The sequence below is a fragment of the Massilia rubra genome (assembly GCF_011682065.1).
Classification (GTDB): Bacteria; Pseudomonadota; Gammaproteobacteria; order Burkholderiales; family Burkholderiaceae_D; genus Telluria_A; species Telluria_A rubra.
Genome location: NZ_VUYU01000030.1, coordinates 1 through 56632, shown reverse-complemented (window position 1 = coordinate 56632; position 56632 = coordinate 1). Strand labels below are relative to the sequence as shown.

At 64.1% G+C, this 56632-nt stretch carries 50 protein-coding genes and 1 tRNA gene (1 of these 51 cut by a window edge); 16 read left to right on the top strand and 35 right to left on the bottom strand.

Going from position 1 to position 56632, the window contains the following annotated elements; all coding sequences use genetic code 11:
• From fliD to F0185_RS28890, 4 genes are all read right to left on the bottom strand, one after another.
• Window positions 1-592, bottom strand: partial view of a flagellar filament capping protein FliD gene (gene fliD, locus F0185_RS35520; protein ID WP_167230936.1) — the beginning only. The gene continues 1418 nt to the left of window position 1, outside the view; only the first 592 of its 2010 coding nucleotides appear in the window; its start codon is at window positions 590-592; the stop codon falls past the left edge of the window.
• Between the two features lie 133 nt (window positions 593-725).
• Entirely contained in the window at window positions 726-1097 is a 372-nt protein-coding gene (locus tag F0185_RS28900) for a flagellar protein FlaG (RefSeq protein WP_167230933.1), read from the bottom strand.
• Between the two features lie 71 nt (window positions 1098-1168).
• A complete protein-coding gene (locus F0185_RS28895; protein ID WP_167230931.1) occupies window positions 1169-2614 on the bottom strand; it encodes a flagellin N-terminal helical domain-containing protein in 1446 nt (481 codons plus the stop codon).
• A 394-nt stretch (window positions 2615-3008) separates the two neighbouring features.
• Window positions 3009-4451, bottom strand: coding sequence for a flagellin N-terminal helical domain-containing protein (locus F0185_RS28890; RefSeq protein ID WP_167230928.1), 1443 nt, complete (start codon window positions 4449-4451; stop codon window positions 3009-3011).
• A gap of 385 nt (window positions 4452-4836) precedes the next feature.
• Here F0185_RS28890 and F0185_RS28885 point away from each other — a divergent pair, with 385 nt between their 5' ends.
• The 3 genes from F0185_RS28885 (at window position 4837) to F0185_RS28875 (ending at window position 7203) form a co-directional block, all read left to right on the top strand.
• Entirely contained in the window at window positions 4837-5814 is a 978-nt protein-coding gene (locus tag F0185_RS28885; RefSeq protein ID WP_167230925.1) for a hypothetical protein, read from the top strand.
• Window positions 5815-6142: 328 nt separating this feature from the next.
• Window positions 6143-6748, top strand: coding sequence for a DUF433 domain-containing protein (locus tag F0185_RS28880; RefSeq protein WP_167230922.1), 606 nt, complete (start codon window positions 6143-6145; stop codon window positions 6746-6748).
• Window positions 6745-7203, top strand: a complete 459-nt coding sequence (locus F0185_RS28875; protein ID WP_167230919.1) for a PIN domain-containing protein — start codon at window positions 6745-6747, stop codon at window positions 7201-7203. Before F0185_RS28880 ends, F0185_RS28875 begins: the two co-directional genes overlap by 4 nt.
• 414 nt (window positions 7204-7617) lie before the next feature.
• Here the strand turns inward: F0185_RS28875 and F0185_RS28870 are convergent, their stop codons facing one another.
• The 11 genes from F0185_RS28870 to F0185_RS28820 all read right to left on the bottom strand — a co-directional run bounded on the left by F0185_RS28870 (window position 7618) and on the right by F0185_RS28820 (window position 19994).
• Window positions 7618-8265: an LbetaH domain-containing protein gene (locus F0185_RS28870; RefSeq protein ID WP_229477249.1), complete on the bottom strand. Its 648-nt coding sequence runs from the start codon at window positions 8263-8265 to the stop codon at window positions 7618-7620.
• 7 nt (window positions 8266-8272) lie between these two features.
• Window positions 8273-8914: a GNAT family N-acetyltransferase gene (locus F0185_RS28865; protein ID WP_167230916.1), complete on the bottom strand. Its 642-nt coding sequence runs from the start codon at window positions 8912-8914 to the stop codon at window positions 8273-8275.
• Window positions 8911-10041 (bottom strand): DegT/DnrJ/EryC1/StrS family aminotransferase, encoded by a 1131-nt coding sequence (locus tag F0185_RS28860; protein WP_167230914.1) that lies wholly within the window; start codon window positions 10039-10041, stop codon window positions 8911-8913. Before F0185_RS28860 ends, F0185_RS28865 begins: the two co-directional genes overlap by 4 nt.
• 20 nt (window positions 10042-10061) lie before the next feature.
• Window positions 10062-10604 carry a dTDP-4-dehydrorhamnose 3,5-epimerase gene (gene rfbC, locus F0185_RS28855; protein ID WP_167230911.1) on the bottom strand — a complete coding sequence of 181 codons (543 nt, stop codon included), beginning with the start codon at window positions 10602-10604 and terminating at the stop codon, window positions 10062-10064.
• Entirely contained in the window at window positions 10604-11845 is a 1242-nt protein-coding gene (locus F0185_RS28850) for a class I SAM-dependent methyltransferase (RefSeq protein WP_167230908.1), read from the bottom strand. The genes rfbC and F0185_RS28850 overlap by 1 nt, the downstream gene beginning before the upstream one ends.
• Entirely contained in the window at window positions 11842-12909 is a 1068-nt protein-coding gene (gene rfbG / locus F0185_RS28845) for a CDP-glucose 4,6-dehydratase (RefSeq protein ID WP_229477252.1), read from the bottom strand. Before rfbG ends, F0185_RS28850 begins: the two co-directional genes overlap by 4 nt.
• A 5-nt stretch (window positions 12910-12914) precedes the next feature.
• On the bottom strand, window positions 12915-13688 hold the full coding sequence (gene rfbF / locus F0185_RS28840) for a glucose-1-phosphate cytidylyltransferase (protein ID WP_167230906.1): 774 nt from the start codon (window positions 13686-13688) through the stop codon (window positions 12915-12917).
• The gene (locus tag F0185_RS28835; RefSeq protein WP_167230903.1) at window positions 13685-16399 is read right to left on the bottom strand and encodes a tetratricopeptide repeat protein; all 2715 of its coding nucleotides are present in this window, start codon (window positions 16397-16399) and stop codon (window positions 13685-13687) included. Before F0185_RS28835 ends, rfbF begins: the two co-directional genes overlap by 4 nt.
• Before the next feature lie 34 nt (window positions 16400-16433).
• Window positions 16434-18053 carry a GGDEF domain-containing protein gene (locus F0185_RS28830; RefSeq protein WP_167230900.1) on the bottom strand — a complete coding sequence of 540 codons (1620 nt, stop codon included), beginning with the start codon at window positions 18051-18053 and terminating at the stop codon, window positions 16434-16436.
• 135 nt (window positions 18054-18188) lie between these two features.
• Window positions 18189-18836: a response regulator gene (locus F0185_RS28825; RefSeq protein ID WP_167230897.1), complete on the bottom strand. Its 648-nt coding sequence runs from the start codon at window positions 18834-18836 to the stop codon at window positions 18189-18191.
• 15 nt (window positions 18837-18851) lie between these two features.
• Window positions 18852-19994, bottom strand: a complete 1143-nt coding sequence (locus F0185_RS28820) for a sensor histidine kinase (RefSeq protein WP_167230894.1) — start codon at window positions 19992-19994, stop codon at window positions 18852-18854.
• Between the two features lie 180 nt (window positions 19995-20174).
• On the opposite strand from F0185_RS28820, the gene F0185_RS28815 reads away from it, so the two are divergent.
• On the top strand, window positions 20175-23444 hold the full coding sequence (locus F0185_RS28815; RefSeq protein ID WP_167230891.1) for a putative Ig domain-containing protein: 3270 nt from the start codon (window positions 20175-20177) through the stop codon (window positions 23442-23444).
• 39 nt (window positions 23445-23483) lie between these two features.
• A complete protein-coding gene (locus tag F0185_RS28810; RefSeq protein ID WP_167230888.1) occupies window positions 23484-24203 on the top strand; it encodes a phosphodiester glycosidase family protein in 720 nt (239 codons plus the stop codon).
• A gap of 31 nt (window positions 24204-24234) precedes the next feature.
• Here F0185_RS28810 and F0185_RS35045 read toward each other — a convergent pair whose 3' ends face one another.
• The 4 genes from F0185_RS35045 to F0185_RS28790 form a co-directional block, all read right to left on the bottom strand.
• Window positions 24235-25005: a PEP-CTERM sorting domain-containing protein gene (locus F0185_RS35045; protein WP_229477248.1), complete on the bottom strand. Its 771-nt coding sequence runs from the start codon at window positions 25003-25005 to the stop codon at window positions 24235-24237.
• Between the two features lie 71 nt (window positions 25006-25076).
• Window positions 25077-25841: a PEP-CTERM sorting domain-containing protein gene (locus F0185_RS34500; RefSeq protein WP_229477247.1), complete on the bottom strand. Its 765-nt coding sequence runs from the start codon at window positions 25839-25841 to the stop codon at window positions 25077-25079.
• Between the two features lie 119 nt (window positions 25842-25960).
• Window positions 25961-27295: an ATP-binding protein gene (locus F0185_RS28795; protein WP_167230882.1), complete on the bottom strand. Its 1335-nt coding sequence runs from the start codon at window positions 27293-27295 to the stop codon at window positions 25961-25963.
• The gene (locus tag F0185_RS28790; RefSeq protein WP_167230879.1) at window positions 27292-27948 is read right to left on the bottom strand and encodes a response regulator; all 657 of its coding nucleotides are present in this window, start codon (window positions 27946-27948) and stop codon (window positions 27292-27294) included. The genes F0185_RS28795 and F0185_RS28790 overlap by 4 nt, the downstream gene beginning before the upstream one ends.
• A 163-nt stretch (window positions 27949-28111) precedes the next feature.
• Between F0185_RS28790 and F0185_RS28785 the strand changes: the two genes are divergently transcribed.
• Window positions 28112-29656, top strand: coding sequence for an alpha/beta hydrolase family protein (locus F0185_RS28785; protein ID WP_167230877.1), 1545 nt, complete (start codon window positions 28112-28114; stop codon window positions 29654-29656).
• 236 nt (window positions 29657-29892) lie between these two features.
• Here the strand turns inward: F0185_RS28785 and F0185_RS28780 are convergent, their stop codons facing one another.
• The 3 genes from F0185_RS28780 to F0185_RS28770 form a co-directional block, all read right to left on the bottom strand.
• On the bottom strand, window positions 29893-30654 hold the full coding sequence (locus F0185_RS28780; protein WP_167230874.1) for a PEP-CTERM sorting domain-containing protein: 762 nt from the start codon (window positions 30652-30654) through the stop codon (window positions 29893-29895).
• A gap of 71 nt (window positions 30655-30725) precedes the next feature.
• Complete coding sequence (locus F0185_RS35040; RefSeq protein WP_229477246.1) at window positions 30726-31484, bottom strand: PEP-CTERM sorting domain-containing protein; 759 nt, start codon at window positions 31482-31484, stop codon at window positions 30726-30728.
• 249 nt (window positions 31485-31733) lie between these two features.
• Window positions 31734-32327: a hypothetical protein gene (locus F0185_RS28770; RefSeq protein ID WP_167230871.1), complete on the bottom strand. Its 594-nt coding sequence runs from the start codon at window positions 32325-32327 to the stop codon at window positions 31734-31736.
• 98 nt (window positions 32328-32425) lie between these two features.
• Here F0185_RS28770 and greB point away from each other — a divergent pair, with 98 nt between their 5' ends.
• Window positions 32426-32989 (top strand): transcription elongation factor GreB, encoded by a 564-nt coding sequence (gene greB, locus F0185_RS28765; RefSeq protein WP_167230868.1) that lies wholly within the window; start codon window positions 32426-32428, stop codon window positions 32987-32989.
• Window positions 32990-33013: 24 nt separating this feature from the next.
• Complete coding sequence (locus F0185_RS28760; RefSeq protein ID WP_167230865.1) at window positions 33014-34354, top strand: DUF3422 family protein; 1341 nt, start codon at window positions 33014-33016, stop codon at window positions 34352-34354.
• 2 nt (window positions 34355-34356) lie between these two features.
• On the opposite strand, the gene F0185_RS28755 is transcribed toward F0185_RS28760, so the two are convergent.
• Window positions 34357-35769 (bottom strand): hypothetical protein, encoded by a 1413-nt coding sequence (locus F0185_RS28755; protein WP_167230863.1) that lies wholly within the window; start codon window positions 35767-35769, stop codon window positions 34357-34359.
• On the bottom strand, window positions 35766-36542 hold the full coding sequence (locus F0185_RS28750; protein WP_167230861.1) for a hypothetical protein: 777 nt from the start codon (window positions 36540-36542) through the stop codon (window positions 35766-35768). Before F0185_RS28750 ends, F0185_RS28755 begins: the two co-directional genes overlap by 4 nt.
• 164 nt (window positions 36543-36706) lie before the next feature.
• Here F0185_RS28750 and F0185_RS28745 point away from each other — a divergent pair, with 164 nt between their 5' ends.
• Window positions 36707-38737 carry a TonB-dependent receptor gene (locus F0185_RS28745; RefSeq protein WP_167230858.1) on the top strand — a complete coding sequence of 677 codons (2031 nt, stop codon included), beginning with the start codon at window positions 36707-36709 and terminating at the stop codon, window positions 38735-38737.
• A 98-nt stretch (window positions 38738-38835) separates the two neighbouring features.
• Window positions 38836-39387 carry a biliverdin-producing heme oxygenase gene (locus tag F0185_RS28740; RefSeq protein WP_187362679.1) on the top strand — a complete coding sequence of 184 codons (552 nt, stop codon included), beginning with the start codon at window positions 38836-38838 and terminating at the stop codon, window positions 39385-39387.
• 223 nt (window positions 39388-39610) lie between these two features.
• On the opposite strand, the gene F0185_RS28735 is transcribed toward F0185_RS28740, so the two are convergent.
• The 4 genes from F0185_RS28735 to F0185_RS28720 all read right to left on the bottom strand — a co-directional run bounded on the left by F0185_RS28735 (window position 39611) and on the right by F0185_RS28720 (window position 43846).
• Window positions 39611-41860 carry a RelA/SpoT family protein gene (locus F0185_RS28735; RefSeq protein WP_167230855.1) on the bottom strand — a complete coding sequence of 750 codons (2250 nt, stop codon included), beginning with the start codon at window positions 41858-41860 and terminating at the stop codon, window positions 39611-39613.
• 79 nt (window positions 41861-41939) lie between these two features.
• Window positions 41940-42143, bottom strand: coding sequence for a DNA-directed RNA polymerase subunit omega (gene rpoZ / locus F0185_RS28730; RefSeq protein WP_054264095.1), 204 nt, complete (start codon window positions 42141-42143; stop codon window positions 41940-41942).
• Window positions 42144-42175: 32 nt separating this feature from the next.
• A complete protein-coding gene (gene gmk / locus F0185_RS28725) occupies window positions 42176-42823 on the bottom strand; it encodes a guanylate kinase (protein ID WP_167230853.1) in 648 nt (215 codons plus the stop codon).
• Between the two features lie 192 nt (window positions 42824-43015).
• Window positions 43016-43846: an AraC family transcriptional regulator gene (locus tag F0185_RS28720; protein ID WP_167230850.1), complete on the bottom strand. Its 831-nt coding sequence runs from the start codon at window positions 43844-43846 to the stop codon at window positions 43016-43018.
• A gap of 81 nt (window positions 43847-43927) precedes the next feature.
• Between F0185_RS28720 and F0185_RS28715 the strand changes: the two genes are divergently transcribed.
• A complete protein-coding gene (locus F0185_RS28715) occupies window positions 43928-45403 on the top strand; it encodes an MFS transporter (RefSeq protein ID WP_229477245.1) in 1476 nt (491 codons plus the stop codon).
• 39 nt (window positions 45404-45442) lie between these two features.
• Here F0185_RS28715 and F0185_RS28710 read toward each other — a convergent pair whose 3' ends face one another.
• On the bottom strand, window positions 45443-46330 hold the full coding sequence (locus tag F0185_RS28710; protein ID WP_166895943.1) for a YicC/YloC family endoribonuclease: 888 nt from the start codon (window positions 46328-46330) through the stop codon (window positions 45443-45445).
• A 99-nt stretch (window positions 46331-46429) separates the two neighbouring features.
• Here F0185_RS28710 and F0185_RS28705 point away from each other — a divergent pair, with 99 nt between their 5' ends.
• The 3 genes from F0185_RS28705 to rph are packed head-to-tail and all read left to right on the top strand — an operon-like array spanning window position 46430 to window position 49143.
• Entirely contained in the window at window positions 46430-47425 is a 996-nt protein-coding gene (locus tag F0185_RS28705; RefSeq protein ID WP_167230847.1) for a serine/threonine protein kinase, read from the top strand.
• Between the two features lie 15 nt (window positions 47426-47440).
• Window positions 47441-48391 carry a PP2C family protein-serine/threonine phosphatase gene (locus F0185_RS28700; RefSeq protein ID WP_054264091.1) on the top strand — a complete coding sequence of 317 codons (951 nt, stop codon included), beginning with the start codon at window positions 47441-47443 and terminating at the stop codon, window positions 48389-48391.
• 23 nt (window positions 48392-48414) lie between these two features.
• A complete protein-coding gene (gene rph / locus F0185_RS28695) occupies window positions 48415-49143 on the top strand; it encodes a ribonuclease PH (protein WP_167230844.1) in 729 nt (242 codons plus the stop codon).
• A 199-nt stretch (window positions 49144-49342) separates the two neighbouring features.
• Here rph and F0185_RS28690 read toward each other — a convergent pair whose 3' ends face one another.
• The 5 genes from F0185_RS28690 to F0185_RS28670 form a co-directional block, all read right to left on the bottom strand.
• Window positions 49343-50548, bottom strand: coding sequence for a leucine-rich repeat domain-containing protein (locus F0185_RS28690; RefSeq protein ID WP_167230841.1), 1206 nt, complete (start codon window positions 50546-50548; stop codon window positions 49343-49345).
• On the bottom strand, window positions 50538-51851 hold the full coding sequence (locus F0185_RS28685; protein ID WP_167230838.1) for an SDR family NAD(P)-dependent oxidoreductase: 1314 nt from the start codon (window positions 51849-51851) through the stop codon (window positions 50538-50540). Before F0185_RS28685 ends, F0185_RS28690 begins: the two co-directional genes overlap by 11 nt.
• Before the next feature lie 170 nt (window positions 51852-52021).
• Window positions 52022-52092, bottom strand: a tRNA-Ala gene (locus F0185_RS28680).
• 68 nt (window positions 52093-52160) lie between these two features.
• The gene (locus tag F0185_RS28675; protein WP_167230835.1) at window positions 52161-53105 is read right to left on the bottom strand and encodes a DUF3616 domain-containing protein; all 945 of its coding nucleotides are present in this window, start codon (window positions 53103-53105) and stop codon (window positions 52161-52163) included.
• A 40-nt stretch (window positions 53106-53145) separates the two neighbouring features.
• A complete protein-coding gene (locus F0185_RS28670) occupies window positions 53146-54210 on the bottom strand; it encodes a transporter (RefSeq protein WP_187362678.1) in 1065 nt (354 codons plus the stop codon).
• A 173-nt stretch (window positions 54211-54383) separates the two neighbouring features.
• On the opposite strand from F0185_RS28670, the gene rdgB reads away from it, so the two are divergent.
• Together rdgB and hemW are read left to right on the top strand one after the other, a co-directional pair.
• Entirely contained in the window at window positions 54384-54968 is a 585-nt protein-coding gene (gene rdgB, locus F0185_RS28665; protein WP_167230832.1) for an RdgB/HAM1 family non-canonical purine NTP pyrophosphatase, read from the top strand.
• Complete coding sequence (hemW, locus tag F0185_RS28660) at window positions 54965-56203, top strand: radical SAM family heme chaperone HemW (RefSeq protein ID WP_166880629.1); 1239 nt, start codon at window positions 54965-54967, stop codon at window positions 56201-56203. The genes rdgB and hemW overlap by 4 nt, the downstream gene beginning before the upstream one ends.
• Window positions 56204-56243: 40 nt before the next feature.
• On the opposite strand, the gene F0185_RS28655 is transcribed toward hemW, so the two are convergent.
• The coding region (locus F0185_RS28655; RefSeq protein WP_229477244.1) for a methyl-accepting chemotaxis protein at window positions 56244-56632 on the bottom strand (389 nt) is incomplete at its 5' end.

Here is a 56632-nt window from a genome sequence, read left to right as displayed (position 1 = left end):
GGTTGGGGCTGGCGCTGCCGTCCGAAATGATGGACGCGGTCACGCCCACATTGGCCTTGTTGATGGCGTCGCGGATGCCTTGCAGCGAATTGTTGCTCGCGTCCAGGGTGACGGTGCGCGCCGAGCGCGTGGCGTCCTGGGCGAAGGCGGCGCCGGTGTAGGCGCCGTTGGCCAGGGTGCCGCCCGTGATGCTGCCGAATTCGAACGTCAGCGTGGTGGCCGCGCCGCTGCCGATCAGGGCGGTGGTGCTGGCCTGGCCGGCCGAGGTCAGTGTTTGCGCCTGCGACAGCTGGCTCACGTTGACGCTGTAGCTGCCCTTGACGGATTCCTTGCCGGCGCTGGCGGTGAGCACGCCGCTCTCGGACGAGGAGGCGCCGATGGTCTTGAACTTGGTCGGGTCGGCCAGGCCGGTGACGGCGGTCTGGAAGCCGTTCAGCGCACCGCTGAGCGTGCCGTAGGCCGCCAGCTTGGCGGTGTACGCCTTTTCCTTGTCCTGCATGGCGACGAAAGGCCGGCTCTCCGCCACCATCAATTTATTGACGATGTCGTTGACGTCGATAGAGCCGCCTGAACTGACGGATGAAATGGCCACGAACGCCTCCTGGTAAAAGCATGAATATACTAAGTTAACGGCATCTTCTATCCATACTTTAGAGGGGTAATCCGGTGCTTGTTCGGTTTATGCCCGGATTGCGCACGTTTCACGGGCTTTTTCGCCAATTCCCTCAAGCAACCTGGCTGATCAGCAAACCCTGGACTTTTTCCAGCGCCTTGCCGATTTCGAGCGCCTCCGCGCTGGGCATCTGGCGGATCACTTCCTTGGTGGTCTGGTCGATGATCTTGACCACCGTGCGCTTGCTGTCGGCGTCGACCGAAAACTCGATATTGCGCGACATCGCCTGCATCGCCACATTGATCCGGTCGACCACCTTGCTCACTTCGGCCGGGTCGGGCTCGGCCGCCTCTTTGGCCGGTTCGGTCTTGCCCGTCGCGGCGCTTGGCGCCGTCTTGAGGCCGGCGGCGGCGCCGCTCTCGCCGGACGCGGCCGGGCGCGGCAAAGGAGCGGCCGGCGTGTTCTCTAGTGGGCGAAGTTCCATGACCGTATTCCTTTAACGAAAATTCCCCGGCGCGCAAAAAGCGGCCGGGGAGTGCAGCGAAGCGGGGCTGGTTAGCCGCGCAGCAAGGACAACACACCGTTCGGCAGGGAGTTGGCCTGAGCCAACATCGCAGTCCCCGCCTGTTGCAGAATCTGGCCGCGGGTCAGTTTCGCGGTTTCCGAAGCAAAATCCGTATCCTGGATCCGGCTGCGCGAGGCGGACAGGTTTTCCGAGGTCGATTGCAGGTTGGTCACCGCGGTTTCGAAGCGCGACTGCAGGGCGCCGAACGAAGCGCGCTGGCTGTTGACGTTGGCCAGGGCCGAGTCGAGGATCTTGAGCGCGTCGGCCGAGCCCTTGGCGGTCGAGACGTCGATACCGGAAACCGTGTTGAGCGTGGCGGCGACACCGGTGCCGACCGCGTTCGAACCGCTGCTGCCGATCGAGAAACCCTTGTCCGAGTTCATCGACACATAACCCATCGAGGTCGAGGTGGCGCCGGTGATAACGCTGGCGGTGGTGCCCACGGCGCCGGCGGCGTTGATCGAGGCGGCGGTAACTGATGCCGAGGCGCTGTTGTTGGCCAAGGTAATGTTATTGCCGGCGGCGTTGGTCAGGATCAGGCCATTGTTGGTATCGTTCAACTTGGCGGTGACGCCGGTCTTGGACGACACATCGTTAAAGGCGCTGACCGCCGACGCCAGGCCGGACGCGTTCAGGGCGGCGCCGACGGTGAAGGTGACATTCGCAGGGGTGCCGGTATTGTCGGACGTGACGGCCAGCGAATACACGCCGGCCGCGGCCAGGGTGATCGCTTCTTCGGTCTTGGCCGAGGCGGTCACGCCGGTGGTGGCGGAAGCGCCGTTGATGGTCGAGGCCAGCGTTTGGGCGGTGTCGGTGGCGGCGACAGCGATGCTCGAGGTGGCCAGGCCTTGCAGGGCGAAGCTGCCGACGCTGTAGGCGGTGGCGGTGGTGGCCAGGGTGGCCGGCGCCGTGGTCGACACTTCATTGTTGCCGTAGTTATTGGTACGGAAGTTGGCGGTGGTCGCTTGAATGGTCTGGCCGGCGTTGGCGCCGACCTGGAAGGTGGCGGTGCCGAAGCTGCCGTCGAGCAGTTTCAGGCCGTTGAATTCGGAGGTCTGGGCGATCCGGTCCGCTTCCGACAGCAACTGGCCGACTTCGGCCTGGATCGCTTTACGGTCGCCGGCGGAGTTGGTGGCGTTGGACGACTGGACTGCCAGTTCACGTACACGTTGCAGGATGTTACCGGTCGATTGCAGGGAACCTTCGGCCGTTTGCAGCATGGACACACCATCGTTGGCATTGCGCTTGGCTTGGTCCAGGCCGCGGATTTGCGACGTGAAACGCTCGGAAATGGCCAGGCCAGCCGCATCGTCCTTGGCACTGTTGATACGCAAACCGGAGGACAGGCGCTGCAGCGAAGTCGCCAGGGCGGAGCCGGAAGTGGTCAGGTTGCGTTGTGCGTTCAGGGACGAGATGTTGGTGTTGATGACGCTCATGGTAGTGCTCCTTGCAATTACTATTTATTCATGTTGGCTCCGTGCCGTTTGCCTTGGTCTGCCCCTTTTCTGCCGGGACAATCACACCGCAGTCCTTATATGTAACGGATTGCGACCTGGAAAGTTTAGGGGGATTTTGGGTGTATATTTTTTGTTTTGGGCCTCAAGGCGTGACAAGGCACGGCGCTAGACGACAGCGTTTTCCTGAACTTGAGGGCAATAAAAAACTATTTGGCAGCGCATGAACGAGGCCAGGGAGTGAATAACCGGGCATTGCGCCTCGGCGGGATTGCATGTACTACAAGGAATTTACTGCCACAACGTACTGCTGAGATAAAATTCCCCAGCCAGCCAGGGGCCGGCCGGGGAAGCAAGGAGCTTGCTGGCTGGTCGATTAACCGCGCAGCAGGGACAACACGCCGTTCGGCAGCGAGTTAGCCTGGGCCAACATCGCGGTACCTGCCTGCTGGAGGATCTGGCCGCGCGTCAGTTTGGCTGTTTCCGAAGCGAAGTCGGTATCCTGGATCCGGCTGCGCGAAGCAGACAGGTTTTCGGACGTGGACTGCAGGTTGCTGACAGCGGTTTCGAAGCGCGACTGCAGAGCACCGAACGAAGCGCGCTGGCTGTTGACGTTGGCCAGGGCCGAGTCCAGCACTTTCAGGGCTTGCGATGAACCCTTGGCGGTCGAGACGTCGATACCGGAGACGGTATTGAGCGTGGCGGCGGTACTGGCGGCAATCGCAGTCGAACCGCTGCTGCCGACCGAGAAACCCTTGTCCGAGTTCATCGACACATAACCCATCGAGGTCGAGGTAGCGCCGGTGACAACGCTGGCGGTGGTGCCCACGGTGCCGGCCGAGTTGATTGCCGCTGCCGTGACCGTTGCTGCTGCACTATTGTTGGCCAGGGTAATGTTGTTACCAGCAGCATTGGTCAGGACCAAGCCGTCGTTGGTATCGTTCAGCTTGGCGGTGACGCCGGTTTTGGACGACACATCGTTAAAGGCGCTCACTGCCGATGCCAGGCCGGACGCATTGGTCGCTGCGCCGACGGTGAAAGTAACGTTGGCGGCAGTGCTGTTGTCCGAGGTGACAGCCAGCGAATACACGCCGTTTGCAGCCAGGGTGATCGCTTCTTCCGTCTTGGCCTGGGCGGTCACGCCGGTGGTGGCGGTGGCGCCGTTGATGGTCGATGCCAGCGACTGCGCGGTATCGGAGGTGGTGACAGCGATATTGGTCGTGGCCAGGCCTTGCAGGGCGAAGCTGCCGGCGGTGTAGGCGGTGCCGGTGGTGGCCAGGGTCGTAGGCGCTGCGGTCGCTGCTTCGTTGTTACCGTAGTTATTGGTACGGAAGTTGGCGGTGGTAGCCTGGATGGTCTGGCCGGCATTCGCGCCGACCTGGAAGGTGGCGGTACCGAAGCTGCCGTCGAGCAGTTTCAAGCCGTTGAATTCCGACGTCTGGGCAATACGGTCGGCTTCCGACAGCAGTTGACCAACCTCAGCCTGGATCGCTTTGCGGTCACCAGCGGAGTTCGTTGCATTCGAGGACTGCACAGCCAGTTCACGTACACGCTGCAGAATGTTGCCCGTCGATTGCAGGGAACCCTCAGCCGTTTGCAACATCGACACGCCATCGTTGGCATTGCGCTTAGCCTGATCCAGGCCGCGGATCTGGGACGTGAAGCGTTCCGAAATGGCCAGGCCGGCGGCATCGTCTTTAGCGCTGTTAATACGCAGGCCGGAAGAGAGGCGCTGCAGCGAGGTCGACAGTGCGGAAGCCGAAGTGCTCAGGTTGCGTTGTGCATTCAGCGATGCGACGTTGGTGTTGATTACGCTCATGGTATTACTCCTTGCAGATACTACTTATACATGTTGGCAACTTGCCTTCGCTTTGGTCTGCCCCTTCGGTCCGGGACAATCACACCGCAGTCCTTTTTTGTAACGGGTTACCAGCCGGAAAGTTTAGTGAATTCAGGCAGGTATATTTTTTATTTCGCCCCTCAAGCACAGCGCCATCGGGGCGCTTGACGGCAATGGGCGCCAGAACTTGAGGGTAAAAAAAGCGAAATTTCGGGATTTTTTGGGACTGTGGCGCTGGCTGCGCATGGCCTCAAGCATGTGTTTTTGATAAAAATGCGATGGCCGCACAAAGCGACAAGCAAGGGAGACGCTGTAGTATCCTGCTCATATTGCCCAGAAACATTGATTATTTCGGAATACTTACATGGATGACAGCGACACCACACCCGAGCAGGAAGCTGCGCGCATCAACGTCTTTGCCCACATGGCGCTCGGGATCGGGGTGATGTTGCCGCTGGTGGCGGCGCTGAACCGGATTGGCGACATCGAGCTTGCCGGGCGCTTCCTCGGCGCCAGCGCGCTCGGGGTGTTGATTTTGCTGGGGCTGCTGAAATTGATCCTGAAAGACCATGCGCCGGTCGGCATGGCCTGGGCCAAGCTGGGAATCGGGATCGTGCTGGTCGTGTTGGGGATCCGGCAAATCAACAGCGCCGAGCGCGACCTGCACGCCATCAAGCAGGCGGCGCGCCAGGTCGTCGCCACCATGAACGAGAAGGAAGACCCCGAGCCGGCGGCGGCGCCCGCCGCCAGTGAGGAGGCGCGCCAGATCGTGGCGGTCGTGAACGGCGTCAACGCCTTGCTCAAACGGCAGATGGCGCAAACCGATTTGTTGAATAAAGAGTTCGACAAAGTCGACATGGGCGATACGCTCACGCCGTCGAGCCTGACGACGCGCGCGGGGATCGACGGGTCGCGCCGCAAGCTGGTGCGTTTTGGCGAGCTGATCGGACAGCGCGACCGGCTGCTCGCCGATTCGGTCGCCGAGGGGCGGCAGTTTTTGCTGACGGCAAAAGTTCCGGAGCACTATCGGGCTCCCGCATTGGCCAACGCCACCAAGGTGGCTAAACAGACCCTCGGCCTGAGTGCGGAATTGTCCGCGGTGCAAAAGGAATTCATCAAGCAGATGAGCGCCATGCTCGACTTTTCCCAAGCGCAGCTTGGCAGGACGGTGATGCAGAAAGGCGATTTGATGTTTGCCGGCGAGCGTGAGCTTGCCACCTACCGCAGACTGGCGGTGGCGATCGACAAGACCGGCGCGCGCGAAGAAGCCATCGTCGCCAGATTCAATGCTCATGTTCAACAACTGAAAGACAATGCTAACAATAAATTCAAGACGCTCTGAAGCCCGCGCTTCACGCCAACACCGGGGTCTGACCTCTGACTTGAAACATTGTGGCATCAAGCAAACCTCCTTGGCCGCGCGCGCGTGCGCGTCGCCTTGTCGGCTTGTCGAAACCGCCGTTACTGTGAGTTCAACACCACAGACTGTGAAATGTTTCGAATCAGAGGTCAGACCCCGAATTACGCGAATTACGGCACGTGGTGCAAAAAGAGTTCATCAAGCAGATGAGCGCCATGCTCGACTTCTCGCAGTCGCAACTAATTGGTTTGACTTGGCCCTAATCGGACCCTAAAATTGGGGTGGATTTAGTTCTTCAGGAGCGGAGGCCATGGCTGATACAACGGTGCTGACGTTACGCGAAGCGGCGTTCGTGTTCGGCGACTCGCTTAAGAACATCTCCCGCACCGTCGATGAGCATGCGGGGCTTGCGGTGACGCTCACGCGGGGCAAGCGCAACGTTCGGGTCCTGCGCATGCCGGATCTGATCTATCTGCAAGCACTCAACGACGTCGGCCACTTGCTGACTCCTCAAGGCCGGCGCGCCCTTCATGAGGCATTGCTGAGTGGCCGAAGCGCGAATCAGGTCATCGTCGGCGGCTTTTCACTTCCCCTTGCGCAGTTGCGAAACGAGGTCGTAAGGCGGCTCGGCACGCTCAATCGCTTGAAAAACAGCGTTGATGGCAATCCGGACGATCCACTGATCAAGGGGACGAGCGTCGAGGTGTATCGTATTTCGGCGCTGCTCGACGGTGGCGCTGAAATCGATGCTGTGCTGCGCGACTACCCCGGTCTCACCCGCGCCGAAGTGCAACTTGCGAGCGATTATGCGCGCGCCATTCCCAAGAAGGGAAGGCCGTACCCGAAGATATCGTTCAAGCGCGCAATCGTGACGCTGGGCCTGGATGCACTCGATGAACTGGCGGTAGAGGAGTGAAGTATGTTCTCGACACCAACGTCGTGAAGCGAATCGGCAGTGCGAACCGCAATGCAAACGTCGACAAATGGATGGCAACGGTCAACGATTCTGATCTCTATCTTACCTTGATGACCCTTCAAGAGGTGCAAAAAGGTATTGAACTGCTGAAAAGGAAATCGGATCCGGCTAAAGTCCTTGCGGCACGACAGATAGAACAAGATTTCGACAAAATCCTCTCCGTTTTCAATGACCGTATTCTTCCCTTGGACGCGTTAGCGGCGCGCGAATGGGGGCGCAGACTGGCGCGGCACGGGACGAAAGAGGCGAATGACCTGGCGATCATTGCGATCATCGCCATGCATGGCGATGCGATTGCTGTCACGCAAAATATCAGCGACTTCCGCCATCGTGGCATTACCGTGATTAATCCATATGACAATCCGCCCAGCCTGTTTATTGATCCGGAAACTTAGCTTTCAGGCGATATACCAACGCTGTGGCAGACGCGTCATGAAAACGATCAGCCCCTTGCGTCGGCAACAAACTCCACGAACGTATGATCCTCGCCCGCCAGTTCATCTTCAATGATAGGGACGATACGTGCCCAGTCGCCTCCGGCCGACCGGCGCCGATCTTCGCGCCAACACCGGGGTCTGACCTCTGACTTGAAACATTGTGGCATCAAGCAAACCTCCCTGGCCTCGCGTGCGTGCGCGTCGCCTTGCCTGCTTGTCGAAACCGCCGTTACTGTGAGTTCAACACCACAAACTGTGAAATGTTTCGAATCAGAGGTCAGACCCCGAATTGCGAGCGCAACGTTCGGATCCTGCGCATGCCGGATCTGATAATGTTTCGAGTTAAAGCTCTGACCCCGGTTGAAAAACGTTTCAGTGGCGGAAGAAGTCGTCGATCAGGGGCCGCTTGGCCGCTTTGATGGTCAGTTCGCCCGCCGTGCCGGCGAACACCATGCACTCGCCCGGCGTGTCGCGGTTGATCACGCCCGTGCCTTGCGACACCGCCGTGTTGGCGCCAATCCGGCAGCGGCCGATGATGGCGCTGTTGGGATACATAATCACGCCATCGCCCAACACCGGGGCCACGCCGTGGTTCTTGCCGACCGTGCAATTTTGGTACAGCACCAGGTAGTTGCCATACGTCGCCTTGGCCAGCACGATCCCCACCGAGTGCCCGATGAAAAACACGTCCGGCATGGCGATCTCGTAAAACAGGTCGATGCCGTTGAGCGCCTTGTTGAGCAGGAACAGGCGCGTCGCTACGCCCAGCGCTTCCCCGCCACGGTCTTCACGCCAGATCGTATTCGATAAAAAGTACAAATACTGGCAGTACTGGCTTGAATTCAAGTGATTGAATTGCCCTTGCGGCCACATTTTCACCTTGTCGATGCAGGCCTGCAGCCGCGCCATGGTCGCGTCCCAATGGTGCGCGATGATGCCTTGCAGCACGGTCGGGTCCATGCCCGGAAAAAACGTGCCGACCTGCTGGCAGGTGTACTGGATCAGGTGTTCGTGCGCCATGCCGTGCCTAAACCGGCGCCTGGTAGCGCATGTAGACCAGCGCCGGGGCGTCGTCGCCGGCCGCCGGGTCTTCGGTCCAGGTAACTTGCCCGCCGGCGCTGCTGCTGGCCAGCGGTACACGCTTGACTTCACTAAAGCCCGCCTTCCGGTAAAACGCCACCGCCGGGTTGTCGGAGCGCACCCGCACCCAGGCATCGGGCAGGCCCAGGCCCACGCGCGCCCAGTGCAGCAGCGCCTGCAACGCGGCCGTCATCAAGCCCTTGCGGCACTCGCCGCCGCGCACGATGGCGTCCGCTTCCACGTAACCCTTGTCCCAGTCGATGAAGCCGAGTCCCACGTGCCCGACCGGGCGGCCGTCGAGGGTGTCGACCATGAACAGGATCTTGCCCGGATCGTGCGCGACCGCCGTGGCCAGCCAGTTGGCGGTGCGCGTTTCGTGCGCATCGAACTCGGTCAGGAACGATGTGACGAAGCGGTTGCGCCATTCGCTGAGCAGGCGCGCATCCGTCAAGTTGATGTGGGCGCTGGCGGTGGCGATCGGGCGCAGCAGGGCTTCGACCGGCCGCCCCACGGGGATCACCAGGTCGGCCCCGGCGCCGGCCGCCAGTTTGTAGGCGGCAAACAGGGCTTGCCCGTTCATGCCGCTCATGCTGTTTTAGCCGCGAAATACATCCCGATCTGGCGGCACACTTCGTCGACCAGGGCCAGGTCCATGCGCGAGTGCAGCGGCAAGGACAGGATTTCATTGCCGACCCGGTCGGTCACGCTGAGGTCGCCCGCGCGGCAGTTTTTCCACAGCGAGAACCAGTGCCCCGGTTGCCAGTGGATGCCGGTGTCGACCCCGTTGTCCTTCAAAAACTTGCGCAGCTCGTCGCGGTCCCCGGCCGGCACGCGGATGTAGTACAGAAAAGGGTTGACGTCGTTAAAGTCGGTCAGCGGCGTGCGCACCTGGTCGATCCCGGCCAGCAGGGCGTTGTATTTGATGCAGGCCTCGCGCCGGCTGCTGGCGATCAAGTCCAGCTTGGAGAGCTGGGCCAGTCCGATGGCGGCGTGCATATTGAGCATGTGGTAGCGGTAGCCGACGCGCTCGACATCGAAGGTCCAGGCGCGCTGGTTCTGGTACATGACCGAGGCCGGCTGCTGCATGCCGAGCAGGCGCAGTTCGTGCACCATGGCCAGTTCTTCCTTGGTCTTGACGACGATGGTGCCGCCGTCGAGGCAGGTGATGGTTTTGACCGGGTCGTGGCTGAATACGCAGATGTCCGAAAAGCTGCCGACCGGCTTGCCCTTGTAGTGGGAGCCGAAGGAGTGCGCGGCGTCATGGATCACGCGCAGCTTGTGGGTGGCGGCAAATTCGGCAATCTCGTCATGATCGCAGAGGATGCAATCGTAATCCATGACGATAATGGCTTTTGTCTTGGGCGTGACGAGCGTGGCGGCTTGTTTCATGTCGATCGCCAGGGTCTCGTCGAGGCAGTCGCAGAAGACGATCTCGGCCCCCACCCACGAAATGGCCTGGAAGTCGGCCGAGCAGTTGAACGAGGACACGATGACTTCGTCGCCCGGGCCGACGCCGGCGATCAGCAAGGCCACGTGCAGCCCGGCGGTGCCGGTACTGAGGGCGGCGACGTAGCGCTCTTCGGTGCCGAGGATTTCCTTGACCTTGTTTTCGAACCCGGACACGTAACTGCCCATGCCGAGCCAGCCCATTTCGAGCGATTCACGGCTGGCGTCGATTTCTTCTTTTTCGATCAGCGGCTTAAAAACGGGAATCATGGCGTTCCTTCACAGGGAAGTTAAGAGGTAAGGCCGGCCAGGGTCGGCCATGCCCGGTCATTGTCGGCGATCGTGCGCGTCGCGCAGGGCGGCCAGGGAATGTTGAGGGCCGCATCGTCCCAGCGCAGACCGCGCGCGGAAGCGGGGCGGAACGGCGCGCTCATCTGATACAGGACTTCGGTGCCGGCCTGCAGGCTCTGGAAGCCGTGCGCCATGCCGGTGGGAATATATAACTGGCGGCGGTTCTCGGCCGACAGTTCGGCGTGGAATGCCTTGCCATAGGTGGCCGAGCCTGGCCGCAAGTCGACGATGACGTCAAAAATCGCGCCGCGCGTAACCCGCACCAGCTTGATTTCTTGATCCGGCGCGATCTGGAAGTGCAAGCCGCGCAAGGTGCCGGCGCGCGGATTCCAGGACACGCTTTGCTGCACGAAATGGCTCACCAGGCCATCCCGCGCGAACTCGTCTGCGCAGACGGTGCGCGCGAACAGGCCGCGCTCGTCCTCGACCGGATCGATGTCGATGAGAAATGCGCCGGCCAGCGGTGTCGGGGTCAATCGCATCAGGCCACCACGTGGATGTGCGGGTTGGCCAGCAGGAATTGCCCGCCCCAGTCGCGGATGCCGGCCATCTGGCTCATCAATTCGTCCTTGATGTTCCACGGCAGGATCAACAGGTAGTCGGGACGCGTCTCGAACACGGCGTCCGGCGCGCGCACCGGGATGCGGCTGCCTGGCAGCAGCTTGCCTTGCTTGGCGGGATTGCTGTCAACCACGTAGTCGATGATGTCGGCGCCGATGCCGCAGTAGTTGAGCAGGGTGTTGCCCTTGGCTGCCGCGCCGTAGGCGGCGATGGTCTTGCCCTGGTCCTTGGCGTCGATCAAAAAGCGTTGCAGCGCGCGCTTGGTGGCGCGCATGCGCTCGCCAAAGCCGGTGTAGGTGTCCAGGCGCATGAGGCCGGCGGCCTGTTCCTGTTCCAGGCAAGCGGCGACCTGCGCCGTGGTGGCGTGCGCCGCCCCTGGCAGGCAGGCGTGCACGCGCAGGCTGCCGCCGTGGGTAGTCAAGTGCTCGATGTCGAACACGCGCAGGCCGGCGCGCGCGAACACGGGCATCAAGGCGGTCAGGGATAAATATGCATAGTGTTCGTGGTAAATCGTGTCGAACTGCTGGTCGGCGATCAGGCGCAGCAGGTGGGGAAATTCCAGGGTGGCCACCGCTTGCGGCTTCATCACGGCCGGCATGGCGCCGACGAAGTCGTGCAGGTCGGGCACATGAGCCAGCACGTTGTTGCCCAGTAAAAGGTCGACCTGTTCGCCCTGCGCCGCCAGCGCGCTTGCCGTGGCGCGGTTGAAGAACAGTTCGCGCGTGTCGATGCCGCGTGCGCGCGCCGCCGCCGCCGTATTGCCGCTCGGTTCGATGCCGATGCAGGGAATGCCCGCTTGCTGGAAGTATTGCAGCAGGTAGCCGTCGTTGCTGGCGATTTCCATCACGCGGCTGGACCCGTTCAAGCCAAGCCGCGCCGTCATCTGGTCGACGTAGGCGCGCGCGTGCGCCAGCCAGCTGCTCGAAAATGAGGAGAAATACACGTAGTTGGCGTGGAAATGCAGTTCGGCGCGGGTGGCGTCGGCCAGTTGCACCAGCCAGCACCGGGCGCACACCATGGCGTGCAGCGGATAGAACATCTCGCCCTCGGCGGCCTGGTCCGGCTCGACAAAGGCGTTCGACACGGGCGAGAGGCCCAGGTCGGCAAAGCTGTGGTGCAGCGGTGCGCCGCAAGCGCGGCAGGAGCGGGCGGGCGTCGTCATGCGCAGAAATGCTCCAGTTGTTGTTCGGTAAAGGCGCGCATGTCGCGCTCTTCGTGCGCGGCGGCGTACCAGGCGGCCGTCTGTTCGATGCCGGTCGCCAGCGGCCAGCGCACTTGCCAGTCGAGCTCGTGGCGCGCCTTGCTTGAATCGAGGTAGAGCAGGGCGGCTTCCCGGGCGGCGTGCTGGTCGCCGTCGAGGCGCCATGCCAGCTGCGGCCAGTGGGTTTGCAAGCGTTTCAACAGGGTCGCGACCGACAGGTTGTCGGCGGCGTCGGGGCCGAAGTTGTAGGCGCCGGCGCAGGAAGCGTCGCCGGCCAGCAGGCGCGCGGCCAGCAGCAGGTAGCCGTGCAGCGGTTCGAGCACGTGCTGCCACGGGCGGGTGGCGTTGGGACTCCGCACCGGCAGCGCGCTGCCTTGTTGCATGGCGCGCACGGCGTCGGGAATCAGGCGGTCCGCGCTCCAGTCGCCGCCGCCGATCACGTTGCCCGCGCGCGCGGTGGCGATCAGCGGGCCGTTTTCGCTAAAGAAACTGCTGCGGTAGCTGTGCGCCACCAGTTCGGCGCCGGCCTTGCTGGCGCTGTACGGATCATGCCCGCCGAGGCGGTCGTTTTCGCGGTAGCCCCAGGGCCAGTGCTGGTTCTCGTAGCATTTGTCGGTGGTTACCACCAGCGCGGCGCGCACGCTCGGGCAGGCGCGCAGCGCGTCGAGCACGTGCACGGTACCCATCACGTTGGTCGACCAGGTCGTTACCGGGTCGGCGTAGCTGTGGCGCACCAGCGCCTGGGCCGCCAGGTGCAGCACCAGTTCGGGCGCGGCCTCGGCCATGGCGGCGGTGAGGGCGGCCTGGTCGCGCACGTCGGCGATGTGGTGGCGCGCCAGGGTGTCGCCCACGCGGGCTAAGCCGAACATGGTGGGCGTGCCGGATGGGGCCAGCGCATAGCCGGTCACGCGCGCGCCCAGTCGCGCCAAAAACAGGCACAGCCAGGCGCCCTTGAAGCCGGTGTGGCCGGTGACGAACACGCGTCGCCCGTGGAACGCGTGCGCGAGCGCGTGCATGCCGCGCATGTCACTCATGCCCAGACCTTCCATGGCGCCGTGCCCGACTGCCACATTTCTTCGAGCATGTTCTTTTCGCGCAGGGTGTCCATCGGTTGCCAGAAGCCGGCGTGCTCGTACGCCATCAACTGGTTTTGCGCGGCCAGCGCCTGCATCGGTTCGACTTCCCAACTGCAATCGTCGCCGTCGATCAGGTCGACCACGTCCGGTTGCAGCACGAAAAAGCCGCCGTTGATCCAGCCGCCGTCGCCCTGCGGTTTTTCCATGAAGGCGGTGACGGCGTCGCCCTGGCGCACCAGCGCGCCGTAGCGTCCGGGCGGCTGCACGGCGGCCACGGTCGCCAGGCGGCCGTGGGCGCGGTGAAAGGCGATTTCGGCCGCGATGTCGATGTTTGCCACGCCATCGCCGTAGGTGAAGCAGAAGGGCTTACCCGGTTCCAGGTATTCGCGCACGCGCTTTAAGCGCCCGCCGGTGAGGGTGTCGGCGCCGGTGTCGACCAGGGTCACGCGCCACGGTTCGGCGTGCCGTTCGTGCACTTCCATGCGGTTGTTCTGCATGTCGAAGGTGACGTCCGACATGTGGAGAAAATAGTTGGAAAAGAATTCCTTGATCAGGTAACCCTTGTAGCCGACGCAGATGATGAACTCGTTCACGCCGTGGTGCGAGAACACTTTCATGATGTGCCAGAGCATCGGTTTGCCGCCGATTTCGATCATCGGTTTCGGCTTCAGGTGGCTTTCTTCGAGAATCCGCGTGCCGAGGCCGCCGGCCAGGATGACGGCTTTCATGGTTGCACTCTTTCGCTACTGTCGCACCCGCTGTTGCACCACTTTGCCCACATGCCCCGGTAGGCATCTTCCAGGTGGTGGGTGAAGCGCGCCATGTCCATCAGGGGACTGGCGCGGGTGCGCTCGCGCAGGCCGTCGCGCAGGCGACGCAGGCGCGCCGGGTCGCGCGCGATGTCGACCGCGATGGCGACATAGGCCGCCTCGTCCTCGCCGATCAGCTCGTCAAGGCCGCCGTTGTGCAGGATCGTCACGCCCAGGCGCGAAATGAAATTGCTGCCGGCCAGGGTCACAAAAGGCACGCCCATCCACAGGGTGTCGAAGCTGGTGGTGCCGCCGTTGCACGGGAACGGGTCGAGCGCGATGTCGATCCGGTTGTACAGCACGAACTGGTTCTTGCGGTCGTTGGCGATCAGGACCAGGCGCGCCGGGTCGATGCCCAGGCGCGCAAAGCGCTGTTCGACGCCGTCGCGCATGCCGGGGTTGTCCAGGCCGAGAATTTCGAGCATCAGGCGCGACTCGGGCACTTGCGCGAGAATCGCGGCCCACAGCACGATGGTCGGGTCGCTCACCTTGGCGTAATTGTTGAAGCAGCCGAAGGTGATGAACCCGTTGTCCTCAAGCGGCGGATGGTCGATCACGGCCGGGCTGTTGACGTGCGCGGCGTAGCAGCAAAACACTTCCGGCAGGCGCCACAGGGTTTCCACGTTGACGTGCTCGCTCTGGCCCGGCGGCTCGGCCCAGGCGTCGGTCAGGCGGTAATCCATGCTGGTAAGGCCGGTGGTGGACGGGTAGCCGATGTAGGTCAGCTGCACCGGCGCCGGCTTGCGGGCGAAGGCCAGCAGGCGGTTGCCGGACGTGTGGCCGGCCAGGTCGACCAGGATGTCGATGCCGTCGGCGTGGATGCGCTCGGCCAGCTGCTGGTCGGACATATTGCGGCACGGTATCCAGTGGTCGGCGTCAGCCTGGATGCGGGCCGTGAATTCGTCGTTGATCACGTGGCTGTAGTAGCAAAACACTTCGACCTGCGCCTTGTCGTGGCGCGCCAGGATCGGTTCGATGAAGAACGCGACCGCGTGGCGCCGGAAGTCGGGCGAGACGTAGCCGATTTTCAGGCGTTTGGCGGGGTCGCGCCCGGGCGCATGGACGAAGCGCTCGGCCGCCAGGCTTGGTTCGAACTGGGCGGCGAAGCGCAGGTGCAGTTCGAACAATTGTTGCTGGGTGATGCCGGCCGCGTACTGCATCGACAGCAGCAGGTTGTTATGGGCCGCCGCGTAGTTGGGCGCGATCGCGATGGCGCGCTCGTACATCTGGCGCGAGGCGTCGGGTTTGCCCTGGTCTTTCAATGCGCTGCCGAGGTTGTTGTAGGCTTCGGCGAAGCCGTCGCGCAGGCTGATCGCCTTTTCGAAGGCGGCCACCGCTTCGTCGAAGCGGCCGCGTTCCTTGAAGGCCACGCCGAGGTTGTTCCAGGCGTCGGCAAATTCCGGCTTGCGCACAATCGCCTGCTCGAACGAGGCGATCGCTTCGACCGTGCGGTCCATATTGGCAAAGGCCACGCCCAGGTTGAAGTGGGCGGCGGCGCTGTCGGGCCACATGGCCAGGGTTTTTTCGCACCAGCGCAGCGCTTGCACGTGGCGTTGCAGCTCGGCGTTGGTCAGCGCCAGCATGGCGTAGGAGTCGGCGTATTCCGGTTTCAGGTGCACCGCGTTCTCGAAACAGACCAGCGCTTCTTCCAGGCGGTAGTCGGCCTTGTAGGCGACGCCCAGGTTGCAGTACGCTTCGGCGTAGCCGGGACGCACGGTGACGGCGTGCTGGAAGCATTCGATCGCTTGCCCGACCTGTTGCTGGTCGAGCAGGGCGCCGCCGAGGTTGTTGAGCGCTTCGGCAAAATCGGGCGCCAGCGCCAGCGCGGCCTGGTAGGCGGCAACCGCCTCGTCGAGCCGCCCCAGTTCCTTGAGCGCGATGCCCATATTGTTGTACGGTTGGGGCAGGCGCGGATCGCGCGCCAGTGCGCGCCGGTAGCAGGCCACGGCCTCGTCCAGCAGGCCCTGGTGCTGGCGCGTCACGCCGAGGTTGTAGTGGGCCGCCGCCAGGTCCGGCCGCAGCGCCAGCGCGGCCTCGAAATGCCCGGCCGACAGCGCCCATTGTTCCTGCTGCTGGTACAGCGAGCCCAGGTTGTTGTGCACTTCGGCAAAGCCGGGCTGGAGTTCCAGCGCCTTGACGTAACAGACCTGGGCTTCGTCCAGGTTGCCCATCAGTTTCAGGGTGTCGCCCAGGTTGCTGTAGGCCTCGGCATGCTCGGGCTGCAGCGCCAGCACCGCCAGGTAGCTGGAGAGGGCGTCGGGTAGCCGGCCGTCGTCGCGCAGGGCGTGGCCGAGCAGGAGGTGGGCGTCGATATTGTCCGGCTGCCCTTGCAGCAGGCGCGCGTAACTCGCTTGCAGCGCGGGCAGCAGGCCCAGGGCGCGGTAGCTGGCGTCGAGCGCGACGTAATACGGCGCGCGGCCCGGTTCCTTGTCGATCGCGCGTTGCAGCGCGTCGATGGCGTCGGCGTGGCGTGCGCCTTGCTGGTAGAGCAGGGCCAGCAGGTGCAGGGCTTCAGCCTTGCCGTCGAGCTTGCGGTACAGCGCTTCCGCCTGCTCCAGCCGTCCCGCCCGGTGATGCTCCATGGCCAGGGCGAGGGGAGAGGGTGGAGCGTAGGAAGCGGGTTTTTTCATGGGCGCGGTCAGTTCCTCGGTCAGGCAAGTGCGGTCAGTCGGCGATCACGACCCGGTTCTTGCCGGTTTGCTTGGCCTGGTACATGGCTTTGTCGGCGCGCCGCACCAGGCTGGCCTGGTCTTCGTTGGGGCTGCGCAGGGCCACGCCGGCGGAAAAGGTGATCAGCACTTTTTCGTTATCGTGCAGGAAAAAATGCTTGGTCAGGTCGCGTTGCAGGCGGGTCATGGTCAGCGAGGCCGCTTCGACCGTGGTTTCCGGCAGCAGGATCAAGAATTCCTCGCCGCCGAAGCGGGCGATCACATCCATCGAGCGGATGGTTTCCTTGACAATCTTGACCAGGTGCTTGAGCGCGTTGTCGCCGGCCAGGTGCCCGTAGGTATCGTTGAGGCGCTTGAAGTCGTCCAGGTCGAGCATGGCGATGCACAGCGGGGTGCCGCGGCGGTCCGAGCGCGCCGTTTCGCGCTCGAAAATATCGTCCAGGCCGCGCCGGTTCAGGCTGCCCGTCAACTGGTCTTCGCGCACCAGTTCGCTCATGTGCTGGAGCTTCGCTTCCAGGGTGTGGATGCGCTGCTCGGCTTCCTGCACTTCCTGGCGCGCCAGCACCATGCGGTCGCGCGACTTGAGCGCTTCGGTCTGCACCAGGCGCGTTTCGCGCAGCACTTCTTCGAGGATGATGTTCAGCTCGGCAATATTGTCGGTATGGCTGATCTTTTCGGAAAAGCTGCCGATCTTTTCGTGGAAGTCGCCGGTCGTGGTGGCCACGGAACTCAAGCGGTCGATGAAGGTGAGCATCATGTTCTTGACCGTCAGCTTGACGTCCGACAGGCTGTGCTTGAGCTGGCTCTGCTTGTAGATGACTTCTTTCAGGCTGCGGGTGGCGTCTTCCAGCGCGCGCTGGTCGATCGGGCCGGCAATGAGTTCCTGCACCGAATCGATCTGGCCGCGCAGCCAGCTGTCGTCGTCGAGCAGTTCGCTGACGTTTTCCAGCAGCAGCTTGAACAGGCGCAGCAGCAATTCCTGCTGTTCGCCGACGTCGCCGCTTTTGACATCGATCTGGTAACACAACTGCTTGAGGCGCACGCTGACATCGTTCAGGGCATCCTCGCTGGTGGCCACCTTGACGGCGGCGCCGAGCGCTTCGGCTTCGACCATCAGGGCCGGGGTGTCGGCCAGCAGCGAGGCGACCGCGACGCTCAGGGTGCGGCTGAGCAGGTCGCGCAAGACCTTGGCGTCGGGCGCGTCGGACAGGGCCGACAGCGAGGCCAGCTCGATGCCGCCACCCTTGCGCAAGTGTTTCTCGACCAGCTGGTTCAGGTTGCGCGCATAGCCCTCCCAGTCGCGCGTCTTGACGGCGCGCGCGAAGCGGCGGCCGAAGTCGGCCAGTTCGCCCGGCGTTTCGCTCAGCTTGCTGGCGAAGTCGCCCAGCACGTTTTCGGCGCCGGCGTCGGGCGCGGCCTCGGGGGCGGCGGCCTCGGGGGCGCGCGCCGGCGCCGGGGCGTCCGCGATGCCGGCGATCTCGTTATAGATTTCGCGGTAGGCTTCCGGAGTCGGCGCGATCCGGCGCGTGGCCAGGCGGCGGAAGGCTTCGCGCGCGATATCAGCCGGATTTTGCGCGGCGGGATTCTGGGCGGCGGTGGGCGGAGTTGTAGCCATGTAGAACAGTGCCTCGGTCAGGTTCGGCGATGATGTGCCAATGATAAGCGTGTTTGTTTCCTGCCATCTCAGGAAAAGAGCGGATAAAGCATCTTACTCCAGAGCATTAAGCTGGCGTGCGGCGCTGGAAAATACTTATTCGATCAGCTGGTTTTTGATCGCATAGTGCGTCAATTCGGCACTGTTTTTCAGTTTCATCTTGACAAGCAAGCGCGAGCGGTATTCGCTGATGGTCTTTACCGACAGCGACAATTCCTTGGCGATCGCCCCCACCGTCTTGCCCGAGGCGATCATGGTCAGGGTCTGGTATTCGCGGTCGGACAAGGTGTCGTGCAGCGGCGTGTCGTGGTTTTCGCCAACCGCGCTGGCCAGTTCCTGGGCCAGCGCCGCGCTGACGTACTTTTGCCCGCCGGCGACCTGGCGGATGGCGGTGACCAGTTCGCGCGGGGCGCTCTGCTTGGTCAGGTAGCCGGCCGCGCCGGCCTTGAGCGAGCGGATCGCGTACTGGTCTTCGCGGTGCATCGACAGCATCAGCACGGCCAGTTCGGGATGCTCCTTCTTGACCAGCTTGAGCACTTCGATGCCGCTGCGGTCGGGCAGGGAAATATCGAGCAGCATCACGTGGCACCTGGCCTTGCGGATGTGCTTGATCGCGTCGACCCCATCCTCGGCCTCGCCGGCGACGATGATGTCGGGCGACTCGGCCAGGATTTGTTTCAAGCCCTCGCGCACGATCGCGTGATCGTCGGCGATGAATACCCGGATGATGGCGTTGTCGGTCATTGCTGCTTCTTTACTTTACTGGGTGGCGTCGGGCGCCGCCGCGTCGGCCTCGGCGCCCTGATCCGTCATTATCGTCGTTTTGGCCGAACTGAGCCTGATTTTGATGCTCACCACCGTGCCGCCGCCGGGGGCGTGCGCCAGGGTCATGGTGCCGCCCAGCGCCTGGGCCCGTTCGCTCATGCCGCGCAGGCCGAACGATTGCGGCTTGTGGCGGTCGGCCTGGGCGATGCCGGCGCCGTTGTCGGTGATCGTCAAGACAATGTGCTGGCGCAGCAATTGCAGGCGCACCGCAACCCGGCTCGCGTGCGCATGCTTGGCGATATTGGTCAGCGCTTCCTGGAAAATCCGGAACAGCGCCGTCGCATGGTCCAGGTGCAGGTCGATTTCCTTGTCGGTGCAGGCAAAGCTGCAGGCGATGCCGTTCTGCTTTTCGAATTCCTTGATCTGCCATTCGAGCGCGGCGACGATGCCGAAGTCGAGCATCGAGGGGCGCAGGTCGAGCGAAATACGGTGCACCGCATCGATGGTGCGGTCGACCAGCGCCTCGACATAGGCGGCCCGCTCGGCCAGCTGCGGCTGGTCGGGCGGCAGGCGCTGGGTCAGCATCATCAGGGCCATCTTGATGGCGGTCAGGTTGCCGCCCAGGTCATCGTGGATTTCGCGCGCGATGCGGGTGCGCTCCTGTTCCTTGACATGCTCCATGTGCGCGGCCAGCTCGGCCAGGCGGGCGCGCGAACGGGTCACTTCCAGCTGTTCGAGCTTGCTGGCGGTGATGTTGGTCATCACTCCTTCCCAGTGCACGCTGCCGGGATGGTCGGCCATGGCGCGCGGGGACGAACGCAGGTTGATCCATTTCTGGTCCTTGTATTCGTGGATCCAGACCCGCCCTTCCCAGTTCCAGCCCGCCAGGCTGGCGGCCGAGGCATGCATGGCGTCGAGATAGCTCTTGCGGTCTTCCGGCACGATCAGCTCGATGAAGCGCTGCGGTTCGGCCTGCAGTTCGGCGGCGGACAGGCCGAGCAGGGCGGCGCAGCCGTCGCTGACGTAGGGAAAGGCCACGCGGCCGTCCGCATGCAGCTCGAACTGGTACACCAGCGCCGGGGTGTTGCTGACGAACGCTTTCATGGCGTGGGCGATGGTGGGGGGAACGGGGCTCATCTAAGTGTCGGCGGAAGAAACGATGGCTGGAATCATACGGTAAAACCGGGCTGGGCCGCATTTCCTTGCTCCCCATCCATGCAGCACTTTTATACAACACAATTTGACAATTCAATTTGACTACCGGGAATCATTTCTATAAAACAATGTCTTTACATTTTTTCATCACAGGCACATTCCATGGCAAATTCCATCGTTGGCGATAACAGCAGAAACATCTTGTGGGGTACCCCGGGCGCGGATGTTATCGACGGCAGAGGCGGCGACGACGATCTGTATGGCATGGAAGGCAACGATACCCTCGCCGGCGGCGACGGCGACGATACCCTCAGCGGCGGCGCCGGCGACAACCTGCTGGCCGGCGGCGCCGGCGACGATCTCTATCTGTTCGCCGGCGGCGGCGTCTCGATCGTCGACGACGCCGCCCGCCCGGACGGGACCTCCGGCAATGTGCTGCGCTTCGCCGCGGGCGTCTATCCCAGCCAGGTCCAGGTGGTCAACACGGGCGACGCGCGCCATCTGTACGACGGCAGGGGCGGCCAGGTCACCTTGCTCAACCAGGGCGCCGGTGTCAGCTGGGTCGAGTTTGCCGACGGCAGCATCAAGACCATCGCCCAGTTGAGCGAGCGCGCACCGGTGCTCACCATGCCGCTGTCCGACGCCGCTGCCAGCGCCGACATCGGGTTCACGCTGCAGCTGTCGGCCAGCCACTTTTTCGACCCCGACGCGGGCGACGTGCTGAGCTACACGGCGCTGCGCGCCGACGGCGCCGAACTGCCGGCGTGGCTGCGCTTCGACGCCGCCAGCCGCACCTTCAGCGGCACGCCGGGCCTGGCCGACATGGGCGTGTTCGACGTAAAAGTGGTCGCGACCGACCGCAGCGCGCAGTCGGCCAGCGACATTTTCCGCCTGACCGTCAACGGGCCGAACGTGGCGCCGGTGGTGGTGGCGGCCAGCGCCGGCGCCAGCGTGGCCGAAGGGACGGCCTTTTCGCTGCCGGCGCCGGTGTTTGCCGACCCTAACCCGAACGATACGCTGGCCGTCGTGCTCACGCGCGCCGACGGCAGCGCCGCGCCGGCATGGATGGCCTACGATGCGGCCAGCGGCAAGATCACCGGCACGCCCGGCTTCCAGGACAGCGGCAGCTACCAGCTCAAGGCCAGCGCGACCGACCGGGGCGGCTTGACGACATCGAGCGAGTTTGGCATCGAGGTGCTCGACGTCAACCGCGCGCCGGTGCTGACCAAGGGCTTGCCCGACTTTAGCGCGGTGTCCGGGCACATTTTCGGCCTCACGCTCGGCGCGCGCATGTTTTCCGACCCCGACAGCGGCGATGTGCTGACCGTGTCGGCCTCGCTGGCCGGCAATGCGCCGCTGCCGTCATGGCTGCACTTCGTGCCGCATCCGACCTTGGGTGGCAGCTTTACCGGTTTCCCGGCCAGCGCCGACGTCGGCACGTACGAGCTGGTCATCACCGCCACCGACAAGCAAGGCTTGCGCATCAGCGACAGCGCGCGCATGACCATCGAGCAGAACCTGGCGCCGGTGTATGCCGGCGGCGGCGCCAACGCCACGCTGGCCGAGGGCGGCAATTTTTACCTGCGTCCGGCCGCCTTTACCGATCCGAACCAGTTCGACGCCGTGAGCCTGAGCATCACGCGCGCCGACGGCAGCGCACTGCCATCATGGATGGCTTACGACGTGCGCAACAACTACCTGAGCGGCAGCGCCGGCTACGACGACAGCGGAACCTATGCGCTGAAGGTCACGGCCACCGACCTGGGCGGCCTGACGACGTCGCACCCCTTCGCTGTGATCGTCGCCAACACCAACCGCGCGCCGGTGCTGGCCGGCGCGCTCGCGCCCTTGGCGGTGACCGAAGGCATACCGTTCAGCTACAGCCTGCCGGCGGCAAGCTTTACCGACCCGGATGCGGGCGACGTCGGCGTCTACAGCGCCGCGCAACTGCCGGCATGGCTGGCGTTCGATGCCGCCACCCGCACGTTTTCGGGCACCCCGGTCTTCAGTGAGGCCGGCGCCAGCGTCGCCGTGCGCTACACCGACGCCGGCGGCCTGGCGGCGACGGCCACCCTGGCCCTGAACATCGGCCAGGGCGCGAGCGTGACCCTGACCGGCAGCGCCGCCGCCGACACCCTCACCGGCAAGTCGAACAAGGACACCTTGTACGGACTGGGCGGGGACGACACGCTTGACGGCGGCCTCGGCGCCGACACCCTGGTCGGCGGCGCGGGCAACGACAGCTACCTGGTCGACCAGGCGCTCGACGTGGTGAGCGAAGGCGCCGGCGCGGGCACCGACAGCATCTACAGCAGCGTGAGCTACAGCCTGCCCGCGAACGTGGAACACCTGATCCTGACCGGCAGCGCTCCCATCGACGCCACCGGCAACACGCTCAACAACACGCTCAGCGGGAATGCCGGCGCCAACGTGCTCAATGGCGGCGCCGGCGGCGACGTCATGATCGGCGGCGCCGGCGACGACACGTATTACGTCGACAGCACCAGCGACGTGACGACCGACATGGCGAACGGCGGTCTCGATCAGCTGTTCAGCTTGGTTAACAGGACCTTGGCCGTCCACATCGAAGTGTTGACCCTGACGGGCACGGCGTCCATCAACGGCACCGGCAATACAAGTAACAACCTGATCGTCGGCAATAGCGCGGCGAACGCCATGAACGGCCTGGCCGGCTACGACCTGCTGCTGGGCGGCGCCGGTAACGATACGCTGACCGACAACGGGACCGAGGCCAACCTGTTGAGCGGCGGCAGCGGCGCCGATGCGCTGGTCGGGGGCGCTGCCGGGGAACTGTTCATCGGTGGCGCCGGCAACGACAGCATCAATGGCCAGCAGGGGGCCGACGTGCACGTCTTCAACCGGGGCGATGGCCAGGATGTCCTGAGCGCCGTCGGCGCCACCGACGACACGCTCTCGCTGGGCCACGGCATCGCGTTCGCCGGCCTGGCCCTGAACAAGGTCGGCGCCGAGCTGGTCCTGACAATGGGCGCGGGCGACCAGATCACCTTCAAGAACTGGTACGGCAACAGCGGCGCCAGCGTCTCGACGCTGCAGGTGGTCACCGCCGGCGGCGTCGATTACCAGCCCGGTTCGGCCAGTGCGATCCACGACAACAAGGTCGAGCTGTTCGACTTTGCCGGCCTGGTCGGCCAGTTCAACCAGGCGCGCCTGGCCAACCCGTCCTTGACCAGCTGGAACATGGCGGCCTCGCTGGCGGCGTTCTCGCGCGGCGGCAGCGACACGGCCGCCATCGGCGGCGACCTGGCCTACCACTACGCGCAGGATGGCAACCTGGCGGCGCTGGGCATGAACGCGGCCCTGACCATCATCGGCAGCGCGAGCTTCGGCAGCGGCATGCAGACGCTGCTGGCCGGCGGCGCGCTGGTGGACGCTTCGCCGATGCTGTACTAAGCAAGCGCGTGCGGCCGGGAGACGCGTTACACTGGCGTCATGAAAAAACGCCTGTTCTCCCTGCTCGTGTGCATCTGCGCATGCCTGTGCGCCCAGCTGTGCCAGGCGGCCGACGCCCGTTTCACGGTGGTGACAATCGACCCGGCGCGCCAAGACCTGCGCCTGTTCCTGTACGACGAGGCGGGCCAGCCCTTCCAGGGCTTCGCCCGCCTGCAAGAATGGCTGCAAGGGCGCAAGCAGCGCCTGGTGTTTGGCGTCAACGCCGGCATGTACCATCCGGGGTTTGCCCCGGTGGGCTTGCATGTGGAAAATGGCAAGCAACTGGCGCTGCTCAACCTGGATGATGGCAAGGGCAATTTCTTCATGAAGCCGAACGGGGTGTTCGTGCTGGGCAAGGGCGGGCCGGCGGTGGTCGAGTCGTCGGCTTATCCATCGTACGCGGCCAAGGCCGTGGAGGTGCGCCTGGCGACCCAGTCTGGTCCGATGCTGGTGATCGATGGCCAACTGCATCCCCGCTTCGACCCGGAATCGCCGTCGCGCTACGTGCGCAACGGCGTCGGCGTGGTCGATGGCAAGGCGATTTTTGTGATCAGCAACGTACCGGTCACCTTCCACGAATTGGCCACCTACTTCCGCGACACGTTGCATTGCAAGAATGCACTCTACCTGGATGGCTCGATCTCGAGCCTGTTTTCGAGCGCACTCGGGCGCGCCGACGGCGCCGCGCCGCTGGGACCGATACTCGGCGTGCTGGAGTAACTATACCCGGCGGGCGCGGCGGGCCTGGCGATCAGGCCTGGCGTGCCTGGTCGCGCCGCTTGCTGCGCGCGACGCCGCCGAGCACCAGCAGGCCGGCCAGCAGCATGCCATACGTCTCCGGTTCAGGCACCGGCGAGGTGTTCTGATCGGTGTAGAAGGAGGCGGAGGTGCCGGCTGCGAGCACGCCAGTCCCGATCGCCGATCCCGTATCGAGCACGCCCTGCAGCAGTTCGCTGCGCGCCCCGGCGTTGGTCGAGAGCGTGGTGGAGAACGATTCGTAGCCCCTGACCCCATCGATGGTGGTTTCGAAACCGCCGCCCAGGGTGGCGTTAGCGGCCGTGTCCTTGATCCCGTTGTCCTGCACGAAGACCTCGGCCTCGGCCGAGAACAGCAGCCGGGTCGAGGGCGACAAGGTAAAGTGCAGCCTCTGGTTGGTGGAGACGAAAGAGGTCCACACGGGCAGGGGCGTGTCGATATGCATGTCGGAACGCATGCTGGTCGGCCCGTTGTGCGTGCTGGCGCCGCCGTAAGTGAACGGCTTGTTGACGGTCTCGAAGCGGTTCGAATAACCGGTCTCGTCGATGCCGGGGTCGGAAGAGAAGAAGCTGAGGTAGCCGCTGGCGCTGGTGCTGAAGAAGTCAATGCTTGGGCTGATGTTGTCGGTCAGGTCGAGGTCGATCAGCTGGAACTTGATGTTTTTCAGGCTGGCGGAAGCGTTGCCATTCGCGGCATGGGCCGGTGCGCAGGCCAGCAGGCCGGCGGCAAGCAGGCCGGCAACGATCTTGAGTGGATGGGCAAGCATGGGATTCTTTCGATGAGGATGGCGCATCCCGGCCGTGGCGGCCGGGTCGGAATGGTTGGGGCGGTGCCGGTTCATGCGGCCGGGGCCGCGGCGGCCTTGCGGCGGCGGCGCGCCACGGCGCCCACCACGGCGGCGCCGGCCAGCAGCATGGCGTAGGTGGACGGTTCCGGAACCGGCGGGGTCACTCCCATCAGGGTGGTGTGGGCGTCGAACGAGAATTGGCCGTTGCGTTGCGTGGCATCCGATCTCAGCGAGCCGTACAGATTGATGGTGGCCGAGGCATTTCTGTTATTGACCTCGTAGGACTTGTCGAATTGTCTATACTCCTTGCCATTCGCGTCCAAAAGATACGCCCGCATTGCGATACGACTGTCACTTCCCTCCAAGCCGCCATCACGTTGCTGCGCGATCTTGCCGACGGCGGTGAAGATCAACTCGGTATTCGGGCTCAGGATGAACTCGCCGACGCGCTTGCCATAGTTGCTGTATTCGTGACGAAGCTTATCCACAGGCACGGAATGGTCGAGGCTGACGTGCGAGAGCAGGGCGGTATCGGACAGCGTGCCGCCGGCCGAGCCGAACTGCGTCACGATCGAGGTCGTTCCCGATGCGCTGATTTGCTGGGTTTGCCCGTCGCCGGTGGTGGACAGCCAACGGGTGTCCACGCCGAAGGTGATCGAGGGAGCGATGCCATCGTTCAGGTCGAGATCGACGAGCCGGTACTGGAATTGCTCGATGCTGGCGCTCGCGGTGCTGGTGTTGGCCTGGGCGGGCGCCCAGGCGGCGGCCAGCGCGGCCAGTGCGCACAGGGTGCGTTTGTTGAAATGCGGGTGCATGCTTGCCTTTGGGGGTTGGCTGCCGTGGATCGGCAGGATGTTAACCAGAATACATGGCATATTGTCTGTTCAGAATGCTTTTTATGTAACACTGCATGCGTGCCATGCCGCGCAGGCTCCTAACCCAAAAAGCGCACGTCGAAGCCGCAGCCCCGGCCGGCCAAGCCGGCGACGATCCGGACCTCGCCCCGCATGCGGGCGCAAGCTTGCCTGACGATCGCCAGGCCCAGGCCGGAGCCTGGGGCGTCGTGTCCGCGCCCGCGGTAAAAGCGCTCGAAAATGTGCTGGCGCTGGTCTGGCGCAATGCCGGGTCCGTCGTCGGCGATCGACAGCAGCAGGTCGGCGCCGTCGCGCCGCAGGCCGACCTGCACGCAGCCGCCGGGCGGGACATAGCGCAGGCTGTTATCGAGCAGGTTGCTGACGATCGAGTGAAAAGCGGCCACTTCCACCGGCCAGTCCAGCTGGTCGGGCGCATCGAGCGAGAGGTCCATGCGGCGCGCCAGCGCCCGCCCCATTTGCTGCGCCAGCAACTGGCGCACGCAGCCGGCCACGTCGACTGTCTCGATGGTCGCGGGGGCCATCTCGTCGAGCGTGGCCAGTTCCAGCAGTTGGCCGGTCAGGTGCGAGGCGCGTGCAATGGCCAGGTTCAGATGCTCCTGTGCCAGCTGGCGTGCGGCCGGGTCGGCCGCGCGCGCAATGACGTGCGCCTGGGTCGAGATCACCGCCATCGGCGTGCGCAGTTCGTGCGCCGCATCCTCGATGAAGGCGCGTTCGCGCTGGGCCTTGCCGCGCAGGCTGGCCAGCAGTTCGTCGAAGGCCGCCACCAGCGGGCGCAACTCGCTGTATTTGGGATCCATGCCGATCGGCGAGAGGTCGTCGCGCCGGCGGGCGGCGACGCGCTCGGCCAGCAGCCGCAAGGGACGCAAGCCCTGATGCACGGCCAGCCACAAGGGCAACAAGACGCAGGGCAGGGAAATGAGCAGGTAGGGAATGAGGCCGCGTCCCAGGCCGCCCAGGGTGGCCGTGCGCGCCGGTTTGGGTTCGGCGATGCGCAGCGACCAGGCGGGCGCGGCACGCTGATAAATCCAGAAGGCGCCGTCCGCGCCGGCTGGCGGCGCCGGGCTGGCCTGGGCGAGCGAGGAATAGATCAGGCGGCCACGCTGGTCGCGTAGCTCGAACACCAATTCGCCCGGCAATTGCTTCGCATCCTGGCGCACCAGGTTGAGCCAGGTCGCGGTGGTGGCGAGCGCCGTTGTCACCTGCTCCGGGCGCTCGAGCCTGGTGAGGGCCGCGTAGAGCGCGTTTCCGATCTTGTGCAGGCCCGAATGTTGCTCGGTTTCTTGCTTGAACTGGATGTATTCATAGGCCAGCAGCATGCACCACACCAGCAGGAAGGCCATGCCGAGCGCGAGCATCACGCGCCGCGCCAGGGTCGGACGCGGCCAGGCGCTCATGGCACCAGCACGTAGCCGATACCGCGCGCGGTGTGGATGCGCTCGGCGCCGATCTTGCGGCGCAAGTTAGAAATATGCACTTCAATCGCGGCGAAATCGACCGCTTCGCCGAGCGGCTCGAGCCGCTGCGACAGCGCGCCCTTGGCCACCACCGCGCCCGGTTCGCGCGCCAGTTCCAGCAACAGCTGGAATTCGCGCGGCGACAGCTTGAGCGCTTGCCCGTCGAGCTGCGCCAGATGACGGCGCGGCTCGATCGTCAGCGCGCCGATGGTCCATTGCTCGCTGGCCTGGCGCGCGTAGCGCCGCAAGACCGCGCGCAGGCGCGAGATCAGCTCTTCGGTGGCGAAGGGCTTGACGATGACATCGTCGGCGCCGCCGTCCAGGCCGGCGAGCCGGTCCTCCAGCCCGGAGCGCGCCGTCATCACAATCACCGGCACCGCGTTGGCGGCCCGGCGCCAGCGCGCCAGCAAGTCGAAACCGCAGCCATCGGGCAAGGTCAGGTCGAGCAGCACGCAGTCGAACGCCGTGTCGTGAAAACAGCGCGGCGCGTCGCCGGCGCGGCGTAGCCATTCGCTGCTGATGCCTTCGGCTTTGAGGGCGCCTTGCAGGGCGCGCCCAAAGTCCAGATCGTCTTCAATGAGGAGTAGATGCATGGGCCGATTATACCGAGCTCAACCTTAACGCCAGCCAAAGGCCTCCGCGCGCCGGTCTTTGGCAAAGCCGAAGGTTGGCGTTTGCATAATGCCGTTGCCGCCTGCGTCGCCAGGCGGTCATGCGACCTTGATCGGCCATGTTTGCTCACTTACCGGAGGCACGATGCCACACGCAACCCCCTTGACCCGTTTTTCGCTACCCCGCCTGCTCCCCGGCGCCGCGCTGGCCATCCTGCTGGCAGGCTGCGGTGGTACTTCTTCCCCGCCAGCACAGCCTGCCCAGCCCGCCAGGGACGACAACGCGGGCGGGCGCGGCGCGCTGCTGCGCAATTCGCCGACGCGCCTGCTGTCGCTGGACGTGGCCGGCGTCGGCGCGCAGCTCAACAAATTCGGCTCGCAATTGCTGGTGGTGGCCGGCGCACCCAAATGCGGCATCGATTTTTTGCAGATTGCGTACAACACGGTGGGGGCGGCGGGCGAGGCGACCACGGCATCGGCCGCGCTGATGGTGCCGAGCGGTGCCGATCCGGCCTGCGCTGGCGCCCGTCCGCTGGTGCTGTACGGGCATGGCAGTTCCTTCCAGCGCAAGCTGAACATGGCCGCCATCGCGGACCCGGACAACGAGGGCGCGGGCCGGGCCAGCACGCCGGCGGCGCTGTATGCGGCCCAGGGCTACATCGTGGTCGCCCCCAACTATGCCGGCTACGACAGCTCGGCCTTGAACTACCATCCGCACCATATTGCCGAGCAGCAGTCGAAAGACATGATCGACGCGCTGGCAGCCGCGCGCACGGCGCTGGCAGGGCTGTCCCGTCCGGTAGCGGAGAATGGCAAGCTGTTTATCACTGGCTATTCCGAAGGGGGCTACGTTGCCATGGCAACCCACCGCGCCATGCAGGCGGCCGCCATCAAGGTGACCGCGTCGGCGCCGCAAAGCGGCAGCTATGCCGAGAGCCTGGACTACGAGGCGCTGGCGACGCCCGGCCTGCTCGACCAGCCCGGCGCGTTTTCTTTCTCGACCCAGCTCCAGCTGGTGATGCAGATAACGGCCTGGCAAAAAGCCTACGGCAATCTGTATGCGGCGCCGGCCGAGGTGTATTCCCCGACCTACGCCGGGGCGATGGAAACCCTGTTGCCATCGAGCAGGATGTGGACGACGCTGGTGGCCGATGGCAAATTTCCGCCGTATTTCCTGAGTACGGAGATGGCCAATTACGCCGGCCTCGATGACGCGCGCCGGGCGCAATTCGGCACCCCGGCGCAAAGCCTGATGACCGCCGGCTACCTGGGCCGCGTGCTGGCCGATATCGCCGCCCATCCCTGCCCGGTGACGTCGGCGTTGGCGCCGCTGGCCTGTACGCCGGCCAATCCGATGCGCGCCGCCTGGCTCAAGAACGACTTGCGCACCTGGACGCCGACGGCGCCGATGTTGCTGTGTGGCGGCAATGGCGATCCGGAAGTCGGCTTCGACCATGCGCGCCTGACGCACGCCTATTTCAAGGCCCACGGCGGCACGGCGCAGCTGCTCGACGTCGATTCGCCGGCTGGCGCGAACGATCCGTATGCACGCCCGAAAAATATCTTTGCCGCCATCAAACAGGCGGTCATCGACAGCGGCGGCGATCCGGGCACGGCCGACAATTACCATGGTTTCATGGCCAACGTGGCGTGCGAAGTGGCGGCGCGCGATTTCTTCAGCCGCTTCTAGCATGATGCCCGCCCGCGTGCGGCAAACTGTCTCGTTCGGGCGTCTCGTTTCGTCGCATTCTGTCTGCTTTTGTCTCATGTCCCCTCGCTCCTTGCTCGCCGAAAAAACGAGACAAGATGAGACAAGATGAGACAGCAAAACGAGACAGCTTGCCGCAGCCAGGCGTACCGGCCACGGCGCGCATCCCCGGCAAATTTCAGCTCTTCGCTGGCAAGGGGGGCGCGCCCCCCCTCCGTTCAAGCCTTGCGCGCTTTCCCGCGCGCCGCGCCGATCACCAGCAGGCCGGCCGCCAGCATGGCGTAGCTTGCCGGTTCAGGTACCGGCGACGCCAGCGGCGCCATGCTCAAGGCGTTAATGAAACGCGCAGTGGTGCTGGCGGTCAGGCTGCCGCGGCCGATCGACGCCCCCGTGTCCACCGAGCCGAACAGGAATCGGCTGCGCTCGCCTTTGGTGTTGCGCAGAGTCATGCTGACGGTCTCGTTGCCGAATACCCCATTGATCAGCATATCCATACTGGCGCCCAGGGTCGCGCTCGACCATGCCAGCATGATGCCTTCGTTCTCCAGCACCGTATCGGCTTGTGCCGAGAACGACAGCCGGGTCGATGGCGACAGGACGAAGCTCATCGTCTGCGAGGCGGTGGCGGTCGCGTTCAGGTTCGCTTCGACCACGTCCGCCTGCGCGCCGACCTGCAGGCTGGTGGGGGTGGCGCCGGCGCTGACCGTGGCATCCGGAACGCTCCGGCTGATGCTCTTGAAACCCGACGAGCTGCCCTGGGCGTTGTCGCTGCCGCTGCGGATGAGGACCGATTCGCTGGCGCTCTTGCGCGAAAACGTGATGCTCGGCGTGATATTGTCGGTCAGGTCGAGGTCGATCAGTTCGAACTGGATATTGCTCAGGCTGGCAGAAGCCTTGCCGTGACCCGCATGGGCCGGTGCGTACGCCAACATGCCGGCGGTAAACAGGGCGGCGGCGATCGTGCATGGATGGGAAAACATAGCGGTCTTTCTGTGTGGAAGGCGATGCCCGGTCGCGGCGAGCGGGCGTGAATGTTTCGTGGCGCTGGCGCTCACGCGGCGTTGCAGGCAGGTGTACGGCGTCGGCGGCGCGCCATGGCGCCCACTAAAACTGTGCCAGCGAGCAGCATTGCATAGGCCGACGGTTCGGGCACGCTACTGATCTGCCCGGCAAGCGTCGCTTGCGTCACCACGTCGAAATTGCCGCTACGTACAAATTCGTCCGTGCTCAGCGATGCGTACATGCGCAGCGTGGTCGAGCCGGCATCGGTCTGGTAGCTTTTGCTGAACGAATCGACCCAGTCGCCGGATTCGTCCAGCAACTTGCCGCGCATGGCGATGCGGGCGACCGAGGAGTCGAACACACCCAGGCGGTTTTCGGACACGCTGCCCAGCGCGGTAATGATCATTTGGGTATGGGGACTGAGGGTGAAATTCGTGATGCGGTAACTGTTCGTGGTGTACTGGTGGGACTTGCCATCCTTGACGGCCGGATGATTGACACTGGCCGAAGACGACAGGGTGCTGTCGGAAGCGCTGCCGCCGGTCGCTCCGAAGCTGGTCGTGATCGAGGTCTTGCCCTGTACTGTGTAGACCTGGCGCTGAGCGTCCCCGACAGAGTCGACGCCCCAGGACTGCTGGGTGAAGAAGAGGGAGGGAGTCACGCCATCGGTCAAGTCCAGGTCGACCAGTTCGATATGGAATTGTTCGATGCTCGCTTTCGCCGTGCTGGTCGCCGCATGGGCGGACGAGCACATGGCGGCCAGGGCGCAGAGTGCATAAAGGGAAATTTTGTTGACGTGCGGGTGCATAGCTGCCTTATGAGAAATTGACTGACGAATTGAGACAAACTATTGATCAGAATACATGACATTTAATACATAGTGATATGTCAATATGTTTTGGATGCCAAGCGAGGGCAATAACTGTTGCAAAATGGTGCGATCGGGAGGGCGCGGCGGCGGCTGAGGCATGGCCGCAGGGCGCGAGCGCTGTGGATACGGGGGGCAACACCGGCAGCAGCGCACCGGCCAGCGAGTTGTCAGGCAGTTGTGAGGAAGTTAACGGCGCCGCGCGCGCCACATGGCCGCGAAACGGCGCAGGATGCGGGTCGGGCGCAGGCTGTGGCGTCCGCCCCGGGAGCGCCGGCGCCAGGCCGCCAAAGCCCGGCGCAGGCGCGCGCGCAGGCCCAGCACGCTGCGGCTGGTGCGCTGGTAGGCCAGCGTGCGCTTGAGGGCGCCCACCCATTTATCCTTGAAGGCCATGAACACGCCATGCCAGCGCGCGAACCAGGCCAGGGTCAGCAGGCTGGGCAGGGTCAGCGCGTACAGCCGCGTGACCGCCGCCGCGCCGCCGATCTTGGCCAGCACCATCGCCAGCACCCCGCTCACCACGTGGCCGTTGGCAATCGCAAGCAGGGCCAGCAATTTCACCGGAAACAGCAGGATGGCGGGCAGCACGAATGCGCACAGGGCCGCGTACGGCGGCAGCGCCCGGATGCGCGCATCGAGCCCGCGCACCAGCGGCCAGCGCGCGATGGCCGCGCCAAGGCGCTTGCCGGTGTCCCACAGCCATTCTTCCAGCAGCAGGATCAGCGCCGCCAGGTACAGCAATGGTGCAAGCAGGCGCGAGCGGGTGCGCGTGGGTCGAGTCATGGTCCTCCCTGTGATGTTTCATGATACGTGAAAAGGATGGGCGCCCCCGAAAAGGTATCGCCCGGACAGGATGCGCGTGGGCCATTACAATGGAACGCATGAATAAAGCATTTGTCAAAGAATCCGATAATGACGACGAGGAAGCCATTGCGCTTGCGCAAGCCATTCCCGTGGGCGCCAAGAATTACATCACGCCGGCCGGCTACCAGCGCATCAAGGATGAACTGCTGCAACTGATCGACGTCGAGCGGCCCGAGGTGGTCAAGGTGGTGCACTGGGCCGCCTCCAACGGCGACCGCTCCGAGAACGGCGACTACATCTACGGCAAGCGGCGCCTGCGCCAGATCGACGGGCGCATCCGCTTCCTGACCAAGCGCATGGATTCGGCCGCCGTGGTCGATCCGAGCGTGCAATTCGGCAACGACCAGGTCTTTTTCGGCGCCACCGTCACTTACGCCAACAGCGCGGGCGAGGAACACACGGTCACCATCGTCGGCATCGACGAGCTCGACCCGCTGAACGGCAAGATCAGCTGGGTCTCGCCGGTGGCGCGCGCGCTGACCAAGGCGCGCGAAGGCGACCTGATCACCCTGCAAACGCCGCTCGGCCCCGACGAGCTGGAAGTGCTAAGCGTGCATTATCCGGCGCCCGTCGCGGACTGATTTTTCATTTTTAGCGAGTTGCCGATGTCGATTTCCCACGCCACTTTCAACCACGCACTGCGAATACCGCTGGCCGCCGAAGTCCATTCGCGCCCCTCGCTGCGCCTGAACGGTCCCGAGACGCTGACCCACCTGGCGGTGTACGCGCGCCACGAGGACGATGCCGAGGCGCACCAGCTGGCGTCGCAAAACCAGTTGCTGGCCGGCCTGTGCCAGCATTTCGGGGTAGCATCGCCGCATCCGGAAGCGCGCTATTTCTTCCACGATTTCGGCAGTTTTCGCCTGCAATGGGAATCGCACACCGAATTTTCGACCTACACCTTCGCCGAACAGCGCGCCCACCCGGTCGCGGCCGAGCACGCGTTCGACCAGGCGCCGCTGCGGCATATTCCCGATGAGTGGCTGCTGGGCCTGGAAGGCAAGGTGATGGCCGCCACCCACGTCAGCCTGCAGCAAGTGAGCGCTTCGCTGACCGAGATGCGCCATGTGTTTGCCGGCAACCTGCTGGTCGGCTGCGACAGCCAGAATTTCGCCAAGGTGTGGACCGATTTCGCGATTGCGCCGGACGGCTTCGGCCGGGTGGTGATCCAGGACCTGGGCATGCAGTACCAGCAGGCCGGACGCCTGGTGCAGCGGGTGCTGGAAATCGAAACCTACCGCATGATGGCGCTGCTCGGCTTGCCGCAGGCGCAGCAGGCGGCGCCGGTGCTCAACGGCATCGAAGCCGAGCTGGCACGTTTGTCCGCGGGCATGAGCGACGCCGGCGATGGGGTATCGGACGCGGTCGCCGGCATCCCCGACGCGCCTGACGACGAGCGCGAGTTGCTGCACAAAATCACGGTGCTGGCGGCGCGCATGGAAAAGCTGGCGCTGGAAAACAGTTACCGCTTCGCCGCGTCAAAAGCGTATTACCGGCTGGTGCAGGCGCGCATCGAGGAGTTGCGCGAAACGCGCATTCCGGGCGTGCCGACCATCCGCGAATTCATGGACCGGCGCCTGGCCCCGGCGATGAACACGTGCGAGTCGACCGAGCGGCGCCAGCAGGCGCTGGCCGAGCGCATCGGGCGCAGCAACGACTTGCTGCGCACGCGCGTGGGCATCGTGCAGGAGCAGCAGAACCGCCGCATCCTCGAGTCGCTCAACGCCCGCGCGGCCCAGCAGTTGCGCTTGCAGCAGGCGGTCGAGGGCTTGTCGGTGGTGGCCATTTCCTACTACTCGATCGGGCTGATCGCGTATGCGGGCAAGGCCATGAAGGCGGCCGGGGTGCCGCTCAATCCCGACATGCTGACCGGCGCGGCCATGCCGGTGATGCTGGCCATCGTCTGGCTGGGACTGCGGCGCATGCATCACCATGTGAGCCGCTGAACTTATTCGCCGGCCAGTGTGGCGCGCCCCGGCTGCTGGTCAACCGGCTGGCCGGGGGCGAAGATCCAGGACGTCGTTGAGAAGGCCAGGTCGGACCAGGTCATGCCATCGTCGTCCGATTCGCTGCGCAGTACGGCGCTGACGGTGCACACGGGCGGCCTGACGTGGTGCGGATCGCCGCCGCCGCAGCCGTCAGGCACGACCGGGTATTCCAGCGCCAGTACCTTGCCGCGCCGGGTCGCCGCGACCAAGGGCTCAACCCCTTTCCCCCACACCTGCTTGCTGCGCGCGAGCGCCTGCGCAGCCTGGCGCGGCAGCGTGCCGGGATACCAGATCTTGTCCGGATACGTCAAGCGGCTAAAGTGCTTGCGCTGTTGGTCGAGCATGCTGATGCCGATGTAGGGGACGCCGTTGGCGATGCCGGCGCTGCCGCAGTGCTCGTCGCGCTTGGGACGCGGAACGTTCGCCATGAAGGACAGCAGGGACAGCTCCGGCTCTACCTCGATGGCGGCCGTGCCGGGTGCGGCGACATAGGCGATCGAGACCAGCGGCATGAACATCGACCTCGCGCCGCCCCATTCGCGCTTGACTTCGTCGTCACTCGACTGCTTGCCGGTGAGAACAAACTCGGATTGATCGGGCAGGCGGCAACGTATCAGCATCGGCGTGCCCTGTGCCAGCCGGGCGCGCCGGTCGCGGCGCCGGTCTTCGTCCGGGGCGAAGGCGGGCCTGGCGGCATCGGGCTGGTCCAGCGCCGATTTGCCGATGGTGAACAATCTGGATGTCTTGCTGATGACCGGCTCGCTCCAGCTCACTCCTTCATCGGTCGACTGCATCCGCACCACGTGCGACAGTGGAGCGCTCTCCATGCCGGCGCCCGCGTAGTAGCCCCGGTAGCGGCGCGTGAATGCTTCTTCCAGCATCCATGTGGTGCCGAGTGCAGCGACGCGTTGATAGCCGGTATACGTCAACACTTCCGGTGCGGCGTTGCGATTGGCCTCTGTTTGGACCGCTTCGTCGCCACGGCGCTGCGCTGTCAAGGCCACGATCTGGCCCTTGACGATACTGCGGTACTGCCCGTCGTAGGTGGGCGGCACATGGACCGCATCACCGCTGGCATAGAACCTGGCGCACATGCTTGCGGGCGTGGCTGCGTGGTCCGCGTTTTTCAGGTCTGTCTTGCCCAAATCGAGCGCTGCGCCGCCGCCGGCCGGCAGGTAGCGGGTATCGTAGCGGTCGGCGCATTTTTGCCCCCGCACGCCGGGCGGCGCTTTGCAGTGTGCTTCCATCACAATCCGGCCGCCCTGGGGCAGCACGCATTCGAGGCGCTCGCGGGCAAAGCCGGAGGGCGCATGCAGGGCCAGCACCAGCGCGGCGGCAAGGGTGGTTTTGATGCGGTGCAGACGGTCGGTCATGGTTTTTCGGACGGTTTGGCGTCGTTGTCGTCGCGGTTGCGGTAATTGCTCAGGCTGCGTGCGGAAGGGCGGGCAAGGCCGGCTTGCCGGGCGAACGCGACGCCGGTCTTGAAAAAATAGGGCGTGCTCTCGATGCTGGCCGCCTGCCAGGTGTCGCCGCGGTCGCCTGAAGTCAGGCGCAGCACGGCGCCGACCGGACATTGCAGGGCGTCCTGTGCGGTGCAGCCGGGAGCGTCGGCGGCGTACAGGGGTAACTCCTGCACCAGCTTGCCCTGGCGCATGGCCAGGGTGCCGTGGCTGCCCATCAGATGCAGGCCGCGCTGGGACAGCAGGGCGTCGATCCGCTGTTGTTCGGCCGTGTCGAACCCGGCCTTGCCGGTGCGGGCCGGCACCCAAAAGCGCTGTTCACCCGGCATGCGCAGGGAAGACCCCGTGCCCGGCTGGCCTTGATGCAGGCCCAGGCGGGAGCACAGCAGTTCCAGGTTGGTGCCTTCCCCCAGCGGGCGATAGGCCAGGCTGGCGCCCGTGCTCACCAGCCTGGCGCTGCCGCGTGCGCGGTAATCCACCGTGAAGTCCTGCTGGTCGTCGCGGTTGCCGCGGCGGCCGCTGAAGTCTCCTGGCATCGCCCAGTCATGCTTTGCTTGCAGCACGAAGCCGCTACCGTCCGGCAAGTCGCATTCGACTGTCTCGGTGCGCTCGACGGCGCTGGCCGCCCCGCTCAGTGCGAGGGCCAGCCAGAAGGGCAGTGTGTGAAAAAAACGGCGATATCCCATGGAGCGGCATGAAAAGTTAGCAAGATTGTAAAGATTAACACATAATTGCCACGTGGAAGCTATTGAAAAGGCATCAAGGAGTTGAATCCGAAACCAGATTACGGCCGAATAAGCTTGCGTTGCGCTGTTGTTCAAGCGCTCGTTTTTCGATCACAGGCCCATCCATGCATGATTATCGACTCGTCCGCCGCCCCTTGAGCGCCCTGCTGCTGGGCGCCTCGGCCCTGGTCCACGCCGACGAGGCCGCCGAACCCGTGCCCCAGGTGGTGGTGGCCGCCTCGCGCCTCAGCCAGCTCGGCGTGGCCGACTCGGCCAATGCGGGCGTGGTCACCCAGCAGCAACTGGCGGCGCGCTCGGTGTACCGTCCCGGCGAACTGCTGGAAGCGACGCCCGGCCTGATCGTCAGCCAGCACAGCGGCGAAGGCAAGGCCAACCAGTTCTACCTGCGTGGTTTTAACCTCGACCATGGCACCGACCTGCGCACCACCGTGGACGGCATGCTGGTCAACCAGCGCAGCCATGCCCACGGGCAGGGCTGGACCGACCTCAATTTTCTGATTCCCGAGCTGGCCAACCGGCTGGAATACCGCAAGGGCCCGTACTACGCCGACGAGGGCGACTTCGCCGCCGCCGGCGCGCTGGCGGTGCGCTACGCCGACACGCTGCCGGAAGGCATCACCAGTGTCGGCCTGGGCCAGAACGGCTACCGGCGCGCGCTGCTGGCCGACTCGCCCAAGGCCGGCCAAGGCAATCTGCTATACGCGATCGAAGCGTTCCATAACGACGGGCCATTCACGCGCGGCGACGATTTCAACAAGCTCAACGGGGTGCTGCGGTTCAGCCAGGGCGACGCCGCCAATGGTGTCAACCTCACCGCCATGGCTTACCGCGCAGCTTGGCGCGCGAGCGACCAGATTCCGCGCCGCGCGGTCGATGACGGCCGGCTTGGGCGCTTCGACACGGTCGACGCCAGCGACGGCGGTGTGGCGCGCCGCTACAGCCTGTCCGGCGGCTGGCACGCCGCCTCCGACGCGGGCGTGACCAAGGTCAACGCCTCGGTGGTTGCCAACCGTCTTGCGTTGTATTCGAACTTCACGTATTTCCTGGACGATCCGGTCAACGGCGACCAGTTCAGCCAGCCGGACCGGCGCGTCACCAGCGCCGTGAACGCCGAGCACCGCTGGGGCAGCCACCGGATCGGCGTCCAGTTCCAGAACGACAATATCCACAACGGCCTGTACGACACCGTCGCGCGCCGGCGCCGCGCCACCACGCGCGAGGACCACATCGTGGAGACCAGCGCCGCCGCGTTCTACGACAACAGCACGCGCTGGACGCCGATGTTGCGCACGGTGGCCGGGATGCGCGTCGACCATGTCCGCTTCGATGTCGACAGCATCTTGCCTGAGAACAGCGGCCGTGCCAGCGCCGATCGCGCCAGCCCGACCCTGAGCCTGATCGTCGGCCCGTGGAACCAGACCGAGTTGTATCTGAACGCCGGCACCGGTTTCCACAGCAACGATGCGCGCGGCGCCACCATCCGCACCGATCCGAAAAGCGGCGCGCCGGTCGAGCGCGTGACGCCGCTGGTCAGGGCCACGGGAGTCGAGATCGGCGTGCGCACCGAGGCGCTGGCGGGATTGCAGAGTTCCTTGTCCCTGTACCAGCTCGATTTCGATTCGGAACTGGTGTTCGTGGGCGACGCCGGCACCACCGAGGCCGGCCGTCCGAGCCGCCGCAGCGGGGTCGAGTTTTCCAATTACTACAAGCCGAACGCGTTCATGACGCTCGATGCCGACGTGGCGTTTGCGCGCGCGCGTTTCAGGGATGCCGATGCGGGAGGACGGCGCATTCCCGGCGCGGTGGAGGGCGTGGCGTCGCTGGCGCTGGCGCTCGACAATCTTGGGCCATGGTTTGGCGCGGCGCAGCTGCGCTATTTTGGTCCGCGTCCGCTGATCGAAGACAACGGCGTGCGCTCGCGTTCCACCACCACCTTGAACGGGCGCATCGGCTACAAACTGGGCAGGCGTCTCAAGCTCGAACTGGAAGGCTTCAACCTGGCCAACCGGCGCAGTTCGGCGATCGATTATTTCTACGAATCGCGCCTGCAAGGGGAGGGCGAGGCGGTGGAGGACATCCATTTTCATCCGACCGAATCGCGCTCGTTCCGGCTGACCCTCAGTTCGGCGTTTTAAGGCGTGCGCGCGGCAAGGCTGATAGACTGTAGAAAAAATGCCCTACAGAACAGGAATAGTCTATCAACCAACATCCCAACCGCGCGCCCGGTGACGCCTTGAGCGCACTGCGCATTGCCACGGCCGACCGTCACGCCGTGCTCGACACCGGCATGCCGCTGGCCCAGCCGGACGCCGGCTTGCAGCATTACAGCGACCACCTGCACATGCTGCGGCGCTGGTTGGCGCCGCTGGAGGCGTGGCTGGCGCGTTACGCCGATGGTCCGCAGGGCGAGGCGAGTTTGCCGGCGGTGGCGCGGGTGGCGCTGATCGATGCCGACCTGGCCGATCCGGCGCTGGCCGGGGTGCGCGTCGACGCGCGGGGGCAGGACGCGACCGTGTGGCCGGATGGCGCCAGTGCGGCCTACCGTTGGGGTGTAACGTACGTGATCGAGGGTTCGCAACTGGGCGGGGCGGTGCTGTACCAGCGCCTGGCGGGGCCGCTGGCGCCGCATCGGCTGCGCTATCTGCGCAGCGGGGCCGAAGGACCGGGTCCGCGCTGGCGCAGCTTCATGCTGGCGCTGAGGGAGAATGTGAAAAGCGAAGGGGAGATTGCGGACGCGTGCAGGGGGGCGTGTGATGCGTTTGACCGGATTTTGGCGATGCGGTAGGGACAGGTCGACCACCGGCCTCAAGACCGTCATTCCCGCTAACTTAAAAACCGTCATTCCCGCGGAGGCGGGAATCCAATTCCGTTGAGCCGCCTGTGATTGTGCTACGGAATTGGATTCCCGCCAAGAGGGCCGCTCAGGCCGGGAATGACGGTCTTGAGGCCGGGGGGTGAAAAAGGCGCTCATGGGATGTATCGAAAACAAACGTCTTTAGGCGAACGACCTAATTGCGCTCGCGCTCCACCCTGGTCACCCCCACCACGCGCCGCAGATTCCTGATCAAGTGCGCCAAGTGCACCCGATCCTTGATCTGAATCGTAAACCGCAGCTGCGTCATGACGTGTTCTTCATCCTCGTCCATGCCCACATACGAAATGTTCGCATCCGACTCGCCAATCTCGGCCGCCACGCGCGCCAGGATGCCTTTTTCATTGTTAATCAGCAGCCTGATGCGGCAATCGAAGCGGCGGTTCAATTCCCCGCCCCACTGCACGGCGATCCAGCGGTCCGGCTCCTTGCCGCGCAAGCGCTTGGCACTGGCGCAGTCGCTGGTATGCACGATCAAACCCTGGTCGCGCCTCAGCTGGCCGATAATCTGGTCGCCCGGAATCGGCAGGCAACACGGGGCCAACTGCACCGACACGCCTTCGCTGCCATAAATGGTCACCGGATCGAGTTCGCCCGGCGTGGCGTTCGGGTTGGTCGGCAAACTGACCAGGTCGTCATCGACCAGGCCGAAAATATGCCGCGCCACCAGGGCGGCCATGCGCTTGCCGATGCCGATGTCGGCATACAGCTCATCCATCGACTTGGCCGACGATTCGTTGAGCAGCTTCTCGACCGCCGGTTCCGGCAGATCGGGCTGGATATTCAGGGCCGTCAGGGCTTGCGCCAGCAACTCGCGCCCCAGTTCGACCGACTCGTTCAGGTTGATCGTGCGCAAATGATGGCGGATCGCCGAACGGGCTTTTCCGGTGCGCACAAACGCCAGCCAGGTCGGGCTCGGCTTCGAGTCGGGATTGGTCACGATCTCGACAATGTCGCCATTGCGCAACTCGGTGCGCAGCGAGGCCGGCTCGTTGTTGATCTTGACCGACACCGTATGGTCGCCGATGCCGGTGTGGATCGTGTAGGCGAAGTCGAGCGCCGTGGCGCCGCGCGGCAGGGCGATGATCTTCGACTTTGGCGTGAACACATACACCGAGTCCGGAAACAGGTCGACCTTGACGTGTTCCAGAAACTCGGCCGAGTCGCCGGTTTGCTGCTGGATGTCGAGCAGCGACTGCAACCACGCGTGGGTTTTCTGCTGCAAGTCCGACAGGTTCGCTTCGCCATTCTTGTACAGCCAGTGCGCCGCCACGCCGGACTCGGCGGTGCGATGCATTTCCTGGGTGCGGATCTGGAACTCGACCGGCGTGCCGTACGGGCCGATCAGGGTGGTGTGCAGCGACTGGTAACCGTTCAACTTGCGGATCGCGATGTAATCCTTGAACTTGCCCGGCATCGGCTTGTACAGGCCGTGCAGGGTCCCCAGCGCCACGTAACAATTGGCGAAGCTGTCGACCACCACCCGGAAACCGTACACATCGAGCACCTGCGAGAACGACAAATGCTTGCTGCGCATCTTTTTATAGATGCCGTACAGGGTTTTTTCGCGCCCGTAGACTTCGGCCGGCAGTTCGGCGGTGGCGAGCGTGCTCTTGACCGATTCGAGGATCTTCTTGACCACTTCGCGGCGGTTGCCGCGCGCCGCCTTGACCGCCTTGGACAGGGTACGGTAACGCACCGGATACAGGTGCGAAAACGCCAGGTCCTGCAATTCGCGGTAGATATTGTTCAGGCCCAGGCGGTGCGCGATTGGCACGTACACTTCCATCGTCTCGGAGGCGATGCGGCGCTTCTTGGCCGGCGTCATGTGCTCGAGCGTGCGCATATTGTGCAGGCGGTCGGCCAGCTTGATGAGAATGACGCGCACATCCGACGCCATGGCCAGCAGCATCTTGCGGAAGTTTTCCGCCTGCGCTTCGATCAGGGTCTGGAATTCGATTTTTTCGAGCTTGGACAGGCCGTCGACGAGGCTGGCGACGGGGGCGCCGAAGCGCTCGATCAGCTCATCCTTCTTGACGTCCTGGTCTTCCATCACATCGTGCAGCAGCGCGGCCATGATGGCCTGGGCGTCGAGCTTCCAGTCGGCGCAGATTTCAGCCACGGCGATGGGATGGGAAATATACGGTTCGCCCGATTTACGGACTTGTCCAAGGTGCATCTCGTCGGAAAAACGATACGCTTCCTTGACCTTTTTGAGTTCGGAGGCGGTGAGGTACTCGGAGAGCTTGGCCGACAAGTGCGAGACCGATGCCACGCCCGGAACGGGAGCGACAGGAACCTCGGCCTCTTGCGCCTTGGTGGCGGCGCGTGCAGACCGGGTCTTGGGTGTGCCTGAGAGTGTCGTATCCGGAGGAATCAGATTCATACGCAAAGTCAATCAGCCGAAATGTGAAAAAAGTAAATCAGGATGGCTTGTTGACACCGTTCGGGCACGAAATAACTAATTACATCGGAACCTTTTTCAGCATCTCGATACCGACCTTGCCGGCAGCGATTTCACGCAGGGCGACAACGGTTGGCTTGTCCTTGGCTTCCACCTTGGGAGTGTGGCCTTGCAACAACTGACGGGCGCGATAGGTTGCGGCCAGGGTCAGTTGAAAGCGGTTAGGGATGTGCTTCAAGCAATCTTCAATGGTAATGCGGGCCATGTATTTTCCTCAATATGACGGTGTGTGCCGTGTCACGATTGTTGCGCATGGATACCCAGTTGGGCAAATAGCGAGGCGTTACGCGCAGCTTGTTGTGCAAAACGGCTGCGTGTCGCTCTGACAATCGCGCTCATCTCTGACAAGGCGACGTTGAACTCTTCATTGATAATAACATACTCGAACTCGGGAGCGTGAGCGATCTCGCCGCCGGCGGCCAGCAGGCGGCGCGTGATGACGTTCTCTTCGTCCTGGCCGCGCTTGTAGAGGCGCTCTTCCAGTGCTTTGATCGAGGGCGGCAAAATGAAAATGCCGGCCGCGTCCGGGAACTGCTTGCGCACCTGGCGCGCGCCCTGCCAGTCGATTTCGAGCAGGATGTCGGTGCCCAGTTTCATTTCCTTTTCGACCATCAGGCGCGAGGTGCCGTAGTAATTACCGTGCACTTCGGCCCATTCGAGGAATTCGCCGCGCCCGGCGCGCTCGACGAAGTCCTCGGCGGTGGTGAAATGGTACTCGCGGCCGTCCTGCTCGCCCGGGCGGGGAGGGCGCGTGGTGGTCGAGATCGACAGCTTGATGCCCGGTTCCTGCGCCAGCAGCGCGTTGACCAGGGTGGACTTGCCGGCGCCGGACGGGGCGGCGACGACGAACAGGCTGCCGGAAAAGCCGGGAATAGTGGTTGGCATAATGTGCTTTCGGGTGACGATGCGTAGCATGGGCGCCTCATGGGCTGCCGCGAGTCGTGATGCGACCGACTGAAATACACGCAAAGAAATCATTTTACCAAACAGGTCGACGTTCAGGCGTTGAAGATAGAACAGCAAGCGCCTGGCGGGACCGGTCCTGCGGCGGGCGCTTCTCCCGCCCCGGCCGGTGCTTCAGCGAAACGTGGAGCCTGCCCGATTCGCAAAATACCGCGCTGGCGAATCGCCAAAGCTGCGGCGGAACATCGCGATGAAATTGCTGGGCGTGGCATAGCCCAGTGCATCGGCGACCACGGCCACCGCGTCCCCCTGCGCCAGGCGTTCCAGCGCATGCGTCAAGCGGGCTTGCTGGCGCCACTGGGCGAAACTGATGCCGGTCTCGGAGCGAAACAGGCGGCTCAAGGTGCGCGCCGACAGTCCGGCCCAGCTCGCCCATGCGTCGAGCGTGCGGTCATCCTTCGGTTGTTCGAAAATGGCGGTGGTGATGCGCAGCAGGCGCCGGTCTTGCGGCATCGGCAAATGCAGCGCTTCGTGCGGGGCATGCCGCATCTCGTCGAGCAGTACCGCGATCACGCGCTCCTGTTCCGCTTCCAGCGTGTGTTGGGCGGACCAGGAGACCGCGCGTCGCACCAGCGCACGCATCAGTTCGCTGATGCCGATCACACAGGGATGCCTGGGCAGTTCGCTGGCCGCTTCGGGTGTGATCAGCAAACTCCATCCGCTCATCGCGCCGTTGACGCTGACCTTGTGCGCCTCGCCCGGCGGTATCCAGCCGGCCCGATTTGGCGGCGACAACCAGGAACCGTGGGCGGTGCGCATGTGCACCAGACCGCTTTCTACGCAAAACACCTGTCCTCGCACATGGGTATGCCAATCGTATTCGCGCGTCCCGAGACGGAATTCATTGCCGGCCTTGTCCTCGCCCCGGATCGCGACCAGCGCAGGTCCGTCGGAACGCTCGCTGATATTGGCAGGGACGGTCGTTTGTTCATCTGAAACTGACATGGCTGGATCTCATTATATTTTGTCTAAACAACGTTATCAGTGTATGCGGCGGCTGTCCAATACTGTTGCCTGTGACAGGGCATGCTGTCCTCCATAGTTCTCAACCAACCGCAACAGGAGTTTTTCATGAGTGCATCCGCTCCGGTGTCTGCTGTCGCAGCACCTTCCTTGATTCATCCTCACATTCCGCTGTGGGTCGCCGTGTTCATTGCGTGCGTTGCATCCTTCATGGTCGTCATGGACGGCGCCATCGTGAATGTGGCTTTGCCTTCGATGCAAGCTGATTTGCATCTCTCCAGTCTGCAATTGCAATGGGTGGTCGATGCCTATTTGCTCAGCCTGGGCGGCTTCATGCTGCTGGCGGCGCGTGCCAGCGATTTGTACGGACGCAAGCGCGTTCTACTATCAGGTCTGGTCATCTTCACCCTGGCCAGCCTGGTGGGCGGCCTGGCGACCAGTGGCACAATCTTGCTGGTGGCGCGCGCGATCCAGGGCTTTGGCGCCTCGGCTCTGGCGACCTCTACCCTGGCCGTGATCGTCGCGGTCTATCCGGCCGGCCCGGCGAAGGCCAGGGCGATCTCGCTGTGGGCGGCGTCAAGCGCGATTGCGTCGGCCATCGGTGTCGTGATCGGCGGCATATTGACGGCCGGGATGGGATGGCGCTGGGTGATGTTCGTGAACGTACCGATCGGTCTCGCCCTGATCGCCGGCGTGGCCTTGTGCATGCAGCCGGTCAAGGCCGGGACGCAGCGGCCAAAGCTCGACGTGTGGGGCGCCATCAGCATTACGCTGGGAATGGGCGCCCTGATCCTGGGGATCTCGCAAGCGGTCAATCTTGGCTGGGACTCCCGTACCGTCCAGTACATACTGCTTGCGGCGGCGGTGTTGCTGCTCGCTTTCGTGATCATCCAGGCCAGGACGGCGCACCCGCTGATCCGCCTCGACATATTCAGGCTGCCGAGCGTGCGCATGGGAAATATCGTGGTGCTTGGCCTGGGCGCTTCCCTGACCGCGTCGACTTTCTTCCTCTCGATCGCGCTGCAGCAGATTGCTGGCTATGACGCGCTCGACACTGGCCTGGCGCTGCTGCCGATGGGGATCACGCTGGCGATCGCGGCGATCGTGTCGCGTCCCTTGATGGATTCCGGCGTGCGGGGCTTGCCCTTTTTCGGGGGCATGATCAGCGCTGCCGGCTTGGCCTGGCTGGCCGGATTGCCGATCGAAGCCAATTACGTCGCCGATGTGCTCGGGCCCACACTGCTGATCGGCCTGGGACTCGGGCTGATGCTGATGACGGCAACCCATACGGCGCTGGCCGCTGTGCCGCCGAAGGAAGCCGGCCTGGCGTCAGGACTGTTCAATACCGCGCGCCAGCTTGGCGCCGCGCTGGGCATTGCCGGCCTCTCCACGCTGGCGCAGTCGGTGGCAAAAAAATCGCCGGATGTTCATGCTCTGGCGCAACTACAGGGCTATCATGCCGCCTTCCTCGCGACGGCGGCGCTGAGCGCGCTTGCCGCGCTCGCTTCTCTGACCTTGCGCAAGCTGGAAGACAGCTAGTGCCCGGTCAAGAGAAGCCGCTCGCGGGGCTTGTCTGACCTACTCCAGATTCTGCACCTGCTCGCGCATCTGCTCGATCAGGAGCTTCAATTCCATCGACGCATCGGCCAGTTCCTTCACCGACGCCTTGGCGCCCAGGGTATTGGCTTCGCGGTTCAGTTCCTGCATCATGAAGTCGAGCCGTTTGCCGACCTGCCCGCCCTTTTTGAGGATATGCCGGGTCTCGGTCAAGTGCGCCGACAAGCGCGACAACTCTTCCGACACATCGATCCGGATCCCGTACAAGGTCACTTCCTGGCGAATCCGCTCGAAGGCTTCCTGGCGCGTCAGCGTGGACGGCGTGCCATGCCCGGCCAGTCCCAATGCATCCTGCATGCGCTCGATGGCCTTTTGCTGGAACTGCGAAATCACCTGCGGAATCAATGGCGTGATGCGCTTGACGATGACATCCATCGCATCGATGCGCGAGACGAGCATCGCTTCGAGCGCCGCGCCTTCGCGCCGGCGGCTGTCGACGAAGGCCGCGACGGTGGTGGCGGTCAACGCGGCCACGTCGGCCTGCAGCGACTCCTGGCCAACCTGGGCTTCCTCGATCACACCGGGCCAACGCAGCAGCTCGGCCACCGTCATCAACGGCGCCGATACAAAATGCTTGGTCACTTCGCTCTGCAAACGGGCCAGATCGGCCAGCATGGCCGCATTCAGGGCTTGCGAGCCGCCCGCGACCTTGCGCCCGAAAGAGAGGCGTGCCTCGACCTTGCCGCGCGTGATGGCGGCCATGATCGCGGCGCGCAAGTCCGGTTCGAGCGCGCGCAACTCGTCGTTGATGCGGAACTGCAGGTCCAGAAAGCGCGAATTAACGCTCTTGATTTCAATTGTAAGGGTGCCCGCCGCGCCTTCGCTGGTGGCCACCGCGTAACCTGTCATGCTAGAAATGCTCAATGGAGTCCCCGGTATTTTTATCTTTTCTTTACAAAGCCGTGATTTATCCACACAATCGCCGTGTTAAGCAAGGAACACACTCTGATGGCTGCACAAAATAACGCTCCCCTGCCCGATGGACTTGAAATTGCCGGATATCGCATTGTAAAGAAAATTGCGTCCGGTGGGTTCAGTATTGTATATCTCGCTTATGACGCCGAGGGGAACGCGGTCGCCATTAAAGAGTACCTGCCGAGCTCCCTCGCTTTGCGGCAACCCGGCGAGCTCGTTCCGGTGATTTCACCGCCCAATCTGCCCGTGTTCCGCATCGGCCTGAAGTGCTTTTTCGAGGAGGGAAGGGCGCTCGCGCTGATCTCGCACCCGAACGTGGTGCGCGTGCTGAACTTTTTCCGCGCCAACGACACCGTGTACATGGTGATGGGCTACGAATCGGGCCACTCGCTGCAGGAACACATCGCCCGCCTCGGCAGCAAGGGCAGCCGCCTGTCGGAAGCGTTCATCCGCCAGATTTTCCTGGGCGTGTGCGGCGGCCTGCGCGAAGTGCACGCCAACAAGCTGCTGCACCTCGACCTGAAACCGGCCAATATCTACCTGCGCACCGACGGCTCGCCGATTTTGCTCGACTTCGGCGCCGCGCGCCAGACCATCAACGCCGACATCCCGAAACTGACGCCGATGTACACGCCGGGCTTCGCCCCGCCGGACCTGTACTCGAAAACGGCGGCGCTGGGACCGTGGTCGGATATTTACAGCATCGGCGCGACCATCTTCGCCTGCATGGCCGGCGCGCCGCCGCAGCCGGCCGACCAGCGCAAGACCGAAGACAAGATGCCTGGCTATTACGCCAAGCTCGAAGGCAGCTTTTCGCCGGCCCTGATCAGCATGGTCAAGAACTGCCTCGACATGGACCCGCTGGCGCGTCCGCAAAGCCTGTTCGCGCTGCAAAAGGAACTGGCGCTGCCGCCGCCCAAGAAGCCGGAAGCGCCGCGCGGTTTGGAAAAGATCGGCGGCCAGGTACGCGGCCTGGTCGACCGCCTCGGTAGTTTCGGCCGCAAAAAAGTCAACGATAAAAACACCTGATCCAGAAAGATTACTATGCAATTTTCCGTTTATCAGGAAAGCCAGCTCGGCGGCCGCAAGGTCAACCAGGACCGGATGGGATACAGCTTCACGCGCGATGCGCTGCTGCTGGTCCTGGCGGACGGCATGGGCGGCCACCTGCGCGGCGAAATGGCCGCGGCCATCACGCTGCAGACCATGTCGAGCATGTTCCAGCAGCACGCCACGCCGTATGTGCGCAAACCCGAACGCTTCCTGGAAGAGGCTTTCCTCGAAGCGCACGATGAAATCCACCGCTACCGCATCGCCAACAACATGCCCGACACGCCGCGCACCACGGTGGTGGCTTGCCTGATCCAGCACAACACCGCGATCTGGGCCCACTGCGGCGACTCGCGCCTGTACTGGCTGCGGCGCGGGCAGATTTTGGGCCGCACGCGCGACCATTCGCACATCGAGCACCTGATCGCCCAGGGCCTGGCCGATCCGGCCGAACGCGCGACCCACCCGGACCGCAACAAGCTGTATAACTGCATCGGCGCTTCTTCGCTGCCGAAGATCGAAGTGTCGCGCCAGGTCAGCCTGTTGACGGGCGACGTGGTCATGCTGTGCTCCGACGGCTTGTGGTCGATGCTGCCGGACGAAGAGATTGTCCATCGCCTCTCGACCCAGACCATCGTGCGCGCCATTCCCGACATGATCAGCACCGCGATTACCATCGGCGGCGAGACCTGCGACAACACGACCGCGCTGGCGATCATGTGGCAAGGATCGCCCGAAGTGGAAACGGCGGGCGTGAACACGGACGGCAGCGCGGCGGTCATTTCGACCATGATGCTGCCCGAGAACCTGGTCAGCACCACGATCCTGAGCGCCCCGGAGCCGGAACAGCCGCTCGAAATCGACGCGTTCAACGACGACGAAATCGAAAAAGCGATCGCCGAGATCCGCGACGCCATCGAAAAATCATCCCAGGTACTTAAGTAAGGCCTGCTTTTACAAGGTAATACATGACATTTGAATCACGTCCGAGCGGCCGCGCCGTCGACCAGCTGCGCGACATCGTGCTCACGCGCCAGTACACCAAGCATGCCGAAGGATCGGTCTTGATCGAGTGCGGCGACACCAAGGTCATTTGCACGGCCAGCATCGAAGAGAAGGTGCCGGGCTTTTTGAAGGGCAAAGGGCAGGGCTGGCTGACGGCCGAATACGGCATGCTGCCGCGTTCGACGCACACGCGCATGGACCGGGAAGCGGCGCGCGGCAAGCAAAGCGGGCGCACGCAGGAGATCCAGCGCCTGATCGGCCGCTCGCTGCGCGCGGCGTTCGACCTGGAAGCGTTCGGCGAGCGTACCCTGAACCTCGATTGCGACGTGATCCAGGCCGATGGCGGCACGCGCACGGCCTCGATTACCGGCGCCATGGTGGCGGCGTATGACGCGTTCAGCAAACTGGTGGCCAGCGGCGCGATTCCGAAGGTGCCGGTGAAGAGCTTCGTGGCGGCCATTTCGGTCGGCGTGTACAAGGGCATGCCGGTGCTGGACCTCGATTACGTGGAAGATTCGGGCTGCGACACCGATATGAACGTGGTGATGACCGAAGCCGGGCACTTCATCGAAGTGCAGGGCACGGCAGAAGGCGCCGCATTTGATCGCGCCGGGATGAATCGTTTGCTCGATCTGGCGCAGGCCGGGATTGCGGACATCATCGCGCTGCAGAAGAAAAGCCTCGGCTTGTAAGCTGCGGCCCGGTAGCGCATCCTTGACCCTACGTTCTTTTAGCCGTCGTTCCCGCGAAGGCGGGAACCCAAGTTCGTGCTGGAGCTGCTGGCTCAACGACTAACTTGGGTTCCCGCCTTCGCGGGAACGACGTTATAGCACGACCGTAATACTCCTGAACATCTGCTCTTCCTCCGCCATCTCCTGCCCCAACCGCCCTTCAGCGGTAGACACTCCTGATCAACGCCCGGTCCGGTGGAACCGGAAGATCGCCATGCTCCACGCGGTTGCGCGCCAGGCGCTCGGCCAGCACGTCGGGCAGGCTGCCATCGACCAGCAGGCGGCCGAGATGCCGATTGCCGGACAGGGCGCTGTCCAGAGCTCCCAGCCCTCGGCCCGTCACGCCATTGCGCGTTAAATCCAGGCTGCGCAAGGTACGCGATTCCGACAGCATGTCCATTGCGTACGCGACTCCTTCATCGCCGATGCGATTGGCCGACGCGCCCAGCACCCTGGTAGAAGGGGCATAGCCCAGGTTGAGGCATTCGATGGCGGGATGGCGCCGCAGCGCCTGGAACAAGGCCCCGGCGCCCTCCGGGCCGATGCCGTTGCTGGCCAGTTCCAGTGTCTGCACGTTGCGGTTCGCATGGAGCGCTTCGGCCAGCATGGCCGCGCCTTCGTCCCCCAGGCGATTCACGCTCAGGTAGAGCGCGGTGACGTGCGGCGCTTCGCGCAGCAGCCGGGACAAGGCTGCAGCGGCGGGCGGTCCCAGGCCGTTGCCGCTCAGGTATAGGGTGTGCATGGTGCGGTTATCGGTGCACAAGGCGTCGACGATGGCGTCCAGGCCCGCAGTACGCAGATCGGTATTGACGAGGTCGAGCACGCGCAGGTGCCGATTGCTGCGCAGCATCTGGGCGATGCTGGCAGCGCCCTCCGGTCCCAGCGGATTGCGTTTCAACCAGAGACCGGTGAGTTGCACGTTCCGCGCCAGCGCTGCGCCAAGCCGGCGCGCTCCGAGGGGCCCAATGTTGTTGCAGCCCAGGTAGAGCACCTGCAGATGGGCGTTCTTGTCCAGCAGCTGGGCCACCGCGTGCGCACCGGTATCGCCAATCGCGTCGGTGCCCAGCATGAGGCTGCGGACCTGGGTGTTGCCCTGCAGCGCCTGCGCGATCCGCAGGCAGTTGTCGCTGCCCAGGCTTTGCTTGCAGAGGTCCAGCCGGCCATCGTCCAGCACGGCGCCACGGGGAAAGTACTGGCTGCCTTGCAGCGCCTGATTGGCGCTCAGGTACGCCAGCAAGGGCGCCAGCTCGGCTGCGTCGCACGGCGTGATCTCGACGCGATGGACCGGGCATTGCACGGCGCTGGCGTCCTGTGCATCCGGAGCGGCGATGGGCTGGCGCGGCGGCAGCGACGGTTCACCAGGCATGGGGTTCGTAATCCTTGAGAAAATGGCCGAACAGCGGCGTGTCCGGCTCGTTGATGCCGCGCATGATCGGATCGATCAGGCGCGCCATGCCGTCGATGACATCGAGCGGCGTGTAGAAGTGCTGTTCCTGCCGCATCCGCTCGGCCTGGGGGTAGGGCTTTTCGTCGGTAATCCAGCCCGTGTCCACGGCGTTCATGTAGATGCCGTCGCGCGCCCAGTCCTGGGCGCTGGTGCGCACCAGCATGTTCAATGCGGCCTTGGCCATGTTGGTATGTGGATGGAAAGCGGTCTTGTCCTGCCGGTTGAACTGCCCTTCCATGGCCGACGCCTGGATCACGAAGCGCCTCTGGTTAGGCGAGCGCAGCAGCGCGGGACGAAGGCGCGAGGTCAGCAGGAAGGGCGCGATCGCATTGACCACTTGCACTTCCACCAGTTCCAGCGTGGACACATCGTGCAGCCGCTGCGACCACGAATTGCTGGGACGCTTGTCGAGCGCCTGCCCGTAGCTGTCCTGCTCGTTGCGTAAGAAGTAGTTTTCGTAGCCCGGCAGCTGTCCAAGGTACTGGCTGCTTGCCTCCAGCAGCCACGGGGTAGGTTCGGCGGCCATCAAGGCGGCGTAGAATTCGCGCGGGCGCTTGATGGTCTGCGCCGCGTTGTTGATGACGATGTCGAGGTGGGGCAGGTCGTGGCAAAGGGTGTCGGCCAAGGCCTCGACCGACGCGATATTGCGCAGGTCAAGTGCGTGCAGCGTCAGCCGGTCGCGCCATGCGCTGGCATCCGGTTCGCACAGGAAGCGCCGCTCGGCGTCGCGCGGGAAACGCGTGGTAACGATCACGCGGGCGCCGTCGCGCAGCAAGCGCAATGCCGTTTCGAAGCCGATTTTGATGCGCCCGCCTGTCACCAGCGCCACATAGCCGCCCAGGTCGGCGCGTTGTTCGCGCTTGGCCCAGTTTTTCGCTGCGCATACGGGGCACAGCAGGTGATAAAAGTGGTGCAGTTCGTGATAGGTCTGCTTGCAGACATAGCAGCGCTGGGAACGCAAGGTGCTGCCGCCGTCCTGCGGCGGCGGCAACAGCGCTGGTGTTGCTTGCTGTGCCTGCACCAGGCCGGTTTGCAGGCGGGCTTGGTGAAACTGCGCCGTGGACAGTTCTGTGCGCGCCTGGCGCAGCTCGCGCTTGGCCGTTTTTTGTATTTTGGCAATCAGCGCCTTGAAACGCGGGTGCGCGTTCATCCGGGAAGGCTGGTCCGCGATGGCTTGCAGCACACGCAGCGTGGTGGCAAGGTCCTCGTTTGTGAAAGTCATCGCAAAGTCTGTAGAAAAATTGATCCTTGGGGACAGCTTGCGTTCGCACCATGCCTCAAACCGGAAAAGAGCGGGCTGGATTTGAATCGGCGCCCGCCACCTTGCAAGGTGAGGTGCTGCGTGACAGATCCGCTCGGGCGCCGATGAAACGGCCATCGAAGCATCGCGGGGAAAGCCGACCGGGCTCGAACCGGCACCTTTTGCATGCCATGCAAATGCGCTTCCATTACGCCACGGCTTTCCGCTGACATTGTAGCATTTTCGGCAATTGCGGCGGCTGGGCCGGGCATTGCACCGGTCCGGAGCGCGCTAGAGAACGACCGTGATGCTCCGGAACGTCTGCTCTTCCTCCGCAATCTCCTTCACATGCGGCCCGCCGTCATCGCTCAAGATCTGCACCTTGCGCGTTCCTGGAATGGCAAACAGCGCTTCCGGCCGCACATCGTCAAAATCCTCGTGCACCAGCTGCTCCGGGGCGTCTCCGCTTTTGCCCGACCAGCGATACAGCGCAAACTCGCCATGATCTGCCGGCGGCCCGGCCACGATCATGTACGCCAGGCCCACCAGCTCCATGCTGCGAATCGCCAGCCCGCCCAGATCGAGTTCGAACGCCTCGCCAAGCTCGGCCCGCTCGCCCTCGACCACCTTTTCAGGATTGAGCAAATGCACCACCAGCGCCTTGCCCTCGGGCGCCGGATTGCGCAAGCCGATCAACAGCGTGCCTTCCGGCGTGGCCGCCAGCCCTTCGATGTTGAAAGCGCCATCGGCCTCCGGCGTCAATCCGGCCGCTTGCGCAAGCGGATACTTCTTCAATTGTTCAGCGGCGATCATGTCGTCCAGCAGGCCGCTGTAGGCCTGGCCGACCGGTTCCAGAAGCGCCTTGCCTTTGCCCTTGCCCGCCTCGGTCGCAAAAAAGCGGAAGCGGCGCTCCTGCACCTCGCCCTTCTTGTTGCGGCCATGCGAGGTAATCCAGTAAATCCGATCGCCGATGGTGGCCGCGCCTTCGAGGTCCGATTCCTTGTTCTTCTTGGTGCCCAAAAAGTCCGACAGGTCGAGTACCTGCACCGCATCGGCCACGCCTCGCCGGTAAATCTTGAGCTGGTTGCGTTCGTCGTTGGCGACCACGAACAGGTCTTCCCCGAGCGCGGCGGCGGCCGAGGCGTCGCACATGCCGCGATAGGTAAAATGCTCTTCCAATGTCGCGTGCAGCGCGCCCGCGATCAGGGTGGCGCTGGCCGCTTCGTGTTTGCTCATGGCGTCCTCCGGTGTGTTGATTAAAACACCATGATAGTGGCTAACGCAGGCGTCGCGCCGCACGCGTGACCAGCCAGCCCGCCACCACCGTAAATGTCGCGATGATCCCGGCGATAATCCAGAAACCGGCCGGGTGGTGCGACAGCGGAATACCGCCCACGTTCATGCCCAGCATGCCGGCGATGATATTGATCGGCAGCGCCAGCACCGTCACGATGGTCAGGATAAACAGGCTGCGGCCGGTTTCTTCGCTCACGCGCGCGGCGATTTCTTCCTGCAGCAGCTTGATGCGTTCCTGCAGCGACGACATGTCGCTCAGCACCACCGAGAATTCCTCGGTCGCTTCGCGCAGCTCCTGGGTGTCCAGGTCGGCCATCCACGAGGGCGGGCGTTGCAGCAGGCGAAAGAGCGCGGCCGGCTCGGGCGCCAGCAGCCGTTGCAGGCGCACCAGCACGCGCCGCATGGCTCCCAGGTCTTCACGCCTGGCGGTGGGGCGGTCGGCCAGCAGCTTGTCTTCGATGTCGTCAACCCGTTCCACCGCGTCGCGCACGATTTTCACCAGCACGTCGGCCTGGTCGCGCAGCAGGTGGATCAGCAGTTCGACCGAGGAGCGTACCGGCTCGCCCTGGCGCACCGCCTGGCGCACGCGCTCGATCGACTGCAAGGGCTTGCGGCGCGCGCTGACCACGACATTGCGCGCCACGCTCACCCACAGGGTTGAAATGTCGGATTCTTCGAACGAAAAATTGTGCAGCACATCGTTGACCACCGCGATCAGGGTGTCTTCGGCCAGTTCGATGCGGGTCGAGCGCGAGCCGGTGTGCAGCGTTTCGTAGAATTCCTCGGCCAGGTTGGCGTGCGTGGTCAGCCACTTTTCGCTGGCCGCGTTGGACAGGTTAAAGTGCAGCCAGATGAACTGCGCCGGATTGTTGGCCGCGTGGTCGCGCATCCAGGCCAGCGCCGCCGCCGAATCGACGGCCAGCGCTTCCGGCGTGACGCCGAACAGATAGCCCCACACCAGCCCCGAAGGGTCGGAGCCGTAGCTCACTTCGACTTTTTCGATTTCGAGCACGGCCGCACCTGCATTGTTCAAGGAGTTATTCATGGATTCGCTGGCGCACGGCACTGCCGCCGCCGGCAAACCGGGAGGGTCAAAATCGGATGCCGGTATAGTACAGCGTTTATCGTGCAATAACCTTAAAAGCTGCTGAAGCGACGGCGCCTGCGCCACAGGCTAAAATACGCACTTGCATTCATCCTCGGCCAGACCAGACAATTATGACCCAACGCCTCATCCTCGCTTCCAATAACGCCGGCAAACTCAAGGAGTTTGGCGAAATCCTCGCACCCGTAGGCTTCACCCTGCACGCGCAGGGCGAATTCGACGTGCCCGAAGCCGAGGAGCCGTTCGCCACCTTTGTGGAAAACGCGCTCGAAAAAGCCCGCCACGCTTCGCGCCTGACCGGTTTGCCGGCGCTGGCCGACGACTCGGGCGTGTGCCTCAATGCCCTGGGCGGCGCGCCCGGCGTATGGTCGGCGCGCTTTGCCGGCGAGCCGAAGTCGGATGCGCGCAACAACCAGAAACTCATCGCCGACCTGGCCGCTCACGCCGACAAATCGGCCTATTACTACTGCGTGCTGGTGTATGTGCGCCATGCGGACGATCCGCAGCCGGTCATCGCCGACGGTCGCTGGAACGGCGAAATCGTGGCCGAAGCGCGCGGCGCCGGCGGTTTTGGCTACGATCCGCACTTCTGGATTCCGTCCCTGGGCAAGTGCACCGCCGAACTGACGCCGCTTGAAAAAAACGCGCTGTCGCACCGCGGCCAGGCTTTGCGCGCACTGGTAGAGAAGCTGAAATGATTCCGATCAAAGTCGCCGGCAGCGCCGTCAAGACCGAGCCGCGCTCGCCGGCCGCCAGTGCCCTGCAATACCTGCAACCGGGCGCCTTGAACCTGGCCGCGCTGCCACCGCTGTCGCTGTACATCCACTATCCGTGGTGCGTGAAGAAGTGCCCTTATTGCGATTTCAACTCGCACGAGGCGCGCGGCGAGCTGCCGGAAGAAGCGTACCTCGACGCGCTGCGGCTCGACCTGGAGCAGTCGCTGCCCCTGATCTGGGGCCGCAAGATCTACACTATCTTTATCGGCGGCGGCACGCCGAGCCTGATGTCGGCCAAGGGCCTGGACCGGCTGATGTCGGACGTGCGCACCTTGCTGCCGCTGGACGTGGACGCCGAAGTGACGATGGAAGCCAATCCGGGCACGTTCGAAGCGGAGAAGTTCAAGTCGTTCCGGGCCAGCGGCATCAACCGCCTGTCGATCGGCATCCAGAGCTTCAGCGGCAAGCACTTGAAGGCGCTGGGCCGCATCCATGACGACAACGAGGCGAGGAGGGCGGTCGAGATCGCGCATGCCAACTTCGACAACTTCAACCTGGACCTGATGTACGCCTTGCCGACCCAGACGCTGGAAGAAGCGCGGCTCGACCTGGAGACGGCGCTGTCGTTCGCGCCGCCGCATTTGTCGCTGTACCACCTGACGATGGAGCCGAACACCCTGTTCGCCAAGTATCCGCCGGCGCTGCCGGACGACGATGCCAGCGCCGACATGCAGGACATGATCGCGTTGGAGACGGCGGCGGCGGGGTACGGGCATTACGAAGTGTCGGCGTACGCGCAGCCGGGGCGGCGCGCCAAGCACAATGTGAATTACTGGGAGTTCGGTGATTATCTCGGGATTGGCGCGGGTGCGCATTCGAAGATCTCGTTCCCGCACCGGGTGCTGCGCCAGGCGCGCTACAAGCAGCCGAAGGCCTTCATCGAGGCGGCGCGGGCCGGTAATCCGGTGCAGGAAGAGCGCGAAATCGGGCGCGCGGACATGGGGTTCGAGTTCATGCTCAACACCTTGCGCCTGACCGAGGGGTTTTCACCGAACCTGTTCGGCGAGCGGACCGGGATGGGGATCAATGCGATCGAGCAGACGCTCAACGCGGCCGAGGCCAAGGGCTTGATTTACCGCGATCACAAGATCATTCGCCCCACCGAGCTGGGGCAGCGCTTCTTGAATGATTTGCAGGAGATGTTTTTGGGGGCTTGAACAGCCCGCCGTCGTCTCCGGCAGTGCAGGAGACGACGGGTCAAGCCGCCAATTTCAGCGGCGCCTTGCCGGCCACCCGCTGCGGTCGCGATGTCGCCGCCGTCGACGCCAGCTTGAAGCCTCCGGCCACCTCGGCCAGGCGCGCCGCCTGTTCTTCCAGGCTGCCGGCCGCCGCCGCCGCTTCCTCCACCAGCGCCGCGTTCTGCTGCGTCACCTGGTCCATCTGCGCAATCGCCTCGTTGACCTGGTCGATCCCCACGCGCTGCTCGTTACTGGCCGCCGTAATCTCGGACATGATGTCCGTCACGCGCGCCACGCTGTCGACCACTTCGCCGATGGTGGTGCCGGCTTCCTGCACCAGGCGCGTGCCGTTGCTGACCTGCGCCACCGAGTCGCCGATCAAGCCCTTGATTTCCTTGGCCGCGCCTG

Excerpts from the sequence above, each read along its gene's own strand:
- rph (WP_167230844.1), top strand. The coding sequence starts at position 48,415 with ATGACATTTGAATCACGTCCGAGCGGCCGCGCCGTCGACCAGCTGCGC.
- F0185_RS28780 (WP_167230874.1), bottom strand. The coding sequence starts at position 30,654 with ATGTTTTCCCATCCATGCACGATCGCCGCCGCCCTGTTTACCGCCGGC.
- F0185_RS28705 (WP_167230847.1), top strand. The coding sequence starts at position 46,430 with ATGGCTGCACAAAATAACGCTCCCCTGCCCGATGGACTTGAAATTGCC.
- F0185_RS28795 (WP_167230882.1), bottom strand. The coding sequence starts at position 27,295 with ATGAGCGCCTGGCCGCGTCCGACCCTGGCGCGGCGCGTGATGCTCGCG.
- F0185_RS28770 (WP_167230871.1), bottom strand. The coding sequence starts at position 32,327 with ATGACTCGACCCACGCGCACCCGCTCGCGCCTGCTTGCACCATTGCTG.
- F0185_RS28885 (WP_167230925.1), top strand. The coding sequence starts at position 4,837 with ATGGATGACAGCGACACCACACCCGAGCAGGAAGCTGCGCGCATCAAC.
- F0185_RS28715 (WP_229477245.1), top strand. The coding sequence starts at position 43,928 with ATGCTGTCCTCCATAGTTCTCAACCAACCGCAACAGGAGTTTTTCATG.
- F0185_RS28690 (WP_167230841.1), bottom strand. The coding sequence starts at position 50,548 with ATGCCTGGTGAACCGTCGCTGCCGCCGCGCCAGCCCATCGCCGCTCCG.
- rfbF (WP_167230906.1), bottom strand. The coding sequence starts at position 13,688 with ATGAAAGCCGTCATCCTGGCCGGCGGCCTCGGCACGCGGATTCTCGAA.
- hemW (WP_166880629.1), top strand. The coding sequence starts at position 54,965 with ATGATTCCGATCAAAGTCGCCGGCAGCGCCGTCAAGACCGAGCCGCGC.
- F0185_RS28670 (WP_187362678.1), bottom strand. The coding sequence starts at position 54,210 with ATGAATAACTCCTTGAACAATGCAGGTGCGGCCGTGCTCGAAATCGAA.
- rpoZ (WP_054264095.1), bottom strand. The coding sequence starts at position 42,143 with ATGGCCCGCATTACCATTGAAGATTGCTTGAAGCACATCCCTAACCGC.
- rfbC (WP_167230911.1), bottom strand. The coding sequence starts at position 10,604 with ATGCGATTGACCCCGACACCGCTGGCCGGCGCATTTCTCATCGACATC.
- F0185_RS28835 (WP_167230903.1), bottom strand. The coding sequence starts at position 16,399 with ATGAAAAAACCCGCTTCCTACGCTCCACCCTCTCCCCTCGCCCTGGCC.
- F0185_RS34500 (WP_229477247.1), bottom strand. The coding sequence starts at position 25,841 with ATGCACCCGCATTTCAACAAACGCACCCTGTGCGCACTGGCCGCGCTG.
- F0185_RS28760 (WP_167230865.1), top strand. The coding sequence starts at position 33,014 with ATGTCGATTTCCCACGCCACTTTCAACCACGCACTGCGAATACCGCTG.
- F0185_RS28710 (WP_166895943.1), bottom strand. The coding sequence starts at position 46,330 with ATGACAGGTTACGCGGTGGCCACCAGCGAAGGCGCGGCGGGCACCCTT.
- F0185_RS28720 (WP_167230850.1), bottom strand. The coding sequence starts at position 43,846 with ATGTCAGTTTCAGATGAACAAACGACCGTCCCTGCCAATATCAGCGAG.
- F0185_RS28900 (WP_167230933.1), bottom strand. The coding sequence starts at position 1,097 with ATGGAACTTCGCCCACTAGAGAACACGCCGGCCGCTCCTTTGCCGCGC.
- F0185_RS28735 (WP_167230855.1), bottom strand. The coding sequence starts at position 41,860 with ATGAATCTGATTCCTCCGGATACGACACTCTCAGGCACACCCAAGACC.
- F0185_RS28820 (WP_167230894.1), bottom strand. The coding sequence starts at position 19,994 with ATGAGCCCCGTTCCCCCCACCATCGCCCACGCCATGAAAGCGTTCGTC.
- F0185_RS28790 (WP_167230879.1), bottom strand. The coding sequence starts at position 27,948 with ATGCATCTACTCCTCATTGAAGACGATCTGGACTTTGGGCGCGCCCTG.
- gmk (WP_167230853.1), bottom strand. The coding sequence starts at position 42,823 with ATGCCAACCACTATTCCCGGCTTTTCCGGCAGCCTGTTCGTCGTCGCC.
- F0185_RS28880 (WP_167230922.1), top strand. The coding sequence starts at position 6,143 with ATGGCTGATACAACGGTGCTGACGTTACGCGAAGCGGCGTTCGTGTTC.
- F0185_RS35045 (WP_229477248.1), bottom strand. The coding sequence starts at position 25,005 with ATGCTTGCCCATCCACTCAAGATCGTTGCCGGCCTGCTTGCCGCCGGC.
- F0185_RS28890 (WP_167230928.1), bottom strand. The coding sequence starts at position 4,451 with ATGAGCGTAATCAACACCAACGTCGCATCGCTGAATGCACAACGCAAC.
- F0185_RS28895 (WP_167230931.1), bottom strand. The coding sequence starts at position 2,614 with ATGAGCGTCATCAACACCAACATCTCGTCCCTGAACGCACAACGCAAC.
- F0185_RS28865 (WP_167230916.1), bottom strand. The coding sequence starts at position 8,914 with ATGAGCGGCATGAACGGGCAAGCCCTGTTTGCCGCCTACAAACTGGCG.
- greB (WP_167230868.1), top strand. The coding sequence starts at position 32,426 with ATGAATAAAGCATTTGTCAAAGAATCCGATAATGACGACGAGGAAGCC.
- rdgB (WP_167230832.1), top strand. The coding sequence starts at position 54,384 with ATGACCCAACGCCTCATCCTCGCTTCCAATAACGCCGGCAAACTCAAG.
- F0185_RS28850 (WP_167230908.1), bottom strand. The coding sequence starts at position 11,845 with ATGACGACGCCCGCCCGCTCCTGCCGCGCTTGCGGCGCACCGCTGCAC.
- F0185_RS28860 (WP_167230914.1), bottom strand. The coding sequence starts at position 10,041 with ATGATTCCCGTTTTTAAGCCGCTGATCGAAAAAGAAGAAATCGACGCC.
- F0185_RS28785 (WP_167230877.1), top strand. The coding sequence starts at position 28,112 with ATGCCACACGCAACCCCCTTGACCCGTTTTTCGCTACCCCGCCTGCTC.
- F0185_RS28810 (WP_167230888.1), top strand. The coding sequence starts at position 23,484 with ATGAAAAAACGCCTGTTCTCCCTGCTCGTGTGCATCTGCGCATGCCTG.
- F0185_RS28675 (WP_167230835.1), bottom strand. The coding sequence starts at position 53,105 with ATGAGCAAACACGAAGCGGCCAGCGCCACCCTGATCGCGGGCGCGCTG.
- F0185_RS28755 (WP_167230863.1), bottom strand. The coding sequence starts at position 35,769 with ATGACCGACCGTCTGCACCGCATCAAAACCACCCTTGCCGCCGCGCTG.
- F0185_RS28750 (WP_167230861.1), bottom strand. The coding sequence starts at position 36,542 with ATGGGATATCGCCGTTTTTTTCACACACTGCCCTTCTGGCTGGCCCTC.
- F0185_RS28830 (WP_167230900.1), bottom strand. The coding sequence starts at position 18,053 with ATGGCTACAACTCCGCCCACCGCCGCCCAGAATCCCGCCGCGCAAAAT.
- F0185_RS28825 (WP_167230897.1), bottom strand. The coding sequence starts at position 18,836 with ATGACCGACAACGCCATCATCCGGGTATTCATCGCCGACGATCACGCG.
- F0185_RS28745 (WP_167230858.1), top strand. The coding sequence starts at position 36,707 with ATGCATGATTATCGACTCGTCCGCCGCCCCTTGAGCGCCCTGCTGCTG.
- rfbG (WP_229477252.1), bottom strand. The coding sequence starts at position 12,909 with ATGCGCGGCATGCACGCGCTCGCGCACGCGTTCCACGGGCGACGCGTG.
- F0185_RS28700 (WP_054264091.1), top strand. The coding sequence starts at position 47,441 with ATGCAATTTTCCGTTTATCAGGAAAGCCAGCTCGGCGGCCGCAAGGTC.
- F0185_RS35040 (WP_229477246.1), bottom strand. The coding sequence starts at position 31,484 with ATGCACCCGCACGTCAACAAAATTTCCCTTTATGCACTCTGCGCCCTG.
- F0185_RS28685 (WP_167230838.1), bottom strand. The coding sequence starts at position 51,851 with ATGACTTTCACAAACGAGGACCTTGCCACCACGCTGCGTGTGCTGCAA.
- F0185_RS28815 (WP_167230891.1), top strand. The coding sequence starts at position 20,175 with ATGGCAAATTCCATCGTTGGCGATAACAGCAGAAACATCTTGTGGGGT.
- F0185_RS28870 (WP_229477249.1), bottom strand. The coding sequence starts at position 8,265 with ATGGCGCACGAACACCTGATCCAGTACACCTGCCAGCAGGTCGGCACG.